This window comes from Stenotrophomonas sp. YJH_SMC_4 (genome assembly GCF_059371575.1).
In genome coordinates, this window is record NZ_JCAFUR010000005.1 from 1 (window position 1) to 57671 (window position 57671).

48 protein-coding genes and 2 pseudogenes (1 of these 50 running past the window's edge) are annotated in these 57671 nt (G+C 66.2%); 29 read left to right on the top strand and 21 right to left on the bottom strand.

Annotation, left to right across the window (positions count from 1 at the left end; genetic code table 11):
• Positions 1–272: 272 nt before the first annotated feature.
• Positions 273–1046, bottom strand: a complete 774-nt coding sequence (locus tag AC5P9F_RS09760; protein ID WP_005410517.1) for a C40 family peptidase — start codon at positions 1044–1046, stop codon at positions 273–275.
• A gap of 131 nt (positions 1047–1177) precedes the next feature.
• A complete protein-coding gene (locus tag AC5P9F_RS09765) occupies positions 1178–1756 on the bottom strand; it encodes a C40 family peptidase (protein ID WP_012480916.1) in 579 nt (192 codons plus the stop codon).
• Between the two features lie 73 nt (positions 1757–1829).
• On the opposite strand from AC5P9F_RS09765, the gene AC5P9F_RS09770 reads away from it, so the two are divergent.
• The 7 genes from AC5P9F_RS09770 to AC5P9F_RS09800 all read left to right on the top strand — a co-directional run bounded on the left by AC5P9F_RS09770 (position 1830) and on the right by AC5P9F_RS09800 (position 8407).
• A complete protein-coding gene (locus AC5P9F_RS09770; protein WP_012480915.1) occupies positions 1830–2312 on the top strand; it encodes an FKBP-type peptidyl-prolyl cis-trans isomerase in 483 nt (160 codons plus the stop codon).
• Positions 2313–2411: 99 nt separating this feature from the next.
• The gene (locus AC5P9F_RS09775; protein WP_005410514.1) at positions 2412–3656 is read left to right on the top strand and encodes a DUF418 domain-containing protein; all 1245 of its coding nucleotides are present in this window, start codon (positions 2412–2414) and stop codon (positions 3654–3656) included.
• A gap of 3 nt (positions 3657–3659) precedes the next feature.
• Entirely contained in the window at positions 3660–4910 is a 1251-nt protein-coding gene (locus tag AC5P9F_RS09780) for an NAD(P)/FAD-dependent oxidoreductase (RefSeq protein ID WP_076739741.1), read from the top strand.
• A complete protein-coding gene (gorA, locus tag AC5P9F_RS09785; RefSeq protein WP_076739740.1) occupies positions 4907–6265 on the top strand; it encodes a glutathione-disulfide reductase in 1359 nt (452 codons plus the stop codon). Before AC5P9F_RS09780 ends, gorA begins: the two co-directional genes overlap by 4 nt.
• Positions 6266–6383: 118 nt before the next feature.
• Entirely contained in the window at positions 6384–7304 is a 921-nt protein-coding gene (locus AC5P9F_RS09790) for a DMT family transporter (RefSeq protein ID WP_076739739.1), read from the top strand.
• Positions 7301–7639: an MGMT family protein gene (locus AC5P9F_RS09795; protein ID WP_223846496.1), complete on the top strand. Its 339-nt coding sequence runs from the start codon at positions 7301–7303 to the stop codon at positions 7637–7639. Before AC5P9F_RS09790 ends, AC5P9F_RS09795 begins: the two co-directional genes overlap by 4 nt.
• Before the next feature lie 93 nt (positions 7640–7732).
• The gene (locus AC5P9F_RS09800) at positions 7733–8407 is read left to right on the top strand and encodes a rhomboid family intramembrane serine protease (RefSeq protein WP_005410509.1); all 675 of its coding nucleotides are present in this window, start codon (positions 7733–7735) and stop codon (positions 8405–8407) included.
• Between the two features lie 49 nt (positions 8408–8456).
• Here AC5P9F_RS09800 and AC5P9F_RS09805 read toward each other — a convergent pair whose 3' ends face one another.
• The 7 genes from AC5P9F_RS09805 to AC5P9F_RS09835 all read right to left on the bottom strand — a co-directional run bounded on the left by AC5P9F_RS09805 (position 8457) and on the right by AC5P9F_RS09835 (position 24693).
• Complete coding sequence (locus tag AC5P9F_RS09805; protein WP_043034752.1) at positions 8457–10040, bottom strand: phytoene desaturase family protein; 1584 nt, start codon at positions 10038–10040, stop codon at positions 8457–8459.
• 76 nt (positions 10041–10116) lie between these two features.
• Complete coding sequence (locus AC5P9F_RS09810; RefSeq protein ID WP_043034753.1) at positions 10117–10611, bottom strand: VOC family protein; 495 nt, start codon at positions 10609–10611, stop codon at positions 10117–10119.
• A gap of 125 nt (positions 10612–10736) precedes the next feature.
• Positions 10737–12746, bottom strand: a complete 2010-nt coding sequence (locus AC5P9F_RS09815) for a M13 family metallopeptidase (protein ID WP_043034754.1) — start codon at positions 12744–12746, stop codon at positions 10737–10739.
• A gap of 187 nt (positions 12747–12933) precedes the next feature.
• Entirely contained in the window at positions 12934–16029 is a 3096-nt protein-coding gene (locus tag AC5P9F_RS09820; protein ID WP_012480906.1) for a TonB-dependent receptor, read from the bottom strand.
• A gap of 272 nt (positions 16030–16301) precedes the next feature.
• Positions 16302–18404, bottom strand: coding sequence for a M13 family metallopeptidase (locus tag AC5P9F_RS09825; protein WP_043034822.1), 2103 nt, complete (start codon positions 18402–18404; stop codon positions 16302–16304).
• 296 nt (positions 18405–18700) lie between these two features.
• Entirely contained in the window at positions 18701–21523 is a 2823-nt protein-coding gene (locus AC5P9F_RS09830) for a TonB-dependent receptor domain-containing protein (protein WP_043034756.1), read from the bottom strand.
• Positions 21524–21885: 362 nt separating this feature from the next.
• Positions 21886–24693 (bottom strand): TonB-dependent receptor plug domain-containing protein, encoded by a 2808-nt coding sequence (locus tag AC5P9F_RS09835; protein ID WP_005410501.1) that lies wholly within the window; start codon positions 24691–24693, stop codon positions 21886–21888.
• A gap of 213 nt (positions 24694–24906) precedes the next feature.
• Between AC5P9F_RS09835 and apbC the strand changes: the two genes are divergently transcribed.
• Both apbC and dcd read left to right on the top strand, forming a co-directional pair.
• The gene (gene apbC, locus AC5P9F_RS09840; protein WP_005414099.1) at positions 24907–25761 is read left to right on the top strand and encodes an iron-sulfur cluster carrier protein ApbC; all 855 of its coding nucleotides are present in this window, start codon (positions 24907–24909) and stop codon (positions 25759–25761) included.
• Positions 25762–25839: 78 nt separating this feature from the next.
• Positions 25840–26412 (top strand): dCTP deaminase, encoded by a 573-nt coding sequence (gene dcd, locus AC5P9F_RS09845; RefSeq protein ID WP_005410499.1) that lies wholly within the window; start codon positions 25840–25842, stop codon positions 26410–26412.
• A 106-nt stretch (positions 26413–26518) separates the two neighbouring features.
• On the opposite strand, the gene AC5P9F_RS09850 is transcribed toward dcd, so the two are convergent.
• From AC5P9F_RS09850 to AC5P9F_RS09860, 3 genes are read right to left on the bottom strand one after another with little or no spacing between them, the layout of a single operon-like run.
• Positions 26519–26686, bottom strand: coding sequence for a LiaI-LiaF-like domain-containing protein (locus AC5P9F_RS09850; protein ID WP_005410498.1), 168 nt, complete (start codon positions 26684–26686; stop codon positions 26519–26521).
• 15 nt (positions 26687–26701) lie between these two features.
• On the bottom strand, positions 26702–27124 hold the full coding sequence (locus tag AC5P9F_RS09855) for an HIT domain-containing protein (protein ID WP_005410497.1): 423 nt from the start codon (positions 27122–27124) through the stop codon (positions 26702–26704).
• The gene (locus AC5P9F_RS09860) at positions 27121–27792 is read right to left on the bottom strand and encodes a dienelactone hydrolase family protein (RefSeq protein WP_274850229.1); all 672 of its coding nucleotides are present in this window, start codon (positions 27790–27792) and stop codon (positions 27121–27123) included. The genes AC5P9F_RS09855 and AC5P9F_RS09860 overlap by 4 nt, the downstream gene beginning before the upstream one ends.
• Before the next feature lie 204 nt (positions 27793–27996).
• Here AC5P9F_RS09860 and rimO point away from each other — a divergent pair, with 204 nt between their 5' ends.
• Both rimO and AC5P9F_RS09870 read left to right on the top strand, forming a co-directional pair.
• Positions 27997–29358 carry a 30S ribosomal protein S12 methylthiotransferase RimO gene (gene rimO, locus AC5P9F_RS09865; RefSeq protein ID WP_076739738.1) on the top strand — a complete coding sequence of 454 codons (1362 nt, stop codon included), beginning with the start codon at positions 27997–27999 and terminating at the stop codon, positions 29356–29358.
• Positions 29355–30191 carry a DUF3025 domain-containing protein gene (locus tag AC5P9F_RS09870; RefSeq protein ID WP_099484893.1) on the top strand — a complete coding sequence of 279 codons (837 nt, stop codon included), beginning with the start codon at positions 29355–29357 and terminating at the stop codon, positions 30189–30191. The genes rimO and AC5P9F_RS09870 overlap by 4 nt, the downstream gene beginning before the upstream one ends.
• A 157-nt stretch (positions 30192–30348) precedes the next feature.
• Here AC5P9F_RS09870 and greB read toward each other — a convergent pair whose 3' ends face one another.
• Complete coding sequence (greB, locus tag AC5P9F_RS09875; RefSeq protein WP_043034817.1) at positions 30349–30855, bottom strand: transcription elongation factor GreB; 507 nt, start codon at positions 30853–30855, stop codon at positions 30349–30351.
• Positions 30856–30934: 79 nt separating this feature from the next.
• A complete protein-coding gene (locus AC5P9F_RS09880; protein ID WP_012480897.1) occupies positions 30935–32440 on the bottom strand; it encodes a helicase HerA-like domain-containing protein in 1506 nt (501 codons plus the stop codon).
• A 122-nt stretch (positions 32441–32562) separates the two neighbouring features.
• Between AC5P9F_RS09880 and AC5P9F_RS09885 the strand changes: the two genes are divergently transcribed.
• Positions 32563–34167: a transglycosylase SLT domain-containing protein gene (locus AC5P9F_RS09885; RefSeq protein WP_043034818.1), complete on the top strand. Its 1605-nt coding sequence runs from the start codon at positions 32563–32565 to the stop codon at positions 34165–34167.
• Between the two features lie 22 nt (positions 34168–34189).
• Positions 34190–34537 (top strand): ribonuclease E inhibitor RraB, encoded by a 348-nt coding sequence (locus AC5P9F_RS09890; protein ID WP_005410490.1) that lies wholly within the window; start codon positions 34190–34192, stop codon positions 34535–34537.
• A 91-nt stretch (positions 34538–34628) separates the two neighbouring features.
• Here the strand turns inward: AC5P9F_RS09890 and asd are convergent, their stop codons facing one another.
• Both asd and AC5P9F_RS09900 read right to left on the bottom strand, forming a co-directional pair.
• Positions 34629–35471 (bottom strand): archaetidylserine decarboxylase, encoded by an 843-nt coding sequence (gene asd / locus AC5P9F_RS09895; RefSeq protein ID WP_005410489.1) that lies wholly within the window; start codon positions 35469–35471, stop codon positions 34629–34631.
• Entirely contained in the window at positions 35468–36118 is a 651-nt protein-coding gene (locus AC5P9F_RS09900; protein ID WP_005410488.1) for an SCO family protein, read from the bottom strand. The genes asd and AC5P9F_RS09900 overlap by 4 nt, the downstream gene beginning before the upstream one ends.
• A gap of 123 nt (positions 36119–36241) precedes the next feature.
• Here AC5P9F_RS09900 and prmB point away from each other — a divergent pair, with 123 nt between their 5' ends.
• From prmB to AC5P9F_RS09950, 10 genes and pseudogenes are all read left to right on the top strand, one after another.
• The gene (gene prmB, locus AC5P9F_RS09905) at positions 36242–37171 is read left to right on the top strand and encodes a 50S ribosomal protein L3 N(5)-glutamine methyltransferase (RefSeq protein ID WP_005410487.1); all 930 of its coding nucleotides are present in this window, start codon (positions 36242–36244) and stop codon (positions 37169–37171) included.
• Positions 37168–38271 (top strand): chorismate synthase, encoded by a 1104-nt coding sequence (gene aroC / locus AC5P9F_RS09910; RefSeq protein WP_005410486.1) that lies wholly within the window; start codon positions 37168–37170, stop codon positions 38269–38271. The genes prmB and aroC overlap by 4 nt, the downstream gene beginning before the upstream one ends.
• Positions 38264–39301 (top strand): 2-hydroxyacid dehydrogenase, encoded by a 1038-nt coding sequence (locus AC5P9F_RS09915; protein WP_099484891.1) that lies wholly within the window; start codon positions 38264–38266, stop codon positions 39299–39301. The genes aroC and AC5P9F_RS09915 overlap by 8 nt, the downstream gene beginning before the upstream one ends.
• Before the next feature lie 91 nt (positions 39302–39392).
• Complete coding sequence (locus tag AC5P9F_RS09920) at positions 39393–40421, top strand: aspartate-semialdehyde dehydrogenase (protein WP_005410484.1); 1029 nt, start codon at positions 39393–39395, stop codon at positions 40419–40421.
• 150 nt (positions 40422–40571) lie between these two features.
• Positions 40572–42632 carry a FimV/HubP family polar landmark protein gene (locus tag AC5P9F_RS09925; RefSeq protein ID WP_099484890.1) on the top strand — a complete coding sequence of 687 codons (2061 nt, stop codon included), beginning with the start codon at positions 40572–40574 and terminating at the stop codon, positions 42630–42632.
• Between the two features lie 26 nt (positions 42633–42658).
• Positions 42659–43021 carry a VOC family protein gene (locus AC5P9F_RS09930; protein ID WP_099484889.1) on the top strand — a complete coding sequence of 121 codons (363 nt, stop codon included), beginning with the start codon at positions 42659–42661 and terminating at the stop codon, positions 43019–43021.
• A 32-nt stretch (positions 43022–43053) separates the two neighbouring features.
• The gene (gene truA / locus AC5P9F_RS09935) at positions 43054–43824 is read left to right on the top strand and encodes a tRNA pseudouridine(38-40) synthase TruA (RefSeq protein ID WP_005410481.1); all 771 of its coding nucleotides are present in this window, start codon (positions 43054–43056) and stop codon (positions 43822–43824) included.
• Positions 43821–44477: a phosphoribosylanthranilate isomerase gene (locus AC5P9F_RS09940; protein ID WP_005410480.1), complete on the top strand. Its 657-nt coding sequence runs from the start codon at positions 43821–43823 to the stop codon at positions 44475–44477. The genes truA and AC5P9F_RS09940 overlap by 4 nt, the downstream gene beginning before the upstream one ends.
• Positions 44478–44758: 281 nt before the next feature.
• Positions 44759–45449: pseudogene (locus tag AC5P9F_RS09945) on the top strand (hypothetical protein).
• 4 nt (positions 45450–45453) lie between these two features.
• A pseudogene (locus tag AC5P9F_RS09950) lies at positions 45454–45663 on the top strand (peptidoglycan-binding protein); the annotation flags it as partial.
• Positions 45664–45710: 47 nt separating this feature from the next.
• Here the strand turns inward: AC5P9F_RS09950 and AC5P9F_RS09955 are convergent.
• Positions 45711–46598, bottom strand: a complete 888-nt coding sequence (locus AC5P9F_RS09955; RefSeq protein ID WP_043035579.1) for a LysR family transcriptional regulator — start codon at positions 46596–46598, stop codon at positions 45711–45713.
• 96 nt (positions 46599–46694) lie between these two features.
• Here AC5P9F_RS09955 and trpB point away from each other — a divergent pair, with 96 nt between their 5' ends.
• The 5 genes from trpB to glmM all read left to right on the top strand — a co-directional run bounded on the left by trpB (position 46695) and on the right by glmM (position 51897).
• Entirely contained in the window at positions 46695–47912 is a 1218-nt protein-coding gene (gene trpB / locus AC5P9F_RS09960) for a tryptophan synthase subunit beta (RefSeq protein WP_005414084.1), read from the top strand.
• Positions 47909–48589, top strand: coding sequence for a hypothetical protein (locus AC5P9F_RS09965; protein WP_024958315.1), 681 nt, complete (start codon positions 47909–47911; stop codon positions 48587–48589). The genes trpB and AC5P9F_RS09965 overlap by 4 nt, the downstream gene beginning before the upstream one ends.
• A 1-nt stretch (position 48590) precedes the next feature.
• The gene (gene trpA, locus AC5P9F_RS09970) at positions 48591–49400 is read left to right on the top strand and encodes a tryptophan synthase subunit alpha (protein WP_024958316.1); all 810 of its coding nucleotides are present in this window, start codon (positions 48591–48593) and stop codon (positions 49398–49400) included.
• A gap of 260 nt (positions 49401–49660) precedes the next feature.
• Entirely contained in the window at positions 49661–50536 is an 876-nt protein-coding gene (gene accD / locus AC5P9F_RS09975) for an acetyl-CoA carboxylase, carboxyltransferase subunit beta (RefSeq protein WP_005410473.1), read from the top strand.
• Positions 50536–51897 (top strand): phosphoglucosamine mutase, encoded by a 1362-nt coding sequence (gene glmM / locus AC5P9F_RS09980; protein WP_227843512.1) that lies wholly within the window; start codon positions 50536–50538, stop codon positions 51895–51897. The genes accD and glmM overlap by 1 nt, the downstream gene beginning before the upstream one ends.
• Before the next feature lie 168 nt (positions 51898–52065).
• Here the strand turns inward: glmM and galE are convergent, their stop codons facing one another.
• The 4 genes from galE to AC5P9F_RS10000 form a co-directional block, all read right to left on the bottom strand.
• Positions 52066–53106, bottom strand: a complete 1041-nt coding sequence (gene galE / locus AC5P9F_RS09985; RefSeq protein WP_099479367.1) for a UDP-glucose 4-epimerase GalE — start codon at positions 53104–53106, stop codon at positions 52066–52068.
• A gap of 68 nt (positions 53107–53174) precedes the next feature.
• Entirely contained in the window at positions 53175–54032 is an 858-nt protein-coding gene (locus tag AC5P9F_RS09990) for a polysaccharide deacetylase family protein (protein ID WP_005410470.1), read from the bottom strand.
• A complete protein-coding gene (locus tag AC5P9F_RS09995; RefSeq protein WP_005410469.1) occupies positions 54025–55170 on the bottom strand; it encodes a glycosyltransferase family 4 protein in 1146 nt (381 codons plus the stop codon). The genes AC5P9F_RS09990 and AC5P9F_RS09995 overlap by 8 nt, the downstream gene beginning before the upstream one ends.
• 18 nt (positions 55171–55188) lie before the next feature.
• A complete protein-coding gene (locus AC5P9F_RS10000; protein WP_111117731.1) occupies positions 55189–57069 on the bottom strand; it encodes a DUF3413 domain-containing protein in 1881 nt (626 codons plus the stop codon).
• 153 nt (positions 57070–57222) lie between these two features.
• Between AC5P9F_RS10000 and AC5P9F_RS10005 the strand changes: the two genes are divergently transcribed.
• Positions 57223–57671 carry the beginning of an isopenicillin N synthase family dioxygenase gene (locus AC5P9F_RS10005; protein ID WP_005410467.1) on the top strand. It continues 529 nt past the right edge of the window, so only the first 449 of its 978 coding nucleotides appear in the window; the start codon lies at positions 57223–57225; its stop codon lies off the right edge, out of view.

Sequence of the window (57671 nt, forward strand, 5' to 3'; positions counted from 1 at the left end):
AAGGTCAGTACCCACCAAAGGTCAGTACCCACCAAAGGTCAGTACCCACCAAAGGTCAGTACCCACCAAAGGTCAGTACCCACCAAAGGTCAGTACCCACCAAAGGTCAGTACCCACCAAAGGTCAGTACCCACCAGAGGTCGGTAGATCCACGCCATGCGTGGATGAAGGCGGTGCCGACCAAGATCGGCAGCTACCCACCATTGCGCGGGCCTAACAAAAAAGCCGCTGCAGGGCAGCGGCTTTCTCGTGTCAGGCGGCGTGGTGTCAGATCAGAGATCGACCCGGCGGGCCTGCATGAACTTGTTGCCCCAGTAGCCGCTGAGCAGGGTGTCCACGCGCACGTCCTTGCCCGAGCTCGGTGCGTGCAGGAAGCGGCCATCACCCACATAGATGCCGACGTGATCGACGCGGCCCTTGCGGCCGAAGAACACCAGGTCACCGGCGGCCAGCGCGGTGCGGTCGTTGATCAGTTCGGCGTTGTCGTCGTGTGCCATTTCGCGCGAGACGCGCGGCAGCTCAATGCCCAGGGCCGAGCGGAACACGTAGCCGACCAGACCACTGCAGTCGAAGCCGCTGTCCGGGTTGCTGCCGCCCCAACGGTATGGGGTGCCCAGCAGGGTCATCGCGCGACGCAGCAGCGACTGCACCTTGCCATTGTCGGCCGCGGTGCCGACAACGCTGCCATTGGCAGCGCTGCTGGTGTCGTAGTTGGCGAGGAGGCGGCTGAGGTCACCGGCCACCACGGCCGAGCGGTCCATCAGCGGAATGGTGTCGTTGGCGGCCAGGTGAGGCAGCAGGGCGGCCAGGGTAGCGCTGGCGGCGGCGTCGACGCGGCTGCGTTGCGGAGCGGCAGCCTCGGCCTTGGCGGCCGGTCGGGCGGTGCTCTCGGCCACCGGGGCCGGGCTCACATCGGAACGGTTCGGAGCAGTCTGCGACCAGGCCGGAAGGCTGGTCAGACACAGTGCCAGGCCAAGCAACAGCGGGCGGGCACTACGTGAAGATACGGAAGTCTGGCCTTCGCTTTTCAGGTCGTCAGTCGTCACGCGTCGGTCACAGGAAAAAAACGATGGGGCATCATGCCCTGTAAAAGCGCGGATAAGTTAAAAATTCCGTTAGTAATTCGTTAGTTGCATGGTGATGTTTGTCACAGTTTTGAACATATCGCCTGTTCATTTTAGCGAAGGACGCGTTTCGCCCCTGTGTAGTGGTCCTTCCAGTAGGGACCGCTGATCGAGTCGAGGCGCACGGTGCCGCCGGTGCTCGGCGCATGCACGAAACGCCCTTCACCGACATAGATACCGACATGGGTGACGCTGCCGCGGCTGCCGAAGAACACCAGGTCGCCGGTGGCCAGGCGCTGCGGATCGATCTTCGGACCCTGTACCGCCGCCAGGTCGCGCGAGGTGCGCGGCAGTTTCAGGTCCAGCATCTCGCGATAGACATAGGCCACCAGGCCGCTGCAGTCGAAGCCGGAATCCGGGGTGTTGCCGCCATAGCGGTAGGGGGTGCCGACCAGGCTGATGGCACGCATCAGCACCGAGTTGGCCGCCTCGGGGTTGTCCGGCACGGTCTTCGGCCAGTTCGCGGTCGGCGGGGGCGGAGCGGGGCGGGTGGCCTTGCCGCCGCCGCAGGCGGTCATTAGCACGGGCAGGGCCAGCAGCAGGGCCGGGGCGAGGAGCCGGCGCAGGCCGGACGAAACTGGCGTGATGTGCATGTTCTCCGGATAATGCGCCACCTTGGGATTGGCCGTCATGATGGCGGCGTCCCCGCCGGGCGACAACCCGCCCCAACCCGCCTGCCTCCGGCAGATCCAGACAGAGTTGCGCATGAAGATCGAAAAAGACCGCGTTGTCCGCTTCCACTACACCGTTTCCGAAGTCGGCCAGGAGCCGATCGAATCGTCCAAGGACCGAGGCGAGCCGCTGGCGATCCTGATCGGCCACGGCAACATCATCCCGGGCCTGGAAAACGCCATGATGGACAAGGAAGCCGGCGCGACCTTCAGCGTTGACGTCAACGCAGCCGATGCCTACGGCGAGCGCCGCGAGGGCCTGTCCCAGCGCGTGCCGAAGAAGCATTTCGGCAACACCAAGCTGGCTCCGGGCCAGCAGGTCGTGCTGCAGACCAACTTCGGCCCGCGTGCGGTGACCGTGCAGAAGGTCGGCATGAGCGTCGTCGACGTCGACCTGAACCATCCGATGGCCGGCAAGGACCTGCACTTCGACGTGGAAATCGTCGATGTGCGCGAAGCCGGCAAGGAAGAGATCGACCACGGCCACGTCCACGGCGACGGCGGTCACCACCACTGATCGCAGCGCGATCATGATGGCAGCAACGGCCCGCTTCGGCGGGCCATTGCGTTTCTGGAACACGGCGCGGCCATCCATGGCACGCGGGCCGGCGGCATAATGGCGGACCTGCCCGACGGACGCCCCGTGAACGCCGCTTCTCCTTCCCTGCAGCCGGTGGCTTCCGGCGAACGCATCGCCGTGCTGGACGTGCTGCGCGGTGCTGCGCTGCTGGGCATCCTGCTGATGAACATCGAGGCCTTCAGCGGACCGCTGGACCTGGCCTTCACCGGCATCGACGTGCATTGGCAGGGTATTGACTACTGGGCCGATGCCTTTGTCTACGTGTTCGTGCAGGGCAAGTTCTTCACCCTGTTCTCGTTGCTGTTCGGCGCCGGCTTCGCGGTGATGGCGCAGCGCGCCGAGGCGGCCGGGCGTGACTTCACCCCGTTCTACCTGCGCCGCAGCGCTGGCTTGCTGCTGATCGGTCTGTGCCACGCGCTGCTGGTCTGGTCCGGCGACATCCTGGTGATGTACGCGTTGGTCTCGTTGCCGTTGCTGGCCTGCCGCGAGGCGCCGCGCAGCTGGCTGCCGTGGATGGGTGTAACGGTCTATCTCGGCGGTGTGGCGATGATGCTGCTGGTCGGCGCGATGGTGTCGATGGCTTCGGCGGAGGACGTGCGGAAGATGCTCACCGACGCGCAGCAGAGCATCGATCTGCAGCGCCTGGTGTACGGGCAGGGCAGCTGGATGCAGGCCAATGCGCAGCGGCTGAGCGAGTTCGGCACGTCGATGGGGGCGATGCTGATCACCGGCCCGGAAGTGCTGGGCATGTTCCTGATCGGCAGCTGGTTTGCCGGCAGCGGCGCGCTGGCCACGCCGGATCGCTTCCCGCGGCTGTATGCGGTGTTGCGTTGGGGGGCGCTGCCCTTCGGCCTGCTGGTCACGCTGCTGGGTGTTGCCTGGAAGCCGTATCTGGCGCCGGGCGCTTACGATCTGCCGGTTACGGCGGCGATGGCGCTGGTGACGATCGGCGGTCTGCCGATGTGCCTGGGTTACCTGGCTTGGATCGTACACTGGCGCGCGCGGCTGGGCTGGCTGGCGCCGGTCGGGCGCATGGCGTTGACCCATTACCTCGGCCAGTCGCTGCTGTGCACCTGGCTGTTCTACCACTACGGCCTGGGCGCGTTCGAAACGATGCCACGCAGCGTGCAGTTGATGTTCGCGCTGCTGCTGTTCACCGTGCAGGTGGGCATCTCGCACGTATGGCTGCGCCGCTTCCGCTTTGGGCCGATGGAATGGCTGTGGCGCGCGATGACCTATCGGCAGTGGCCGCCGATGCGGCGCGAGGCCGGCCAGGGCTGATCGATGCAGGGCGCGCGCGAGGATGTGATCGTGGTCGGCGCCGGTGCCATTGGACTGGCTGCCGCACTCGCGCTGCGCGCACAGGGCCGGCAGGTACGCGTGATCGACCGTGGGCGTGTCGGCGGCGCGACCTCGCATGGCAACTGCGGCACCATCACCCCCAGCCACGCGCCACCGCTGGCAGCGCCCGGCGTGCCGTTGCGCGCGCTGCGCTGGATGCTCGATCCGCGTGCGCCGCTGTACGTGCGTACACGCCTGGACCCAGCATTGTGGCGCTGGCTGCTGCAGTTCGGGGCGCGCTGCAACGCACGCGACTGGCTGCACGCCACGCGGGCACGCGGCGCATTGTTGAATGATTCACGGCTGCGCCTGGCGCAGTGGGTGCAGACGCATGCGCTGGACTGCGAGTTCGAGGCGCGCGGTCTGGACTATGTGTTCGGTGACGCCCGCAATTTCGATCACCACGCTGCCGAGTGTGAGGCGCTGAACGCACAGGGCATTGCCTCGGCGCGCATTGATGGCACCGACTACGCGCGTGACAATCCGGCGTTCCATGATCGCCTTGCCGGTGCGATCCACTTCCCCGGCGATGCCCAGCTGCGTCCGGACCGCTACACCGCCGAACTGGCGCGCGTGCTGCGGGCACAGGGCGTGGTGATCGAAGAGCAGTCGGACGTGGAGGATTTCAGCGCCGATGCGCAGGGTGTGCGCGTGCGTGTCGGTGAACGCATGCTGCTGGCGCGCGAGCTGGTGCTGGCGACCGGGCCGTGGTCACCGTGCTGGGCGCGGCAACTGGATCTGCGCGTGCCGATCCAACCCGGCAAGGGCTACTCGCTGACCTGGTCACGACCGGCGCAGGTGCCGCAGCGTCCAGTCGTGCTGAAGGACCATTCCGTGTTCGTGATCGCCTGGCGCGAAGCGCTGCGGCTGGGCGGCACCATGGAATTCGCCGGTGCCGATCCGCAGCTGCGCACGACCCGCCTGCAGGCCTTGCAGCAGGCCGCCGACCACTACCTGCGCGCGCCCCGTGGTGTGCAGCTGCAGGAGCAGTGGTGCGGGTGGCGCCCCATGAGCGTGGACGACGTGCCGTTGATCGGCCGCGCGCCCGCGCATCCTCACGTCTGGCTTGCAGCGGGGCATGGCATGCTCGGCATCAGCATGAGCGCCGGCACCGGCCAGCTGATCGCCGATCTCGTCTGCGGCCGCACGCCGGCGATCGATCCTGCCCCTTACCGACCCGAGCGATTCCGATGAGCACTGCACCCTATGATTACGACCTGATCGTCCTTGGCGGTGGTTCCGCCGGCCTGGCTGGCGCGATCCGCGCCGCGCAGCACGGCAAGCGCGTGGCGCTGCTGGAGCCTGGTGAACTGGGCGGGACCTGCGTCAACGTCGGCTGCGTGCCGAAGAAGGCCATGTGGCTGGCGGCCGACCTGCACGAGCGCATCGGCCTGGCCAGTGCGATGGGTTTCGATGTCAAGGCACGCCCGGCATTGTCGTGGAAGGAGCTGGTGATCCATCGCCAGGCCTACATCAGCAACATCCACACCAGCTACCACAAGCGCCTGGACGAAACCGGCGTGGTGCGCATTCCGGCGCGCGGTCATCTGCTAGATGCGCATACCGTGGCCTGCAGCGATGGCGTGCGTTACAGCGCTGAACACATCCTGATCGCCACCGGCGCGCACCCGCTGCGGCCTGACATCCCCGGTGCCGAACTGGGCCTGGTTTCCGATGATTTCTTCGATCTGCGCGCGGCACCGGCCGAGGTGGCGATCATCGGTGGCGGTTACATCGCGGTGGAGCTGGCCGGCCTGCTGCAGGCACTGGGCAGCAAGGTGAGCCTGCTGGTGCGTGGCCAGCGGCTGCTGGATCGCTTCGATTACGAGCTGACCGATCAGCTGGCCGAGAACCTGAAGCAGCAGGGCGTGCGCATCCATTTCGGCTATCGCCTGCGCGAACTGCAGCGCGATGGCGAACGCGTACGTGCATTCGGCCATGATGGCCCGCTCGACAGCGTGTTCGACGCGGTGTTCTTTGCCACCGGCCGCCGTGGCAACAGCCGCGATCTGGGCCTGGAAGCGCTCGGCATCGGTATCGGCGAACACCAGCAGGTGCAGGTGGACGAATGGCAGACCACGTGTGTGCCGAGCGTGCACGCGGTGGGCGACATCGCTGGCAAGGTCGGCCTGACCCCGGTGGCGGTGGCCGCTTCGCGGCGGCTGATGGACCGCCTGTTCGGTGGCCGCCCGCAGTCGAAGATGGATTACGAGAACGTGGCCAGCGTGGTGTTCTCGCATCCACCGCTGGGCGCGGTGGGCATGAGCGAAGAAGAGGCGCGCGCGCGGTTCGATCAGGTGAGCGTCTACCACAGCCGTTTCCGTCCGATGCTGCAGGCGCTGGCCAACGGCACCCAGCGCAGCCTGTTCAAGATGGTCTGTGCCGGTCCGGAAGAACGGGTGGTGGGCATCCACCTGCTGGGCGAAGCGGCCGACGAGATCCTGCAGGGCTTTGCGGTGGCGGTGAAGATGGGCGCGACCAAGGCCCAGTTCGACGACACCGTGGCGATCCACCCGACCTCGGCCGAGGAAGTGGTGCTGATGCGCTGAGCTGGACGGTTTTAGAGCCGAGCGCAGGCTCGGCTCTCCAGGTCACCAGGCGCACCCATGCGACAATGGACGCCCTTACGCCTTCCCTGGCCGCCCCGTGCGGCCCGCCGTCGTCCTGATGTCCAGCCCCGCTTCCCGTATCGCCACCGCTTCCCCACGCATCGCGCTGGGAGGCATCGGCCTGGCCGCGATCGGCGCCATCGCCGCCTCCGGCAAGGCCATCATCGTCAAGCTCGGCCTGCGTCACGGCGTGGATGCCACCACGCTGCTCGCCCTGCGCATGCTGATGGCGCTACCGCTGTTCGTGCTGATGGCACTGTGGGCCGCGCGCCGGACCGAGCCGCTGTCCTGGGCCGACCGCGCCCGCGTGTTGTGGCTGGGCTTCACCGGCTACTACCTGTCCAGTCTGCTCGACTTCCAGGGCCTGCAGTACATCAGCGTGACCCTTGAGCGCCTGATTCTTTACTTGAACCCGACCCTGGTGCTGCTGATCAACGTGCTGCTGGCGCGCCAGCGGCCCGGTCGGTGGCAGATCGGCGCGCTGGTGCTGAGCTATCTGGGCGTGCTGCTCGCCTTCGGCCACGATCTGCAGCGCGAGGGCGGGCAGATCATCGTCGGCAGCCTGCTGGTACTGGGCAGTGCGCTCAGCTACGCGCTGTACCTGTTCGGCAGTGGGCAGGTGGTCGCACGCATCGGCGCGGTGCGGTTGACCGCCTATGCCAGCTGCGTGGCCAGCGTGCTGGTGCTGCTGCATTTCGCGGTGACCCATTCGCTGCCGTTGCTGTGGCAGGCACCGGCGCCAGTGCAATGGCTGTCGCTGGTCAATGCCACCGTGTGCACGGTGCTGCCGGTGCTGGCGATCATGCTGGCGGTGCAGCGCGTGGGTTCGTCGCTGGCCGCGCAGGTCGGTATGCTGGGCCCTGTTTCCACCATCGTGATGAGCCTATGGCTGCTCGACGAACCGATGGGGCCGGCGCAGATCGCCGGCACCGTGCTGGTACTGATCGGCGTACTGTTGGTGACCCGCCTGCGGCGCTGACACCGGAGCAGGCGCGTGCGCGCATCCTGGCGGTGATCCGCGCGATCCCCGCAGGGCAGGTGATGGGCTACGGCCAGGTGGCGATGCGCGCGGGCCTGCCCGGGCGTGCACGCCTGACCGCGCGCATCCTGGGCCAGAACGACGACCCGGACCTGCCCTGGCACCGCGTGCTGCGCTCGGATGGGCGAATTGCCATGGAAGAAGGGTCGGCCGGATGGCGCGAGCAGTCACAGCGGTTGCGCGCGGAGGGCGTAGTGGTGGAGAACGGCCGGGTGCGGATGCCGGCGGCTGATCCGGCAGCGGCACTGGATGCCGCTGTGTGGGGCCCGGGATGAGCACCGCTGGCGACTGAACAGGCCGGACCTGAGGGCCGCCAACAAGACACGGTGCTGCGGCTATGATGGAGGCCGTTCCATGCCGGTACTCCCATGTTCCCGCGACTGCCAACCGTCACCAAGGCCCTGCTGATCGCCAATGCGATCCTGTTCCTGCTGCAGCAGCCGTTCCTGCTCGGCATGCAGACCTTCGAGCCGTTCATGCTGCAACCGCTGCAGCAGGGCTTCGATGCGTTCTCGCCGGGCGGCAACTTCCAGCCGTGGCAGCTGCTGACCTATGGCTTCCTGCATGGCAGCTTCGGCCACCTGTTCTTCAACATGCTGGCGGTCTTCATGTTCGGCGCGCCGCTGGAGCAGACCTGGGGCGAGAAACGCTTCCTGCTGTATTACCTGGTGTGCGTGGCTGGTGCAGGCGTCTGCCAGCTGCTGGTGGGCACGCTGCTGGAAAACCCGGCGACGGTGCTGGGCGCCTCCGGTGGCGTGTTTGGCCTGCTGCTGGCCTACGGCATGCTGTTCCCCAACCAGCGGGTGATGCTGCTGTTCCCGCCGATCCCGATGAAGGCGCGGACCTTCGTGATCCTGTTCGGCGTGGGCGAACTGGTGCTGGGCATGACCGGCTGGCAGCCGGGCGTGGCCCATTTCGCGCACCTGGGCGGCATGCTGTTCGGCTGGTTGCTGATCCGCTACTGGCGCGGGCAGCCGCCGTTCAACAAGCGCCGCCCGCCCGGCCCCCCGAAGCGCCCGAACCATCTGCGCAGCGTCAAATGATCCGAAGGATCACTTGACGCCCAGGTGCCGACCGTTGGTCGGCACACCGCTACAGGTCCCGCAGCACCACCTGCGCCGCATTGTGCCCCGGTGCACCGGTAACACCACCGCCGGGATGGGTACCCGACCCGCACAGATACAGGCCGGGAAGGGCGCCGCGATAGCCGGCCTGGCCGACCATCGGCCGCGCCGAGAACAACTGGTTGGCGCTCAGTGCGCCGTGGAAGATGTCGCCGCCGACCAGGCCGAAGGTGCGTTCCAGATCGAGCGGGGACAGCACCTGACGACCGAGCACGCTGTCAGCGAAGCCGGGCGCATAGCGTTCAACGGTAGCGATCATCAGGTCGGCTACCGTGTCGCGGTGGTCATCCCAGTGACGCCCATCAGGAAGTACCGGCGCCACGTGCTGGCAGAACAGGCTGGCCACATGCTGCCCGGGCGGTGCGAGTGAATCGTCCAGCGTACTGGGTATCAGCATTTCCACGATCGGTTCGCGCGACCAACCGTCGCGGCGCGCATCCAGCCAGGCGCGATCCATGTAGTCCAGGCTGGGTGCCATGATGATGCCGGCGCTGAGGTGATCGCCCGGACCGGGCAGGGCGCGGAACTCCGGCAGCCGCGACAGCGCCACGTTCATCCGGAAGGTGCCGGAACCGCAGCGCCAGTTCGTCATGCGTTCGCGTGTGGCAGCCGGTACCTGCGCCGGCTCCAGCAGCTGTTCGTACAGCAGCTTCGGATTGACGTTGGCGACCACCGCGCGTGCACGCAGGGTTTCGCCGTTGGCCAGTTCCACCCCCACGGTGCGGCCCTGTTCGGTCAGTACCCGTCGCACGCCGGCATCCACGCGCAGCTCGGCCCCGGCCTCGCGCGCCGCGCTGGCGATGGCCTGGCTGATCGCGCCCATGCCACCCATCGCATGGCCCCATGCACCCTTCACGCCATTGCACTGGCCGAACACGTGATGCAGCAACACGTAGGCGCTGCCCGGTGTGTATGGACTGGCATAGTTGCCGACGATGCCATCGAAGCCGAACAGCGCCTTGATCGGCTCGCTCTCGAACCAGCGGTCCAGGTATTCCGCCGCCGACAGAGTGAACAGGTCCAGCAGCTCCTGCCGCAGCGGTGCATCCAGCGCCGCCAGTTCGCGGCCGAGCTTCCCCATCTGCCAAAGTGCGGGCAGGCCGCGCCAGCCGCCGGCGACGCCGATGTCCGGTGGCGCGCGGAGAGCCCACGCGCGCAGTACATCGGCGAAGATCTCCAGGCGTGCTTCGTACGCTGGCAGGCGCTGTGCATCCCGAGCGGAGAATCCAGCGACTTCGGCCTGGGTGCGGCCAGGTGCCGACAACAGGTAGCGGTCGTCGGGCAATGGCAGGAAGTTGTTGGCCGGGCGCGTGACAATGCGCAGCCCATGCGCATGCAGTTGCAGGTCTTCGATCACCTTCGGTTGCAACAGCGACACCGTGTACGACGCCACCGAGTTGCGGAAGCCGGGATGGAACTCCTCGGTGACCGCCGCTCCGCCGAGCACGCCGCGCCGTTCAAGGACCAGCACCTTCTTTCCGGCCTTCGCCAGATAGGCCGCACAGACCAGGCCGTTGTGGCCACCCCCGATGATGATTGCATCCCAGGACATCAGCACCTCAAAAAAAGGGGACGGAGGGGATCAAGTCGCAATTCGCACTGGGTCGGCAGCGGTGGGCAGAAACGACTTAATCCCCTCCGTCCCCTTTTTTTATCGCCGCTTCGATGGTGGCGATGTCGATCTTCTTCATCGGCATCATCGCGTTGAAGGCGCGCTTGGCCAGTGCCCTGTCCTTGCTGGTCACCGCTTCGATGAGCATGCGCGGGCTGATCTGCCAGGAGATGCCCCAGCGATCCTTGCACCAGCCGCATTGGCTCTCCTGGCCACCGTTGCCGACGATCGCATTCCACAGGCGGTCGGTCTCGGCCTGGTCCTCGGTCTGGATCTGGAAGGAGAACGCTTCGCTGTGCTTGAACGCGCTGCCGCCGTTGAGGCCGACGCAGGGAATGCCGCAGACGGTGAATTCGACGGTCAGCACGTTGCCTTCCTTGCCATCCGGGTAGTCGCCCGGCGCGTGATGCACGGCGGTGACCGCGCTGTCGGGCAGGAGGCTGGCATAGAAGGTGGCGGCCTCGAGCGCGCCGTTGTCGTACCAGACACAGATGGTGTTCTTGTGTGCCATGTCGGGGCTCCGCGATGGACGAGGCCGCAGCGATAGCACGCCGGGTGTTAAGCCGGGATCGTGCTGCACCTGCAAAAAAAGGGCGCCCGAAGGCGCCCTCTGCATTGCCAGTTGCAGCAGTTCACTCAGCGCCAGACCTTGATCTGCTCGGCTTCGCTGCGCTGCATCGGCTGGCCGGCCTTGCAGCTGAAGGTGGCACCGAACGCCGGCAGGTTGGCCAGCGTGCCGTTGCTGCGCCATAGGCCCGGTGCACGGATGTCGGCGGTCAGGCGACGCACGGCCTCGTTCGGCGACAGCTGCTGCGCCCACAACGCCGACCACGCGCGGAAGAAGCCCTGTTGCTGTGCCGGCTTGGCCTTCGGCTCCTGCGCGGTGTACGCGGCCCACGCCAGTTCCAGGCCGGCGATGTCGGCCAGGTTCTCTTCCTGGGTGAGCGTGCCGTTGACCTTGGCACCCTTCACGCCCGGGAAGTCGTACGCGCTGTACTGCGCGGCCACGCGATTGCCGAGCAGGGTCCAGGCGGTCTTGTCGGCCGGGGTCCACCAGCTGCGCAGTTCGCCCTTGGCATCGACCAGTGCGCCCTTGGCATCGATCGCACGGGTCAGCTCGTGGCCGACCAGGCCACCGAAGCTGCCGAACTTGTCGGCAGCGTCGGCCTTGGCGTTGAACACCGGCCCCTGCAGGATCGCAGCGGTGACGATCAGGCGGTTCTGCGCCAGATCGTAGGCCAGCGACGGCTGCTGCGGCAGCACGTCCCAGCGGCGGTCGGCGTTGCCCTTGCCGATGCGCTTCATTTCCTCGCGATGGCGCCAGGTCGACGCGATCAGCATGTTGCCGCCGAACGAGCCGCGGCCCATCGGCTGCACGCTGTAGTCGAGGTCGCGCAACGGGGTGCCGATCTCGATCTTCAGCGCGGCCAGCTTGGCCTGCGCTTCGGTCTTGGCTTCGGCACTCATCCAGCTGCTGTTCTTGACGGCTTCGATCTGTACTTCGCGCACCTTGTCGACGATCCACGCCGCCTGGCGACGATCTTCGGCGGACAGGTAACGGGCGGCGTATTCGCGACCGAGCATCGGGCCGGCGGCCACGTTGATCGCCTCCAGCACGTCTTCCCAGCGCTGCGGCGGCAGGGTTTCGCCACGCAGCACGCGGCCGCGGAACTCGAATTCGGCGTCGCGGTAGGCCTTGGACAGGTAGGGCGCCATCGAGTCGCCCACGCGCCAGCGCAGGTAGGCCTTCCACTGGTCCGGCTTGAGCTTGGTGACCATGCCATCGAGCTGCTTGAACAGGCCCGGGTCGGCCAGCGAGACCAGGTCGTCGTCCACGCCCTGGGCCTTCAGGAACGCATCCAGCTGCAGGTTGCGGTAGCGGCTGTTGAGCTCCTTGGTGGAGATCGGCGCGTAGTTGTTGAATGGGTTGTTGATGCCGGCCAGCGACTGCGCGTTGCGCGCCAGTTCGGTTTCCAGTGCGATCACCGATTGCGCCTCGGCATCCAGCTTGGCGGCCGGAGTGCCGGTCAGTGCCAGGATCTGCTTGACGTAATTGCGGTAGCGGCCCATCAGCGCCACGGTGTCGGCGTCGGTGCGGGTATAGAACGCCGGGTCCGGCAGGCCCATGCCGCCCTGCATGAAGTAACCGATGTGGCGGTCCAGCGCCTTCAGGTCCACGTCCGGGCCGAAGTTGAAGGCCACCGGGATGCCGACCTGGTGCAGCGCGGCGATCGAGGCCGGCACATCCTTGGCCTTCTTGATCGCGTTGATGCGGGTCAGCAGCGGGGCGATCGGATTGGATCCGTCGGCTTCCACGGCGGCTTCGTCCAGGCCGCTGGCCCAGAAGTCGCCCAGCAGTTTCTGCACGTTGCCCTGCGGCGCCTTCATGGCTGCGTCGAGCAGTTCACGCTGCTGCTGACGGCTGCGGTCGACCAGCTGGCCCAGCGCGGTGGTGGCACCGGTCTGTGGCACCGGGTTGGCCTTCAGCCAGCCTGCGTTGGTGGCGTCATAGAAGTCGCTGCACTGGGCGCTGACGGCCGGGGCGCGCGCGGCCTTCTTCTTGGCGGCGGCGAACGCATCATGGGTCGGGACCAGGGTCGCCAGGCTGATGCCCAGGGCGATGGCAAGCGGACGGAAATTGGGCATGTGGAACGAATCCGTGATGGATTGAGGGCGCGCGCACTATAGCAAGCCGGGAAGCTGCCCGGGATGAGGGACCGGGAATGCAACCTTCCGGATAAAAAAATCCCCCTGCCGAAGCAGGGGGAGGAGAGATGGCTGGGGGCCGTGCAGACGACCCCACACCCAAGAGTGGAACATTCGCTCGACTTGCTTAGAAGTCGTAACGAGCCGACAGGCGAACCTGACGCGGTGCGGTGTAGCCCAGAGGCTGGTTGTAGCGCTGATCCGGCGTCACGCGATCGGTTGCGTAATTGCTGTAGTAGAACGTCGGCTCCTGGCGATTCAGCACGTTGAGTACGTCGGCCTGGAGGGTCAGCTTCTTGTCAGCCCACAGCGGGGTGTAAGCCAGCGACAGGTTCAGGGTGTAGTTCCACGGCGTGTCACCCTTGCTGCCACGTGCCGAGAAAGCGTAGTCGCTGGACGGCGGGATGTAGCCTGCCGAGCCCGGAGCGGTACCGCTGCCTGCCAGGCCGCAGAAGTGATAGTAGGCGCCGTTGTACAGGCCCTGGTCTGCAGTCGGGTAGAAGCTGGTGCAGGAACGCGGACGACCCGAATCGATCAGCAACGAACCACCCACGCGCCATTCTTCGCTGATCTGGTACGCGCCGAATGCCTTGATCTGGTGTGCACGGTGGTTCGGCAGTCGGCCGTTTGCACCGACCATCAGCTGCGGCAGGTCCCAGTCCTGCGTGGCCGACACGTCGGTCTGGCCACCGGTACCGGTGTCGAGGTCGGAAGCCAGCTGACCTTCAGTGTTGCCGTAGTTGCGCGAGAAGGTGTAGTTGATCTTGCCGTTGAACTTCTCGCCGATCGAGCCTTCCAGGAACAGGTCCAGTGCGTAGTAGCGACGCTTCAGCTTGGGCAGGTTCAGCTCTGCTGCTGAATAGGTCACCTGCTCGAAGCTGCCGTCTGCCTGCTCCTGCCAGAAGGTGTTGGATTCACCCGGATTGAAGATGAAGCAGCCACCGCCCAGCGCCGGTGTGCAGGTATCGTCGATTGCGCTCTTCAGGTCACGGTAGGTGAACTTCGCACCCCAGGTCAGGTTGCTGTTGAGCACCTGCTCCATGCCGATGATGTACTCGTCCTGATAGTGGGACTTCAGGTTCACGGCTGCCACGGTGCGCGGATCCGGAGCGTCACCGCATTCGAGGTTGGACGAGATTGCATTCGGCTTGCCGGGGCAGGTGTAGCCCTTGCTCTGGTCCACGGGCACGTTCACCAGGCCGGTCGGCGTACCATCGGCGGCGACGCCGGTGTAGGTGAAGTACTCCATGGTGTACAGAGAGCCGGAAGCGGCGCGCACGGCGACGTTGTTCGGCAGTGCCAGGTGGTAACGGCCGGCATTGGCAAACAGCTTCAGGGTCGAATCACCATGGACGTCCCAGACAGCGCCCAGGCGCGGAGCCCACTGGTTGTCCTGCTTGACGTACACCTCACCGGCGCTGGTGTAGTTCTTGAAGGTCTCGTTGCGCAGGCCCAGCTGCAGCAACAGGTTGTCGGTAACCTGCCAGCGATCTTCGATGTACTGCGCGCTCTGCTTGGTCTTCACCTGAGCAATCTGGGTGTAGTACTGCTGGCGCACGTAGTAGCCCTGGTTGCCCAGGCCGCCGGCTGCGGCCGGGGAGCCTACGCCATGGGAGGCGTCAATGGCGGCGTTCGGGTTGTTGGTGCGCGAGTAGACCCAGACGAAACCGCCACCGTATTCGCTACCGGTGAACGACTCCGCTTCCATGTTGTCCAGACCCGCTCGAAGGTCGTGGTTGCCCAGACGATAGTTGACGTCGAAGCGGAAGCCCTTGGTTTCGTCATAGGCGCCCGGGACGTTGACGGTAGCCGCAGTCCAGCAACCTGCGTAGTTGGCAGCCGGAATGCCTGGTGCGCGCGTGGTGGCCGAAGACGAGGTGCGCGGGCACGCCGGGTTGTAGCCCCAGGGCGACTGGCTGTGATCGACCTTCTGCGTACCGTACAGGGCCGAGATGGTCAGGTCGTCAGTCAGGTAGCCGGTGTACTTGCCGACGTACAGACGTGCCTTGTCTTCGTTGTAGGTGCCTGCGTTCTGGACGTTGCCCGGGGTTCCGGTGGCGTAGTCGTAGGTGTAGCCATCGCTGTAGTACTTGGTGACGTCGGATACACCGGTCAGCTCAAGGAGATGGTTGTCGGTGATGTTCCAGTCGATCTTCGCAGCCCAGCGGGGGTACTCGTACTCGTACTCCTGCCATGCATTGGTGGTGGTCGCCGCTGCCTGCGATGTGGAGGCCACGCCTTCACCCTGTCGCTTGGTCAGTTCGACGTTTGCGTAGAAGAACAGCTTGTCCTGCACGATCGGGCCGCTGGCATAGATGCCGCTGCTCTGGGTCCAGCTCTGGGACTTCTTGCGAGTCTGGTACAGCTTGCCGTCGGTGCGCTTGGTCGGGTCGGCGTTGTCATCGCCGTAGAAGCCCGTATTCGGGAAGTACAGGTCCTTGGGGTCCGAACGAAGCGATTCCGGGCTCCAGTAGGTGTACGCACCGGCATGGAACTCGTTGGAGCCGCGCTTGGTGACCACGTTCACCACACCACCGGTGGCGCGACCAAACTCGGCACCATAGCCGCCCGTGAGCGTCTGCTGCTGGGCCAGGGCATCGAAGGGCAGCGTGGTGAAGCCGATGGAGGTCAGCGGATTGGTGACCGGATAGCCGTTGATGTAATAGGCATTCTCGGAGGAGGCTGCACCACCGAAGCTCGGTACCGTATTGCCATTGGCGGTATAGGCGGAGTTGGACACCACGCTCGGTGCCAACAGGGCGATGCTGGCAATGTCACGGCCGACGGCGATCTTGTTGATCTGCTCGGCGGTGAACACGGTGCGGGTGTCGATCTGGGTAACGTCCACGCGCGGAACAGCTGCAGCGGTTACTTCCACGCGGTCCAGATTCTGCACATTGCCGCCCGCGCCGAAGGAGACGTCGGTACCGCTGGCAATGATCACCTGCACGGAGTCGCGGGTCGCCACGACCTCGCCGTTCTTCTGCAGGGTGACCTTGTAGTTGCCGTTGGGCAGGTCAGCTGCACGGTAGCGGCCGTTCTTGTCCACGGTCACGGTGCGGCTCAAGCCGGTGCCCAGATTCTGGACGGTCACGGTGCTGCCAGGCTCGCCAGAACCATAGATGTTGCCGGTCACGGATTGGGCGTGTGCGGCGCCCGCCAGGCACAGGCCCAGCGCCACAGTCAGACCCGCGCGACGCAGCTGCTTGGAATGCTTGCTCATCGAGTTCCCCGAAAGTGAATATTGAAAATTAACAGGGGTTGAACAGACCCCTGAATCAATGAATAACAGATGAACTCACATGGGCGCAACCGATTCGTAATGTTTTTTTCACAGATCTGCGCTAAGCCCTTGTGGCACAAGGGCTTGACGTCGATCACAAAAAAGGCCCGGAACCAGGTCCGGGCCTTCAAGAGCCTTCCGACATCGCCGGATGGCGCCAAAAACTCACATTTTATTCAGGTTGAGTGGACGTTCTGATCGCTCTTCACGGCTTACCAGATCACCACCTGCTGGTCGCCGCTGCGGGCCATCGGCGAACCGGCCTTGCACTGGAACGCGGCGGCGAAGGTCGGCAGGTTCGACGGCGCACCCATGGCGCGGAACTGCGCCGGGGCGTGCGGGTCGGTCGCCAGGCGGACCTTGGCGTTCTCCGGGGTGTACTTGGTGCGCCACACGGTGGCCCAGTTGAAGAAGAAGCGCTGGTCGCGGGTGAAGCCGTCCACCTTCGGGTCTTCCTTGCCGGCGCTGGCCTTCTGCAGGGCATCGTAGGCGGTAGCCAGGCCGCCCAGGTCGGCGATGTTCTCACCCAGGGTCAGGTGGCCGTTCACCGCCTGGCCGTCGACCTTGTACTGGTCGAACTGCTTGACCAGCTTGCCGGTCAGGCCTTCGAAGTTCTTCTTGTCAGCGGCGGTCCACCAGTCTTCCATGTTGCCGGTCGGCCCGAAACGTGCGCCCTGGTCGTCGTAACCGTGGGTCATTTCGTGGCCGATCACCGCGCCGATGCCGCCGTAGTTCAGTGCGTCGTCGGCCTTCGGATCGAAGAACGGCGGCTGCAGGATGGCGGCCGGGAACACGATCTCGTTCTGCAGCGGGTTGTAGTAGGCGTTGACCGTCTGCGGGGTCATGCCCCACTCGGTCTTGTCCACCGGCTTGCCGATCTTGGACAGGTTGAACTTGTAGTTGAACTCGTTGGCCGCGCGCACGTTGCCCAGGAAGCTGTCGCGCTGGGTCTGCAGGCCCGACCAGTCACGCCACTTGTCCGGGTAGCCGATCTTCGGGGTGAAGGTTTCCCACTTGGCGATGGCCTTGGCCTTGGTTTCATCGCTCATCCAGCTCAGGCCCTGGATGCGGTCCTTCAGCGAGGCGGCCAGGTTCTTCACCAGTTCTTCCATCTTCGCCTTGGCTTCCGGCGAGAAGGCCACCTTCACGTACAGCTGGCCAAAGGCTTCACCGGCGTCATTCTCGATGGTGCCCAGCACACGCTTCCAGCGCGGCTTCTGCTCCTTCTGGCCGTTGAGGGTTTTGCCGTAGAACTCGTAGTTCTCCTGCACGAAGGCATCGGCCAGGTACGGCGAGGCGCTGTCCACGGTGTGGAAGCGCAGGTAGGCACGCCACACCGACGGATCGGTGTCGCCCAGCGCCTTGCTCACTTCCTCATGGAAGGCCGGCATGGCCAGCGAGAACTTCTCCGGTGCGGCCACGCCCTGCGACTTGAAGAACTCGGTCCAGCTGAAGTTCGGGGTCAGCTTGTCCGCGTCGGCCACGGTGACCGGGTTGTAGTACAGCTCGACGTTGCGCGAAAGTTCGACACGCGACTTGGACGCCTTGGCCAGGCGGGTCTCGAACTTGACCACGTCCTCGGCCTGCTTGGCAGCGTCGGCAGCAGCGACGCCGGACAGCTCCAGCACCTTGGCGACGTGCGCCTGGTAGGCCTTCAGCTTGTCGGCGTTCTTGGCATCGGTGTAGTAGGTGCTGTCCGGCAGGCCCAGGCCGCCCTGGCTGGCGTAGGCCATGTTCACGGCCGAGTTCTTGAAGTCGGCTTCGGCGCCGAAGCCGAACAGGACGTTGTCACCCTTGGCGGCGCTGGTGCGCAGGTAGTTGGCGATGGCCGCCTTGTCCTGCAGGCCATCGATCGCGGTCAGGTCGGCCTTCAGCGGCTCGATGCCCTGGGCGTTGATCTTGGCCTCGTCCATGCCGGTGGCCCACAGGTCACCGACGATCTTCTCGATGTGGTTCGGGGTCTTCACCTGCGCGACCTGTTCGGCCAGCTGGTGCTGCACGGCCACCGAACGCTCGTCGAGGATGGTGAAGGCGCCCCAGCTGGTGCGGTCGCCCGGGATTTCATTGGCGGCCAGCCACTTGCTGTTGACGTAGTCGCCGAAGGCGCCACAGGCGTCCTTGCTGGTATCGAGGTCGCTGGGCTGGAAGGCGTTGTAGGCCGGCAGCTTGCTCTCGTCCAGCGTGTAGTTTGTGGCTTCGGCGGCAGCCGGCGTGGAGGCGGTGGCATCCTTGGCCGGGGTTTCGTTCTTGCCGCAGCCAACCAGCGCGGCCGAAACGGCCAGGGTCAGCAGCACGATCTTGGGAGTACGGGTCACTTTGATGGCCTCCAGGCCGAGTGAGTCAGGGAAGGGCCGCAGGGACGGCCGTGGGCCGAACGATACGCCGCCGGCCTGGCCTGCAAGGGTGTCGAAGGTCATGGGCGGGCGCAAGGGCCAGAAACGGAAAAGACCCGATGCGGGACATCGGGTCTCAGGGCGGCCTCAGTCATGGGAGGCGCTGTTCAGGGTAACGCTCCGGGTGCGATGAGCAGCACCGATGCCCTTGCGGGCAAGCATCCGGTTTCCGCAGGGAGGCCCCTCGATGAGAGGCTCCCACCATCCTGCGGCTGTGCTTACTTCCTGCCGAAGTCGTACTGGGCCTGGACGTAGATCGCCCTTCCGTAGGCGTTGTACAGGGAGTTGTTGTACGGCACGTCGATGTTGCCCGCGTAGGAGTGCTGCTGGTTGTCCGGCACCTTGTTGAACAGGTTGTTGACCATCAGCGAGAACGTCAGGTTGTCCATCGCGCGGTAGTTCACGCTCAGGTTGTACGTCGTGTAAGAGCCCCACTTGCCAGCCTTGTAGCCGGACGTCGGATCGACATAGTCATAGCCACGGCCCAGGTAGGACAGGTAGTTCGGCGTGCGGCCGATGTAATTGAAGTACAGCGTGGTGGTGAACTTGTCGATCGCCCAGCCGATCGAGCCGTCAGCCCGGACCTTGGCGTAGGAGTCGTACACCCACATTGCGTACGGGTTGCCCAGCAGATCCAGGAACGGGTCGTTGAGCTGCGGCTGCAGTTCACGCTTGAGCATGTTGGTGTAGTTGCTGGAGAACTGCAGCGAACCGAAGCGACCGATGTCCTGTACGTACTTGAAGCTGGCAGTGACCGCCTCGAGGTTCTGCCGTGCCACGTTCAGCTTCGGCGTGTAGATCTCCTCCAGCGCGCCGGTGGCATCACGGGTGACCCAGTTGGCCACTTCCTCGCAGGTGGCGCCGGCGGTGTTGGTCAGGCCGTTGCGGCAGTAGTACTCGGCCAGCAGCAACTGGTCGGAGCTGAGGGTGTTGACCTCGTTCTTGATCTTCCAGTTGTAGTAGTCCAGGGACACCGACAGGTTGTTGATCGGCGCCCACACCAGGCCCGCGTTCCACACATCGGCGGTAATCGGCTTCAGCTCCGGATTGCCCGACTGGGTGCCGAACACCGACACGCTGCCGTAGCGGCAGTCGACCGTGTTGGACGGATCGAACCCGAGCTGGCCACAGCGGTAGTAATCCTTGGACCCATTGGCGTAGTAGCCGCTCTTGCCCTGGAAGGCATCGGGCAGGGACGGGGCGCGGAACGCGGTGCCGTACTTGCCGCGGACCAGCAGGCTTTCGAAGGGGCGGAACTCGAGGCCGATGCTGTAGGTGGGCTTGTCTACGGTATGGCCGGCGATCTTGAAGTTGTCGTAGCGGCCGGAAGCGGTGACCGTCAGCATGTCATGCAACGGCAGACGCAGTTCGCTGGTGACAGCGTAGTTGCTGCGATGGCCGTTGCCCGCCACCGAGGTGGTACCGAACACCGTACCGTCGGTCAGGCGCACGTCCGGCGTGTAGTTCCACCCTTCGCTGCCGCCTTCAACCACGGCGGCAAAGCCGGCGTCGCCACCGGGCAGCCTGAACAGCGAGCTGTTGGTGATCTGCGCGCGGGTCTGGGTCTGCCAGGTGCGGCTGCGGCTGGTGGTGAAGCCGGTGAAGCTCTGGAAGGCCCCTTGCGGCAGCTGGGAATAGAAAGCGCCCCAGTTCGGGTTGTAGATGTTGTAGCCGTCGTCGGTCTGGCCCAGCACCGGTCCCAGCACGTTGTCGGCAAACCAGTTGTTGATCGGGTCGTTCCAGCGTGCATAGCCACGCTCGTTGAGCTTGTACTCGCCGCGGGTGACGCTGGCCTCGTAGTCCCAGTTGCTGCCGATCGCGCCGCGTGCACCGAGCGTGACCTGATAGGACTTGCTGCGGTCGGTATTCATGATGTCGCGGTAGCCAATGCCGCCGATGTCTTCGGGTGCGAACACGCGTTGCAGCCCCAGATAGCGACCACTGGACTGATCGAAGAACGGACCCATGCTGATGTCCGTGCCCCAGTAGTTGTAGCCGGCACCGGTGTTGTACTTGACGGTTTCGTAGCTGTAGAGGACATCGCCGAACAGCTGCAGGTTGTCATTCACATCGTAGGTCAGCGACGAATAGAACTGGCTGCTTTCCTTGCTGTTCTTGATCGTCTTGTAACCCGCACCGAACGCGGAGCCGCAGGATTGTCCAGCGCGGCGCGTACCGAGGATGGTGGTGCCGCCGAACTGGCCGGAAACGCCGGCGCAGTTGTTCGGATCCATCATCAGGAAATCATTGGTATCCGCGTCGAAGACCAGGAAGTCGTTCGAGGGCAGCTGGCGCGTGTAGCCATGCGGATTGTTCTGCTTGGTGATGTCGCGCTGGTAACCCCAGATCGGGTTGGTCTTTTCATACTGCACATTGACCAGGGCGCGGAAGCGATCGTCCTTGCTGTTGAAGCCATTGGCGCCGCTCACGCGGAAGCTGGCGCCACCGCCATCGGAATAGGCGCCGCCGCGCACGTTCAGCGTGCCGCCGTCCATGCGTTCCTTGAGGATGATGTTGACCACGCCGGCGATCGCGTCCGAACCGTACAGGGATGACTGGCCACCCGGCAGCACCTCGATGCGGTCGACGATGTCGATGGGGATGCCGCTGATGTTGTTGAACGCGTCGCTGCCGTTGTACAGCGCCGGATACGAGAGCATCGGGCGGCCGTTGATCAGGTACTTGGTGTAGCCCGGGTTCAAGCCGAACATGCCAGCCGCTTCAGCACCCTGGGTGAAGGATGCCGAGGTCTGGCCGCCTTGCAGGCCGCCGGTGGTCAACGAGGACTGCTGCAACACTTCGGCAACGCTGGAGAAACCGCGCGCCTGAATCGCCTCGGCGCTGATGGTCAGCACCGGCGTCTGGTTTTCGATCTGCGTCTGCGGGATCAGCGAGCCGGTGACCGTGACCCGGTCCAGGTTGGTCGCGGCCTTGCTGCTGTCCTGGGCGAGTACGGTGGCGCTGCTGCCGGTCAGCAACAAGCCGCAGGCGACGGCGTGGGTGAGCGGGTGGTGCGAGAATGCGAAGCGACGACGAGACATGCGATTACTCCGTGTGATCGTGATGACGCGTGTATCCCTTTCCTGGGATTTCGATTCTGTTCAGCTGCCTTGCCTATGCGGTTTGGCGGCGTGGCGTCAACGTAACACACGCTTAACGTGCCTTGCGTAGTTCTGTAACGGTCGGTGACGGACGGTTGCGCGCTTGGTGAAAAGCCCCTTCTCCACAGGCATTTCTGCCCTTTTCCGGATTATCGGAAAGCAGGAAAAATGAATATTTGATAAATTCAACTGACATTAACAATCGATACGTCGCGGGCTTTCCCCATGCCGCATAGAAGTAAAAAAAAAGGCCCCGCCGAAGCGGGGCCTGGTCCAGACACGAAGTCCGGAAAACGACGGGATCAGAAGTTGTACTTGACCTGGGCCGAGATCTGGCGGCCGTAGACGCTGTAGAAGCCGTCATTGAACGGGGTCGATTCGTTGCCCGGGTAGTTGTAGCGCTGGCCTTCCGGCAGCTTGTTGAACACGTTGTTGACCATCAGCGACAGGACCAGATCGTCCTGTGCCTGGTAGTTCATGCTCAGGTTGTACGTGGTGTACGAACCCCACTTACCGGCCTTGGCACCGGAAGAGTGGACATAGCCGTAGCTGCGGCCGGTGTAGGCCAGGTAGTTCGGGGTGCTGCCGACGTAGTTGGCGTACACGGTGGTGGTGAACTTGGCGATGTTCCAGGCCACCGACAGATCGCCACGGACCTTGGCGAAGTTGTCGTAGTACCACATGTTGTACGGATCGCTCAGCAGGTCGAGCTTGGCGGCGCCCGGCATCGGCTGCACTTCACGCTTCAGCATGTTCGTGTAGTTGCCGGAGAACATCAGCGAGCCGAAGCGGCCGATATCCTGCTGGTACTTGGCCGCCACCGTCACCGCTTCCAGGTTCTGGCTGGCGACGTTGAGCTTCGGCGTGTACACCCGGGTCAGGTTGCCGCCGGCATCGCGCGACACCCAGTCGGTGACGTTCTGGCAGCTGGCCGAGGTGTTGTTCGGCAGGCCGTTGTGGCACTGGTACTCGGCCAGCAGCAGCTGGTCGGTGCTGAGGGTCTTGACCTCGTTCTTGATCTTCCAGTTGTAGTAGTCGGCCGACAGCGAGAAGTTGCTCACCGGGGCCCACACCACGCCTGCGCTCCACACGTCGGCGGTGATCGGCTTCAGGTCCGGATTGCCGGACTTTTCGCTGTACACCGAGGTGTTCTTGTAGAACGAGCAGGCCTCGTCACGCAGGCCGTAGCCCAGCTGGCTGCAGCGGTAGTAGTCATTCTGGCCGGACGAGTACGAGCCGCTCATGCCCTGGAAGGCATCGGACAGGGTCGGTGCACGGAAGGCGGTGCCGTACTTGCCGCGCAGCAGCAGGCTCTCGATCGGACGGAATTCCAGGCCGATGCTGTAAGTGGCCTTGTCGACGGTCTTGTCGGCGATCTTGAAAGCGTCATAACGGCCCGAGGCGCTGACGGTCAGCTTCTCCAGCAGCGGCATGCGCAGTTCGCTGGTGACCGCGTAGTTGCTGCGGTGGCCGGCGCCCGCGACGGCGGTGGTGCCCCACACGTTGCCGTCGACGAAGGCCTGGTCCGGCGAGTAGTCCCAACCTTCGCTGCCACCTTCCAGCACGACGGCCAGGCCGGCGTCACCGCCCGGCAGGCTGAACAGCGAGCCGTTGGTCACCTGCACGCGACCCAGGTTCTGCCAGGTCTTGCTGCGGTGGGTGCCGTAGCCGGTGAAGCTGGCGAACTGGTCCGGGGTGATCGGCGAGTAAAAGGCAGCGTAGTTCGGGTTGTAGATGCCGAACGTGGCGGTCGGGTCCTTCGGGTCGGTGTAGGTGCCCAGGCGCGGGCCCAGCACGGTCTGGCCGAAGAAGTCCTCGATCTTGTCCTTCCAGCGCACGAAGCGGTTCTGGTCCAGGCGGTACTCGCCACGGGTGAAGCTGGCGCTGTAATCCCAGTCGCCGACCATGCCCTTGCCGCCCAGGGTGACCTGGTAGGCGCGGCTCTCATCGGAATTCAGGATGTTGTTGTAGTCGCCTGCGCCGATCTCCTCCGGCGCGAAGGCGCGCTGCAGGTTCACGACCTTGCCTGCGCCCTGGTCGTAGAAGCCACCCATGACCGACTTCGTGCCCCACCAAAGGGCGCTGGAGCCGGAGGTGAACTCGGTCTTTTCCTTGCTGTACAGCACGTCGGCGAACAGCTGGAAGTTGTCGTTCACGTCGAAGGTCATCGACGAGTAGAACTGGCCGCTGTTCTTGCCGTTCTTCAGGGTCTTGTAGCCGGCGCTGTACACCGAACCGCAGGACTCGCCCGACGCGCGCTTGCCGACGACGGTGGTGCCGTCGTACAGGCCTGCCACGTTGGCGCAGCGGCTCGGGTCCATCATCAGCAGCTTGTTGTCTGCATTGGTGATGACGGCGAAGTCGTTCGACGGCACCTGCGCGGTGTAGCCGACCGGGTTGTTCTGCTTGGTGATGTCACGCTGGTAGCCCCAGATCGGGCTGCCGTTCTCGATCTGCACGTTGACCAGCGCGTGGAAGCGGTCGTCGAACGCGTTGAAGCCCTTGGCTGCGCTGAAGCGGATATTGCTGCCGCCGCCTTCGGTGTAGGTGCCGCCACGGACGGTCATCGTACCGCCGTCCATGCGCTCCTTCAGGATGATGTTGACCACACCGGCGATCGCGTCCGAGCCGTACAGCGAGGACTGGCCACCGGGCAGCACTTCGATGCGCTCGACGATGTCGATCGGAATGCCGCTGATGTTGTTGAAGGTGTCGCTACCGTTGTACAGCGCCGGATACGAGAGCATCGGGCGGCCGTTGATCAGGTACTTGGTGTAACCCGGGTTCAGGCCGAACATGCCGGCTGCTTCAGCGCCCTGGGTGAACGAACCCGAGGTCTGGCCACCCTGCAGGCCGCCGGTGGTCAGCGAGGACTGCTGCAGCACTTCAGCAACGCTGCTGAAGCCGCGGGTCTGGATGTCTTCGGCGGTGATGGACATCACCGGGGTCTGGGTTTCAACCTGGGTCTGCGGGATCAGCGAACCGGTGACGGTGATCTTGTCCAGGTTGGTCGCCTTGTCCTGGGCCATTGCCGGGGCGGCGGCCATCAGGGCGGAAATCAGGGCGACGGCGAGCGTGTTGCGACGTGCGGTGTTGCTTGCGTATTTCATGTAGTTCCAATAGAGAGCAAAAACAAAAATCGGCACTGCGCATGCGCCATCGTGCGCGCTGGAAACCAGCTCCGCAGCCCAAAACAGTGCTTCAGGAACGTAACATGAACTTAACAATCTGTGCACGAATCTGTAGCAATCCTGAATTTCAGTCAGGCTACGTCCAGCTTGTATGATGTTGGGTTATTCCCCCTGATACAGCTGGTGCCCGTTGTGAACAGTTCCCCCCGCCGCCCCCATGCCAGCCAGGTCCAGAAGGGACTGACGCCACATGCCCGCATCCGCAATGTCATCGCGGTCGGCTCCGGCAAGGGCGGCGTGGGCAAGTCGACCACCGCGGTCAATCTGGCCGTGGCGCTGCAGCAGCTGGGCGCACGTGTCGGCGTGCTGGACGCGGACATCTACGGCCCCAGCGTGCCCGCCATGCTGGGCTTGTCCGGGCGGCCGGAAAGTCCCGACAACAAGAGCATCGAGCCCCTGCGCGCGTTCGGCGTGGACACGATGTCGATCGGTTACCTGATCGAAGAGGACACGCCGATGATCTGGCGCGGTCCGATGGCCACCTCGGCAATGACCCAGCTGTTCAACGACACGCTGTGGGATGACCTGGATTTCCTGCTGATCGACCTGCCGCCGGGCACCGGCGACATCCAGCTGACCCTGACCCAGAAGATTCCGCTGGCCGGTGCGGTGATCGTCACCACGCCGCAGGACATCGCCACGCTGGATGCGAAGAAGGCGCTGAAGATGTTCGAGAAGGTCGAGGTGCCGGTGCTGGGCATTGTCGAGAACATGGCCGTGCACACCTGCAGCAACTGCGGGCATGTCGAGCATCTGTTCGGCGAGGGCGGTGGCGAGCGCATGGCCGCGCAGTACGGCGTGCCGCTGCTGGGATCGCTGCCGCTGCAGATCGGCATCCGCGAGCAGGGCGATAGCGGTACCCCGATCACCGTGGCGCAGCCCGATTCGGTGCCGGCGCAGGCCTACCGCCATGCCGCGCAGCGCCTGATCGAGGAAGTGGGCAAGCGCCCGCGGGCGTCGATTCCGATCCTGTCGTCGCTGCTGTAAGCACCTCGGCCGGGGCCGTCGGCGATGCCCGGCCCCCTGCTAGAATCCTCGCGCCCCTCGTATCCCCCAGGACAAAGCATGAGCATCAAGAGTGACCGTTGGATCCGCCGCATGTCCGAGCAGCACGGCATGATCGAGCCGTTCGAGGCAGGGCAGGTCAAGCAGGCCAACGGCGAGCGCATCGTCAGCTACGGCACGTCCAGCTATGGCTACGACGTGCGCTGCTCGCGCGAGTTCAAGGTGTTCACCAACATCAACTCGACCATCGTCGATCCCAAGCATTTCGACTCGGGCAGCTTCGTCGACATCACCGCCGACGAGTGCATCATTCCGCCGAACAGCTTCGCCCTGGCGCGTACCGTCGAGTACTTCCGCATCCCCCGCGACACCCTGGTGGTGTGCCTGGGCAAGAGCACCTATGCGCGCTGCGGCATCATCGTCAACGTGACGCCGCTGGAGCCGGAATGGGAAGGCCACGTCACCCTGGAATTCAGCAACACCACGCCGCTGCCGGCGCGCATCTACGCCAACGAAGGCGTTGCACAGATGCTGTTCTTCCAGGCCGCGGCCGATGATATCTGCGAGACGTCGTACCGCGATCGTGGCGGCAAGTACCAGGGCCAGACCGGTGTGACCCTGCCGCGGACCTGAAGATTGCAGGCGGTTTGTGGAGCCGAGCCATGCTCGGCTTCAAGGCGGGGCAGCCGAGCATGGCTCGGCTCTGCATGAACGAGGGCGGCGCAATGCGCCGCCTTCGTTACTTTCCGCGCCCGAACAGCATCGCGATCCCGACACCCACCAGCGCCACCGGCCACCAGGTCAGCAGCAGCTTTGACAGGTTCAGGTGCGTCCAGCCGAGGTTGCTGGCGAGCATGAACAGGCCGATCAGGATCAGCAGGATGGCGGCAACGAGGTTGAATCGCATCGGGTCGGCGAAGGCTCAGGTGTGGGCCGGATATCCTAGCCGTTCCTTCCAGTAGGCGACATGCTGGTCCAGTGCGGCCGCTTCGTAGCGGTGCGCGGGACCGCTGCCCCAGACCGGGCCCGGCCAGGCCGGATCACCGTCATGGCGGCCGATCACGTGGAAGTGCAGCTGGCGCACGATGTTGCCCAACGCGCCGATGTTGATCTTCTCCACCCCGTCGGCGCCCTTCAGGGCCTTGCAGGCGCGGTTGAGCTCGGTGCGCAGCTTGTCCTGCTGCTCGCCGTCCAGCTCGATCCACTCGGTGACCCCGGCCAGGCGCGGTACCAGTACCAGCCACGGGAATCGTTCGTCGTTCATCAGCCGCACTTGCGACAACGGTCCTTCGGCCACCAGCACGCTATCGGTGGCCAGGCGTGAATCGAGTTCGAATTCGCTCATCCAAGATGCTCCGAGAAGAAGTCCAGGGTGCGTTGCAGCGCCAGGGCGGCGCTGTCTGGATCATACGCATGTCCGACCTCCCGGTTGAAGGCGTGGTCGGCCGGATAGACGAAGGTGGCCATCTGCGGCAGCTTCTCGCGATGGGCCTGGACCGCTTCCGGCGGGATGCTGCGGTCCTGGGCGCCGAAGTGGAAGATCACCGGCGCCTTCGGCGTCTCATCGAGGAACTGGACGTTGCGCGCGCCGTAGTAGCTGACAGAGGGCAGGCCCAGGCGCACTGCGGACAGCATCGCTACCGTACCGCCCCAGCAGTAGCCGACGGTGCCGACCTTGCCGTAGGGGGCCAGCCGGGTGGCCGCCGCGCGGACCACTTCCAGCGCCTTCTCCATGCCCAGCGCGCTGACCCGTTCCAAGCCCTGCTTCACGCCGTCGGCGTCGTAGGGCAGGGCATCCGAGTCGGCATCGGGGCCATCGACCAGGTCAAAGAACGACGGTGCCAGCACCGCATAGCCCTCGGCGGCGAAGCGTTCGGCCACGCCGCGGATGTGCGGGTTGGCGCCGAAGATTTCCTGCACCACCACCAGCCCGCCTCGCGCGGTGCCCTCGGGGAGTGCCTGCCAGGCCCGTACCGCGCCGTGGTGCGTATCCAGGGTGATCCACTCGGCCATCGTCATCTACTCTCGTTGCAGGGACAGGACTGCATTGTCGGTGCTGCGCGGGTTAGCGCGGTGTCAGCGGCTGTGCGCGATCGGGCGGCTGGCCATTCAGAGCCCGGCCGCCAACCCCGGTATACTTGCGCCCTTTCAGGCCCCGGCCCCCAGGACCCCCTGCCATGCCGGCAGGGGCCCAGGCCCCCAGAGTCCCGCGATTCCATGTCCCAGCTGAACCCCAAAGTCGGCTTCGTCAGCCTTGGCTGCCCGAAGGCCCTTGTCGATTCCGAGCGCATCCTCACCCAGCTCCGCTCGGAAGGTTACGACATCGTCCCGTCCTACGATTCGGCCGATGTGGTGGTGGTCAACACCTGCGGCTTCATCGATTCGGCGGTGACCGAGTCGCTGGACGCGATTGGCGAGGCGATGAACCAGAACGGCAAGGTCATCGTCACCGGCTGCCTGGGCAAGCGCCCGGAGCAGATCCGCGAGGCGTATCCGAACGTGCTGGCGGTGTCCGGCCCGCAGGACTACCACAGCGTGATGGAAGCGGTGCATGAAGCACTGCCGCCCAAGCACGATCCGTTCGTGGACCTGGTGCCTGACTACGGCATCAAGCTGACCCCGCGCCACTATGCCTACCTGAAGATTTCCGAAGGCTGCAACCACAAGTGCAGCTTCTGCATCATCCCGTCGATGCGCGGCAAGCTGGTCTCGCGCCCGGTCGACGAGGTGCTGCGTGAGGCCGAGCGCCTGGTGCGTGGTGGCGTGCGCGAGCTGCTGGTGGTGTCGCAGGACACCTCGGCCTATGGCGTGGACGTGAAGTACGCCGAGAAGATGTGGCGCAACAAGGCCTACCAGACCCGCCTGAAGGCACTGTGCGAAGGTCTGTCCGAGCTGGATGCGTGGGTTCGCATGCACTACGTCTACCCGTACCCGCACGTGGACGAGGTGGTGCCGCTGATGGCCGAGAACCGCATCCTGCCGTACCTGGACATTCCGTTCCAGCATGCCAGCCCGCGCATCCTGCGCCTGATGAAGCGTCCGGGTGCGGTCGAGAAGACCCTGGAGCGTGTGCAGAACTGGCGCCGCATCGCGCCGGACATCACCGTGCGTTCGACTTTCATCGTCGGCTTCCCGGGCGAGACCGAGGCCGAGTTCGAAGAACTGCTGTCGTTCCTGGACGAGGCACAGCTGGATCGCGTCGGTGCGTTTGCCTACTCACCGGTCGAAGGTGCCACCGCCAACGACCTGCCCGATGCGGTGCCGGAAGAAGTGAAGCAGGAACGCCTGGCCCGTTTCATGGAGAAGCAGGCGCAGATTTCCGCCGCGCGCCTGGAAGCCAAGATCGGTACCGTGCAGCAGTGCCTGGTCGATGCCATCGAAGGTGATATCGCCGTGGCCCGTTCCAAGGCCGATGCGCCGGAGATCGACGGCCTGGTGCATATCCAGAACGCCGACCAGGTGCCGCTGCGCGTGGGTGAGTTCGTCGACGTGGAAATCACCGAGAGCGATGAGCACGACCTGTACGGTGATGCGCTGCCGGCCGCTACCCGCCCGGTATTCGATCTCAAGATGCTGTGACCGCGGCGACGACCGCCGCCGGTGACGGCAGCGGTGTCCGCCGCTTCGTGCCGCCGCCGCGTGCGGCGGTCGATCCGCAGGTGTTCGCGCACCCGGTGTTTGCCGGGTTGCGCGACGTCCATGACCTGCTGGTCAGCCCTGAGTGGCCGTCCATTGCAGCGCTCGAGGCACGCCTCACGCTGCCCGGCAAGCACCTGGTCGAGCAGGATGCCGCGCTGCTGGCCGACGGCCTGCACTACGAAGCCCGCATCGCACAGGGGCGCATCGCCACCCGCGCCGACAACTGGCATGACCTGTTCAATGCACTGGTGTGGGCCCGTTACCCGCAGCTCAAGCAGGTGCTCAATGTGCAGCAGTGCAGGCATATCGCATCCATGCCGCCGGGCCAGCGCAATCGCGCGCAGGCCGCGCTGACCCAGTTCGACGAAACCGGTGTGATCGTGCGTGTGCGCGATGAGGACGTGTTGGCCGCATGGGACGTGCATGATTGGCCGGCGTTGTTCGAGCCTGCGCGCTGGCAGAGTGGTGACATCGCTATCGCTGCGATATTCGGGCACGCGTTGATGGAGCAGGCGCTGCTACCGGGGCGCCTGCTGGTCGGCAAGTGCGTGGTGGTGCACGGTGAAGTCGATGATGCCTGCGTTGACGCAGTGACCGCGGCCATCGCCGAGGGCAGGGCAGTGACCGATCCCCTGCAGTTGCGTCCGCTGCCGCTGGCGGGAATCCCGGGCTGGCACCAGGGACAGGATGCCGCCTTCTATGCAGATGCCGCGTACTTCCGCCCGCTGCGTGCCGGCCGCCAGTACCCGCCGCCGTTGCACAGGGCTATGTAGAGTCGACTGTCAGTCGACTGCTCTTCGTTCCGAGGCCGTGAACGCCCGACAGATGGCTTCGACGAGTCATCAACCGCGATGAGGAGCGCGGTGCGTTCACCGTCCGGCTGCGGAGGTTTGTGCCGCGCTTGGCGCGGTAGTCGACTGACAGTCGACGCTACAGCGGTTCGTATTCCACGCTGATCACCGCGAAGTTGAACTGGCCGCCGGGCAGTTCCACCGAAAATTCATCATCCAGCCGCTTCTTCAGCAGCGCACGCGCCAGGGGGGAATCGATGCTGATCCAACCCAGCCCAGCATCGGTCTCATCCGGCCCGACAATGCGATAGCGGCTGGTCTCACCGCTGTCCACGTTCTCCAGTTCCACCCATGCGCCGAAGAACACCGCCAGCGGATCGGTCGGCGTGGTATCAACCACGCGTAGCGATTCCAACCGCTTGGTCAGGTAGCGCACACGACGGTCGATCTCGCCCAGCTGCTTCTTGCGATAGGTGTACTCGGCGTTTTCCGAACGGTCGCCTTCCGCAGCGGCCGCGGCCAGTGCCTTCACCACCTCGGGGCGGCGCACACGCCATAGGTCATCCAGCTCGGCCTTCAGCCGGGCATGGCCGGAGGCGGTGATCAGGGCGGTACTCTTTTCTGCAGGGGGACGCCAACGCGACATGTGGTGCGATTTCTTTTCAGGGGGACGATGGGGTCGGATCCTTTCCGCAGGAAAGGGATCCGACCCCAGTAGTGGCGGATCAGCGCTTGCCGCCGAAAATGCCACCCAGGATGCCACGCACGATCTGGTTGCCCAGCTTGGTGCCGACGGTGCGCGTGGTCTGCTTGGCCATGGTTTCGATCATGCCCTGGCGGCGCTTGGTGCCGAAGATCGCGTCCTTGATCGCTTGGCCGAAACCGCCTTCCTGCGCTTCGTCCTGCTCGCGGCTGCGCGCGGCCGGTGCCTGCGCCTGTTCGACGGTCTTCTGCGCACGCTGGGCCAGCAGTTCGGCGGCCGATTCGCGGTTGATCGCGGTGTCGTAGCGGCTGCCGACCGGGCTGCCGGCACGCACCTGGGCACGCTCGGCGTCGGTGATCGGCCCCATCCGGCAGCGCGGCGGCGCGATCATCGTCTGCTGCACCGGCATCGGCACACCCTTGTCCTGCAGCGTGGACACCAGCGCTTCGCCGGTACCGAGCTGGCTGAGCACCTTGGCCACGTCCAGCTTCGGGTTCGGCACGAAGGTCTCGGCAGCAGTCTTCACTGCCTTCTGGTCGCGCGGGGTGAATGCACGCAGCGCATGCTGCACGCGGTTGCCGAGCTGGCCGAGGATGTTGCCCGGCACGTCATCAGGGAACTGCGAGCAGAAGTACACGCCCACGCCCTTGGAGCGGATCAGGCGCACCACCTGCTCGATGCGCTGCACCAGCGACGGCGGTGCATCGTCGAACAGCAGGTGCGCTTCGTCGAAGATGAAGACCAGCTTCGGCTTGTCCAGGTCGCCCACCTCCGGCAGCTGCTCGAACAGCTCCGACAGCAGCCACAACAGGAAGGTGGAATACAGCTTCGGCTTGAGCACCAGCTGGTCGGCGGCAAGGATGCCGATCATGCCGCGGCCGTCGTGATTGACCCGCATGATGTCGGCCAGTTCCAGGGCCGGCTCACCGAAGAAGTTCTCGCCGCCATCCTGCGCCAGGCGCAGCACCGACCGCTGGATCGCAGCGATGGACTGCGCGCTGACCAGGCCGTACTCGGTGGAGATGTCCTTGCGCTCCTCGGCCACCAGGCCGAGCAGCGCGCGCAGGTCATCCATGTCCAGCAGCAGCAGGCCACGGTCGTCGGCCAGCTTGAACACGATGTCGAGCACGCCGGACTGGGTGTCGTTCAACTCGAGGATGCGCGCCAGCAGGGTCGGGCCCATCTCGCTGACCGTGGTGCGCACCGGGTGACCCAGCTTGCCGTACAGGTCCCAGAAAATGGTCGGGCTGGCGGCCGGTGCGTAGTCGGCCACGCCGATCTCGGCGGCGCGCTTGAGCAGGTTCTCGGCGCCGGTGCCGGGCACCGCCAGGCCGGACACATCGCCCTTCACATCGGCCAGGAACACCGGCACGCCCAGCCGCGAGAAGCCCTCGGCCAGGGTCATCAGGGTCACGGTCTTGCCGGTACCGGTGGCGCCGGCCACCAGGCCGTGGCGGTTGCCGAGTTTCGGCAGCAGGGTGACGGCCACATCGTCGGTGATGCCTTTGCCGAGCAGAATCGGATCCATGGTCCAGCCCTTGTGGTGAATAGCCCAATGTTAACCGCCGGCGGTGACGGTCCGAAGGTCGGCTTGCCCGGACCTTGGCGGCGCCGCTACTCTGCCTGCCTGTTTCGCACACAGTGCCATCAATGCCCGTTCCTGTCCTGATTTCCCGCGGTTGGCCGCTGCTGGCCCTGGCCGGCCTGGTTTCCCTGGCGCCCGACGCCCATGCGCAGCGGGTTTCGGCCCGGGACAAGGTGAAGGTGGATGCGCTGCAGCAGCGCATGACCGTCGCCGAGAAGCGTTACAGCGATGCGCTGCTGCTGGTCGCCAATGCCGACCCCAAGGGCAGCAACGAAGCCGACGCCGCGCTGGAGGACATGGAAGATGTCCTCAACGACTGCGTGAAGCAGAAGGGCTGCCAGATGGGCACCCTGCTGGCCAGCTACAAGCGCCTGCTCAAGCACGACGCCGACGCGGCCGCCAGCGATGACGTGGCCGACGAGGGCGGTGATCGCCTGGAAGCCGACCCCGACCACATCGGCCCGCTTACCGCCGACGTACCGGAGGCCGCGCGCGCTGCCGCGCTGCTGAACGACAAGCGGCACGCCTTCGACAGCATGGTCGAATACAACCCGGCGGTGCAGGCCGGCATCCGCCGCTGGCTGACCGACATGCGCCCGGCGTTGCTGACCAGCTACGAGAACTACCAGAACCTGCGTGCGGTGATGTGGCCGGAGTGGGAGAAGCGTGGCCTGCCCGAAGCGCTGCTGTTCGGCATCATGGCCAAGGAATCCAACGGCCGCGTGCATGCCTCCTCGCGCGCCGGCGCGGCGGGCCTGATGCAGTTCATGCCGGCCACCGGCCGCCGCTTCGGCCTCGGCCCGGACGGCACCGGCTTCGACACCCGCTTTGACGCGCGCAGCGCCGCCGAAGCCAGCGCCAGCTACCTCAACGAACGCCTGCGCGAACTGAACAACAACGTGGAAATGTCGGTGGCCGCCTACAATGGTGGCGAAGGCCGCGCCGCGCGCGTGTTCAAGCAGAGCGCCGGGCAGAGCTTCTGGACCGACAGCGTCTACAACCAGTTCCCCGGCGAGACCAAGGACTACGTGCCGATGGTGATCGCCGCGGCCTGGATCTTCCTGCACCCGCAGCAGTACGGCGTGGAGTTCCCGAAGATCAGCGCGCAGCCGGCCACGCTGCGCCTGGCCAAGTCGACCACCATCTACGAACTGACCATCTGCCTGGGCAGCCACGGCACCCGCGATGGCTACATGCGCGCGCTGCGCAACCTCAACCCGCGCTATGAGGCCGATGGCTGGATCCCGGCCGGCACGCTGATCAATGCCACCACCCGCATCGCCGGCCTGTACCAGCGCAACTGCGTCAGTGGCCCGCGTGCCGACCTGGCCCGCACGCTGATCACCGCCGATCTGAACGCAGCAATCAAGCGCCCGGCCGCGACCAGCTACACCGGAAGCGTGGCCGTGGGCGGCGTGGTGCCGGTGGCCGATGCGGCCGCGTCCACCAGCGTGCCGACCACGCCGGTTGCTCCGGTGGTCACGCCGCGCCCGGCGGCGCGCCCGAAGCCGGTGCGCAGCCACAAGGTGGGCCGGGGTGAAACCCTGGGCGCCATCGCGGCCAAGTTCCAGTGCGACGTGCCCACCCTGGCCCGCGCCAATGGCCTGAAGGCCCCGGCCTACAGCCTGCGCCACGGCCAGACGCTGAAGCTGCAGGGCTGCGACAAGTAATCCCCCCGACCCTGGAATCCGCATGGACCTCGAAGACACCCGCAACCTGTTCGCCAACCTCCGCGAAAACACCGACTGGGACATCACCGGCCCGTTGCTGTGGGGGTACTTCTTCGTGCACTCCACTGCCGAGCCGTTGCAGGCACTGGCGCAGCACCTGCAGGCGCAGGGTTACACCTTCGTGGAATTGTTCGAACAGGATCCGGAAGAGGGCGACGCGCCGTTCCACGTGCTGCATGTGGAGCGCGTGGAGATCCACGACGAAGCCTCGCTTGACCGCCGCAACCAGGAATTCGCAGCGCTGGCCGCGGAGAAGGGCGTGGAAGACTACGACGGCATGGACGTCGGTCCGGCCCCGTCCCTGCAGTAACGCGCGTACCGGTAGTGCCGGCCGCTGGCCGGCAATGCTCGACGCGTTGGATCAGCGGAGATGCCGGCCAGCGGCCGGCACTACCGAAGCCTCAGCGCAGCTTCGCCAGCGCCTGGCCCAGCTGCACCGGGCTTTCAGCGCCCAGCTGCGGGGCGAAGTCAGCCACGCCCGGCGGCAGCAGTACGATCACGGTGGAGCCGTAGTTGAAGCGCGCCATCTCGGCAAAGCGCTCCAGCCTGATGCCCTGGCCGCGGTAGTCCTTGCGGGTGATGCGGTCGCCATAGTGCGGAATCTCTTCGCCGCTCCACACGGTTTCCACCCCGGACACCAGCAGCGCACCGACCATCACGCTGACCATCGGCCCGAAGCTGGTGTCGAAGTGGCAGACCAGGCGCTCGTTGCGGGCGAACAGGCGCGGTACGCCGTTCACTGCCGCCGGACCAACGCTGAACAGGCGCCCCGGCACGTGCACGGTCTCACGCAGGGTTCCGGTCCACGGCATGTGCACGCGGTGGTAATCGCGCGGCGACAGGTACACCGTGGCGTAGAGGCCATCGTTATATGGCTTGGCGTCCTCGTCACTGCCCAGCAGTTCGGCAGCGGTGAATGACTGGCCCTTGGCCTGGAAGATGCGGCCGGCCTCGATCTTCCCCAGCTGGCTGATGCGGCCGTCGGCCGGCATCACCAGGCTGCGCGGATCGGCGTCAGCCACGCGCGCACCCGGCTTCAGCGCACGGGTGAAGAACTGGTTGAAGGTCGCATAGCTGCGCGGGTCCGGGTTGGCCGCTTCGTCCAGGTTGACGTTGAACTTGCGGGTGACCGTGTCGATCAGCCAGCGCGATACGCGCGGATCGTCCGAGTACGCCAGCGAACGCGCCATCGAGGACAGCAGGCGGTGTGGCAGGGCGTACGTCAGGGCGGTGGTGAGGCTCATGGGGCGGTTTTCTCGGTCAGCTTCTGCAGGTCGCGGGCAATGGCCGGCGCGTTGAACGGGGGGCGTACCAGGCCGGCAAGTCGGCCCTGCGGGTCGAGCACGGCCAGGCTGGCCGAATGCTCGACGGTGTAATCCTCGGGGTTCTCGTCGAAATGCTTGCCCGGCACCTTCTGGAACACGAAGCCCAACGAGGTGGCGAAGCGCTCCAGCGAGGGAACGTCAGCGGTGGCGGCCAGGGTGTCCTTGTGGAAACCGTGCACGTACTCGCCGAGGCGGGTGGCGCTGTCGCGGTCGGGGTCGACCGAGATGAACAGCACGCGTGGGCGCAGGCTGTCGGGCAGGGCTTCCCACTGGTTCTGCGCGCCGGCCAGCTCGGCCAGGGTGGTCGGGCAGACGTCCGGGCAGAAGGTGAAGCCCAGGAATACCAGGGTCCAGTGGCCCTTCAGTTCGCCCGGGATCAGGCGGGTGCCGTCGGACTGGGCCAGGTTGAAGTCGGGCAGTTCGCGCGGCTGCGGGTACAGCGTGATCGCTTCGGTGGCCGGGGCATTGGCCGGCGGCTTCGGCGCGAACAGCTGCTGGGCGGCCAGCAGGCCGAGACCCGCCGCCAGGGCGATCAGCAGGATGATGCCGGCGTTGCGATTGAACATGGGGGCTCCCGCGCGAAGTGGGCCCCATCATACCGGCTGTGGCCCGAATCGTTTCCGCCGCAACGGATGCCGCCACGGGCGCCAGCCCCTATAATCGGGGGCCACTTTGCCCGCAGTACCGCCATGACCGCTGAAACGGCCGCCGAACTCCACACGATCATCGATCTGATCCGCTACGGCACCAGCCGTTTCAACGAAGCCGGACTGACCTTCGGGCACAGCTACGACAACGCGCTGGACGAGGCCACCCAGCTGGTGCTGCACAGCCTGCACCTGCCGCATGACCTCGGCCCGGCCTATGGCCAGGCGCGCCTGCTGCAGGCCGAGAAGCTGCGCGTGCTGGAGCTGTTCCAGCGTCGCATCGACGAACGCATCCCGGCCGCCTACCTGACCGGTGAGGCCTGGTTCGCTGGCCTGAGCTTCAAGAGCGACAAGCGCGCCCTGGTGCCGCGCTCGCCGATCGCCGAACTGATCGAATGCGGCTTCGAGCCGTGGCTGGCCGGCCGCGATGTCAGCCGTGCGTTGGACCTGTGCACCGGTTCGGGCTGCATCGCCATTGCCATGGGCCACTACTACCCGAACTGGGAAGTGGACGGCGTCGACCTGAGCGACGATGCACTGTCGCTGGCCGAAGAAAACAAGGAGCGCCTGCAGGCGCACAACGTCACCCTGCTCAAGTCGGACCTGTTCAACGGCCTGACCGGCCGCCACTACGACCTGATCGTCACCAATCCGCCGTACGTCACCAACGACGAAACCGATGCCCTGCCGCAGGAATACTCCTACGAGCCGGAAATGGGCCTGCGTGCCGGCGACGACGGCCTGGACCTGGTGCTGAAGATCCTGCGCGACGCCCCGCTGCACCTGAGCGAGGACGGCCTGCTGATCTGCGAAGTGGGCGAATCCGAGCAGCACCTGATCAAGCTGCTGCCGGAAGTCGACTTCGCCTGGATCGAGTTCAAGGTCGGCCAGATGGGCATCTTCGCGGTCGAGTGCCGCGAGCTGATCGCCCACAGCGCGCGCATCACCGAACTGGCGGCGCAGCGCCCGTGAGCTCCAATTCGTTCGGCAAGCTGTTCACCGTCACCACGTTCGGTGAGTCGCACGGGCCGGCCATCGGCTGCGTGATCGATGGCTGCCCGCCGGGGCTGGCGCTGGACGCGGCCGAATTCGCCCATGACCTGCAGCGTCGCGCGACCGGCAAGAGCCGGCACACCTCGGCCCGCCGCGAGGCCGATGAGGTCGAGATCCTGTCCGGCGTGTACGAGGGCCTGACCACCGGCACCCCGATCGCGCTGCTGATCCGCAACACCGACCAGCGCAGCAAGGATTACGCGAACATCGGCCAGCAGTTCCGGCCAGGTCATGCCGACTACAGCTACTGGCACAAGTACGGCATCCGTGACCCGCGCGGTGGCGGTCGTTCCTCGGCGCGCGAGACCACCATGCGCGTGGCCGCCGGCGTGGTCGCCAAGAAGTGGCTGGCCGAACGCTTCGGCGTCACCGTGCGCGGTTACCTGTCGCAGCTGGGCGACATCACTCCGGCTGGTTTCGACTGGTCGGCGGTGGAAGACAATCCGTTCTTCTGGCCGCATGCCGCGCAGGTGCCCGAGCTGGAGGCGTACATGGATGCGCTGCGCAAGTCCGGTGATTCGGTCGGCGCGCGCGTGGACGTGGTCGCCGACAACGTGCCGCCGGGCTGGGGCGAGCCGATCTACGGCAAGCTCGATGGCGAACTGGCCGCCGCGCTGATGAGCATCAACGCGGTGAAGGGCGTTGAGATCGGTGACGGTTTCGCCAGCGCCGCACAGAAGGGCACCGAACACCGTGACCTGCTGACCCCGCAGGGCTTCGCCAGCAATCACGCCGGCGGCATCCTCGGTGGCATCTCCACCGGCCAGCCGGTGGTCGCCTCGATCGCCCTGAAGCCGACCTCCAGCCTGCGCCTGCCGGGCCCGTCGCTGGACACCGCCGGCAACGTGGTCGAGGTGGTCACCACCGGTCGCCACGATCCCTGCGTCGGCATCCGCGCCACCCCGATCGCCGAGGCGATGGTGGCGATGGTGCTGATGGACCAGGCGCTGCGCCATCGCGCGCAGTGCGGCGATGTCGGCACGATCACCCCGCGCATTCCCGGGCAGATCGATGGCTGACACGCGGCCGACCGTGTGGGTGAGCCAGCCGCTGATCGACGCGGCCATCGCGCCGCTGCGCGATCGCGTGCAGCTGCGCAGCACCGATGCGGTCACCGCCTGGTCGCCCGACCAGATCGCCGAACAGCTGGCCGGCGTCGACGGCGCGATCATCACCCTCAACGAGCGCATCGGTGCGGCCCAGGTGGCCGACGCCGCGCAGCTGCAGGTGATCGCCAATGTCGGCGTCGGCTACAACAACCTGGATGTCGATGCGCTCAGCGCAGCCGGCATCCTCGCCAGCAACACGCCGGACGTCCTGACCGAAACCACCGCCGATCTCGGTTTCGCCCTGTTGATGGCGACCGCGCGCCGGATCACCGAATCCGAGCGCTGGCTGCGCGAAGGCCAGTGGCAGCAATGGTCGTTCCAGACCATGCTTGGCGCAGACATCCATGGCAGCACGCTGGGCATCCTCGGCATGGGCCGCATCGGCCAGGGCATCGCCCGCCGCGGCGCGCATGGTTTCGGCATGAAGGTGCTGTACCACAACCGTTCGCGCCTTCCGGCCGAGACCGAGGCTGCGCTCGGCGCGACCTACGTGGACCTGGACACGCTGCTGGCGCAGTCCGACCACCTGGTCACCGTGCTGCCCTACACGCCGGCCTCGCATCACATCATCGATGCGGCTGCGCTGGCGAAGATGAGGCCCTCAGCCACCCTGGTGAACATCGCCCGCGGCGGCATCGTCGACGAACTGGCGTTGGCCGACGCGGTTGCCCGAGGCCGTCTGGCCGCTGCCGGCCTGGATGTCTACGAGGGTGAGCCGGCGGTGCGCCCCGAACTGCTGGCGCTGCGCAATGTCGTGCTCACGCCGCACATCGGCAGCGCCTCGCTGGCCACGCGCACGGCGATGGTACAGCTGGCCGTGGATAATCTGGTTGCCGGGCTCGGCCTGGACGGCGGCCCGTCGCGCATGCCGAGCGCGATCAACGCTGATGCGGCGATGGCCGCGCGCGTGACGCTGGGCAAAAAAACCGGGAAACGATAGGGAACCTCCGCGCGCCCCGCTTGAGGAGGTTCCCCGAACCCAGCTGTCGTGCGTGTTTCTTCCCCATTCCCGTTTTCGTGAGAGTTCCCCCATGAGCAATGCACAGCGCAGTTTCCACGTTGCCGTCGTCGGTGCCACCGGTGCGGTCGGCGAGACCATGTTGTCGATCCTGGCCGAGCGTGGTTTCCCGGTCGGTACCCTGAGCGTCCTGGCTTCCGAGCGTTCGGCCGGCGGCGAGATCGAATTCAACGGCCAGAAGGTCAAGGTGCAGGACCTGGCCACCTTTGATCCGAGCGGTGTCGAGATCGCGCTGTTCTCGGCCGGTGGCAGCGTGTCCAAGGAATACGCACCGAAGTTCGCCGCTGCCGGTGCGGTGGTGATCGACAACTCTTCGGCCTTCCGTTACGACGATGACGTGCCGCTGGTGGTGTCCGAGGTCAATCCGGAACAGGTGGCCAACCGTCCGCGCGGCATCATCGCCAACCCGAACTGCTCGACCATGCAGATGCTGGTGGCGCTGGCGCCACTGCACCGCAAGTACGGCATCGAGCGTATCAACGTCTCCACCTACCAGTCGGTGTCCGGCGGCGGCCGTTCGGCTACCGAGGAACTGGGCAAGCAGACCGGCCAGCTGCTGAGCTTCCAGGAAATCGATCCGCAGCGCTTCCCGGTGCAGATCGCCTTCAACCTGATCCCGCACATCGACGACTTCCAGGACAATGGCTTCACCAAGGAAGAAATGAAGCTGATCTGGGAAACCCGCAAGATCCTCGGCGACGACAGCATCCTGGTGAACCCGACTGCGGTGCGCGTGCCGGTGTTCTACGGCCACTCCGAGTCGGTGGCGATCGAGACCCGCGACAAGGTCACCGTCGCCGAAGCGCGCGCGCTGCTGGAGCAGTCGCCGGGCATCGAAGTGGTGGATCGTCACGAAGCCGGTGGTTACCCAACCCCGGTCACCCACGCCTCGGGCACGGACGCGGTGTACGTCGGCCGCATCCGCGAGGACCTCTCGCACCCGCGCGGCCTGAACCTGTGGATCGTGTCGGACAACGTGCGCAAGGGCGCGGCGTTGAATGCCGTGCAGCTGGCCGAGCTGGTCGCCGCCGAGCAGCGCTGATCACAGCGGTTGCCTCACCGGTAGTGCCGGCCGCTGGCCGGCATTGCCGTGATCCTTGTGCCGGAGTGCATGCCGGCCAGCGGCCGGCACTACCTCAAGGGTCTTTCCGGTGGGTGCGGACCCCGGTCCGCACGCTTTATAGTGTCGCCCATGAATAAACGGGCCAGGGGCGCAAAGCGCCCGCTCCTCTATCTTTCCACCGCGCTGCTGGCCCTGGCCAGCAGTTCGGCACTCGCATTGGGCCTGGGAGACATCCGTGTCCTGTCCAAGCCGGGGCAGCCATTGCTGGCCGAAATCCCGGTGGTGTCGGCGGACCCGTCCGAACTGGAAAACCTGCGCGTGGCGCTGGCCTCGCCGGTCACCTTCGAACGCGTCGGCCTGCAACGGCCGACCGGGCTGGTCAGCGAGCTGCAGTTCGAGCTGACCCGCAATGCGCAGGGCAGGGCGGTGGTGCGCGTCACCTCGCAGGCCCCGGTGGAGACGCCATCGCTGAGCTTCCTGATCGAAGCTGACTGGGGCCAGGGCCGCCTGGTGCGCGAGTACTCCGCGCTGGTCGACGCGCCGTCCAGCGCGCTGGCCGTGGCCGAGCCGGAGATCGTCGCGCCGGCAGGCACGCTCTCCAATACCATCGTGCGCGAACCTGCACCGGCTTCGGCAACGGTGCCAGCGGCAGAGGCGCCCACTACGCCGCCACCTGTGGTGGCGCCTGCACCGGCACGCCCGCGTGCGGCCTCCGCGCCGGTCGCTGCACCGGCGGCCGATGGCAGCGTCACCGTGCAGCGCGGTCAGACCCTGTCGCAGATCGCCAGCGCGGTGGCGCGTGGCAACCAGGTCAGCCGCGACCGCGCGATGATCGCCCTGCTGCGCGCCAATCCCGAAGCCTTCATCCGTGGCAACGTCAATCTGCTCAAGCAGGGCGCGGTGCTGCGCATGCCGGGCAGCGATGCGCTTGCCGCTGTCGATGCCGCCGAGGCCGCCGCGCTGGTGCGCGAGCACGCCGCGCAATGGCGGCAGGCGCGCACCGTGCCGCAACCGGCGGGTGCGGTCGCGCCGGCCGCCAGGGCGGCAACCGCGAACGCTTCTTCCCCGGCTGCCGCCAACGGGGCACGACTTGAGATCGCTCCGGCGCTGGCGTCCGACGCCGCGCACGCGGGCACAACCACCGGCACCGCTGCCGGCAGCGAGGGTGACATGCTGGGCAACGAACAACTGCGACAGGCGCGTGAGGACATCGCCACCCGCGATGCCGAGATCGGTGAACTGAAGCAGCGCGTGGCTGATCTGGAGAAGCTGAAGGAGCAGCAGCAGTCGTTGATCGCGATGAAGGACAACGACCTGGCTGCCGCGCAGCAGCGCCTGGCACAGGCGCCGGGTTCCCGTGATGCGGCAACGCCGTGGTACTGGCTGGGGCTGCCGGTGCTGCTGTTGGCGGCGGGCGCGGCCTGGCTGCTGCGTCGTCGCAAGCCGTCGCCGCTGCCGCCGCTGCGTGAGGAAGACGATGCCGCCGGCCTGGCCGCAGCGGTGCCGGCAGGTGCGGCGCTGGATACGCTGGCCGAGCAGTCCTCGTGGTCGTCGGCTGTTGCCGACAATGGCCGCCAGGAACCGGCGATGCCTGCCTGGGCGACCGAAACCGAAGTGCACGACGTGGTGGTCGCCGAACCCGTTGCCGAGCACGCGGTGCGGGCCGAATGGCAGGCCGAGACACTGCGCGACGAGGACGCGGTGGCATTGCCCGAAGCGGTGACCGATCTGCCGCGCTGGGACGATTCCGCAACCACCGGCGACGAGGTTGTCGTCGCCGAGCCGCTGCAGGACGAACGCGTTGTACCGCAGGCGCCGGCCGAAGTGGCGGTGCCGGACTACGCACTGCATGCCGAACAGCAGCCGCAGTTCCGCGGAGTGTTCGATCTGCCGGCTGACGCGCATGAGAACGAGGCTCCGGCGGATACCGTACGTCCGGAAGCCATCGACAGCATCGACCATGGCAGCGTCGAGGCCCCTCATTCCGACGATATCGCGCCGAGCGCGGCCGCGCCCGCCGGCGACGCGGGCTGGTCGCCGCGTGCCGGCCAGGAGCGCCTGGAACTGGCCATTGCCTACCTCGATCTGGGCGACGCGCAGACTGCGCGCACCCTGTTGCTGGAAGTCGCCGAAGGCGGTGACCTGCACAGCCAGGCCCAGGCCCGCGAACTGCTGGCCCGCCTGCCGTGACCGAACCTGCCGACAAGGACCCTGCCATGAGCCGCGAGCGTCGCATCGACTACGTTGAATTCGCTTCCAGCGACCTGGCCGCAAGCCGCGCCTTCTTCGAGAAGGTGTTCGGCTGGTCGTTCGTCGATTACGGCAGCGACTACACGGCGTTCGACGATGGCCGCCTGCAGGGCGGCTTCTTCCGCGGCCAGCCGCAGCGGGCCAGCGACAGCGGCGCACCGCTGCTGGTGCTGTATGCCGACGCACTGGCACCGGTCGAGGCCGCCGTGCGCGACGCCGGCGGTGAGATCGTGCGCCCGGTGTTTTCCTTCCCCGGTGGCAGCCGCTTCCAGTTCGTCGAGCCCGGTGGCAACGAACTGGCGGTCTGGTCCGAACGCGATCCGGCCTGAGCGCCGCCCCATACGCAATATCGAGGTAGCACATGCGTTACGCGCTTGGCGTCGAATACGACGGCAGCGATTTCAGGGGCTGGCAGAACCTGGGCGAGGGCGGTCCCAGCGTGCAGGCCAGCCTTGAGCAGGCCCTGTCGTCGGTTGCCGATTCGCCGCTGCAGGTGGTCTGCGCCGGCCGCACCGATGCCGGCGTGCATGGCCAGTGCCAGGTCGTCCATTTCGATACCGACGTGGTGCGCGATCCGCGCGCCTGGATGCTGGGCACCACCACCCGCCTGCCGCGCTCGATCGCGGTGCGCTGGTGCGTGCCGGTGGCCGACGATTTCCACGCCCGCTTCTCGGCACGCGCGCGCCGCTACCGCTACCGCCTGCTCAACCGCGAGGTGCGGCCGGCGCTGGACCGGCAGACCCTCAGCTGGGAGCGCCGGGCGCTGGACGAGACGCTGATGCACGCCGCCGGCCAGGCCCTGATCGGCGAAAATGACTTCAGCGCGTTCCGCTCCGTGCAGTGCCAGGCGCTGCATGCGCGGCGTGAGCTGCAATCACTGCAGGTCAGCCGCCAGGGCGAAGTGATTGAAGTGGCCGTGCAGGGCAATGCATTCCTTCATCACATGGTCCGCAATATCGTCGGATCGTTGATCCTGGTGGGCAGCGGTGAAAAACCGGTGGAATGGATCGCCGAACTGCTGGCCGGGCGCGATCGCACCGTAGCCGGTCCCACCGCACCGCCGCAGGGCCTGGTGTTCCTTGGGCCCCTGTACCCCGACAACTGGCATCTGCCCGCCGAGGTCACGCTATGAGCCGCTCCTACTACCGCACGCGCATCAAGTTCTGTGGCATGACCCGTGCCGGCGATGTCCGCCTGGCCGGTGAGCTGGGCGTGGACGCAGTGGGTTTCATCTTTGCCCGCGAGAGCAGCCGCCGGGTTGCTCCTGCCGAAGCACGCGCGATGCGCCAGGCGATCGCGCCGATGGTCGATGTGGTGGCCCTGTTCCGCAACAACAGCAAGGAAGAGGTGCGCGAGGTGCTGCGCACGGTGCGGCCAACCCTGCTGCAGTTCCACGGCGAGGAAGACGAGAGCTTCTGCCGCAGCTTCAACATGCCCTACCTGAAGGCGATCGCCATGGGGGGGCGGGAAGAGGTCAATGCGCGCACGTTGCAGCTGCGTTACCCGAGCGCGGCGGGGTTCCTGTTCGACAGCCACGCTCCCGGCGGCGGCGGCGGTACCGGCGTGGCCTTCGACTGGGGCCGTATCCCGACCGGCCTGCACCGGCCGTTCCTGCTGGCCGGTGGGCTGAACCCGGAAAACGTCTACGACGCTGTGCTGGCCACGCTTCCCTGGGGCGTGGACGTGTCCAGCGGCATCGAACTGGAGCCGGGCATCAAGGACGGTTACAGGATGCGCACCTTCGTCGAGGAAGTGCGCCGCGCGGACTGCACGGTCCTGGAGTGATCCGCGCCCCCTGAGGGCGCACCCGGAACGTCATCGCCGACGGTGCATTCCGCCGGGTCTGTGTTCTTGCCTGTCGCGTGCCGTGCCATGAAGGCGGACGTCTACTGAATGCGGTGAGCATCCCACTTTCGGGTAATTCAGGATCCAGCGCCAGGAAGTCGACACCCCCCGAGCATCTGATCGGACACCATGGGCCCAGCCTGACCTGGCTGGGTGCGATGTGGTGTGCGTGTCGCTGGCCGCACCCCTGAGATACGCCTTGGCTTTCGAACGAGGACGCAATGGATATGCCCCATCTCTCGTCCCATCGTATCCGCCTGGCCCGCCTGACGATCATGCCCGGCCTGCTGCTTGCATTGGGCGCGTGTGCGGCCGGTGACTCGTCCGCCCCGACTGCATCGGCACCGGCCGCTGCCACACCGGCAGGCGCACCCGCCACAGCACCGGCCACGGTTCCGGCGGCAGCACCGGCTGCCGACGGCCTGGCGGCGCTGATCCAGGCCAGTGGCGTGAAATGCAGCAACGCCAGTACGGGCAGCGGCTGCACGGCCGGCGATGTGGACAGCGGTGATTTCTACGATGTCGAACTGTCGCCGGACTGTGGTGACCAGGGCTTCTTCGCGGGCGTAGCCGACGCCAAGGGTGTGGAGACGTTGAATGCGATGCCATCTGCCGGCAGCAAGGCCAGCGTGACCACAAAGCTGTCGAAGGGGCAGCTGGTCTGCGTGCAGGGCATCGGGCGTACCGGACAGAATCCGCTGTTCTATTACGTCGTGGCGGTTCCCGCAGCAACGGTCGGCAAGTGCAAGGGCAACACGTTGTGTGACACCTATGGCGACAGGCCGATCACTGGCCTGGCGAACACGGGGGGGCGAGGCCTGCCATGTGGCGGCGCCGGGACGTTACGCCGGGAACTGCGCGCAGGGCTGGGTCAGTGCGGACGTGCTCGACGTGTTTTCCAACGGAATGTAATTACGGTATCGATGCGGCCGACAAGCTGCAGAGCATCACGGTGCAGGATGGCAAGGCGTTCGTGATGGGCACGACGCCGGGCTTCCGCACCGCCATCGATCTGGCTCAGGCGCCACCGCCGCTGGAGCAGACCAGTGCCAAGCTGCTGGCAGATCCGCCGCATCAGCAGCAGGTGCATGAGGAGCAGCAGCGGGTCGCGATGGGCGGTCGCTGAGGCTTGTGTTGCCGGCTTCGGGAGCGAACGCCACCCGGAGCCTTGTCTCATCGCAGCTGTGCTGCTGCCCAGTCGGCCAGGGCGTCCACCCGTGCATCGGCCGGGCCATCCGGCCGCGCCAGCACCCAGAAGCCGCCGGTGGCGGTAAATCCCCACGGTGCGACCAGCCGGCCTGCGGCCAGGTCTTCGGCCACCAGCGGTTCCGGTGCGATTGCCGGGCCCAGCCCGGCCACCGCGGCTTCCAGCAGGTAGTACAGGTGCTCGAAGGCGGTGCCCAGCTGCAGCTTCGACACCTCCAGATCGTGCGCCTGTGCCCATGCCGGCCATGCCTGCGGCCGTGAGCTGGTGTGCAGCAGCGTCTCCTGCAGCAGCGCCGACGGCGGTGCATGCCGCAGGCGCTGCGCGGCCGGATGCGATGGCGCCACCACCACGCCGACCCGTTCCGGCGCCAGCTCGCGTACCTGCCAGCCTCGTGGCCACGGGCCCTGCGCCAGCAGCAGCACCGCGTCCAGCGCCGCCTGCGCTTCGGTGAAACTGCCATCCAGTGCCGACCACTGCAGGCGCACGCCGGGCAGGGCAGCCTGCAATGCTGGCAGTCGTGGAATCATCCAGCGCGCCAGCACGCTGCCACTGCAGCCCAGTACCAGCGCCGGGGCTGCCGTCGGCCGCCGCAGTTCGCGCACGCAGTCTTCGATACCGCTGAAGGCCTCGCTGCATGCTGCCTGCAGCCGCGTGCCCGCAGCGGTCAGGCGCAGGCCACGGCCGGCCCGCTGGAACAACGCCAGGCCAAGGTGATCCTCCAGCAGCTTCAACTGCCGGCTGACCGCGCCGTGGGTGACGTGCAGGTCCTGCGCGGCGCGCCCAACGCCGCCAAGGCGGGCCGTCGCTTCGAACGCGCGCAGCGCATTGAGGGGAGGCAGCAGGGAACGGCTCATGTGAGATTTCCTGACGATATGCGCCAGATAATATCCATTTTCCGGTCATGACCTGTGCGCTAGAGTATCCACCTGTCTGAACCACCGGTCGTATCCATGTCTGCCTCCCCCATTGCCGACTATCACGCCTTCCCGGATGCCCAGGGCCACTTCGGCCGCTATGGCGGCAGTTTCGTTGCCGAAACCCTGGTCGGCCCGCTGCAGGAACTGGCCCAGGCCTATGACCAGGCGCGCCAGGATCCCGCATTCCAGCTGGCCTATGACCGCGACCTGGCGCACTACGTGGGCCGGCCGAGCCCGATCTATCACGCCCAGCGCCTGAGCGATCACGTCGGTGGCGCGCAGATCCTGCTCAAGCGCGAGGACCTGAACCACACCGGCGCGCACAAGATCAACAACACCATCGGCCAGGCCTTGCTGGCCGCGCGGATGGGCAAGACGCGCATCATTGCCGAGACCGGTGCCGGCCAGCATGGCGTGGCCAGTGCCACGGTTGCCGCGCGGCTGGGCCTGGAATGCGTGGTGTACATGGGCGCCACCGACATCGAGCGGCAGAAGATCAATGTTTACCGCATGAAGCTGCTGGGCGCGACGGTGGTGCCGGTCACTTCCGGCTCGGCCACCCTGAAGGACGCACTTAACGAAGCCATGCGCGACTGGGTGACCAACGTGCAGGACACCTTCTACATCATCGGCACCGTGGCCGGCCCGGATCCGTATCCGCGCATGGTTCGTGACTTCAATGCCATCGTCGGCCGTGAGGCGCGCGAGCAGATGCTGGCCGAGTACGGCCGCCTGCCCGATGCGATCACCGCCTGCGTGGGCGGCGGCAGCAATGCCATCGGCCTGTTCCATGCCTTCCTCAACGACCGCCAGGTCGAGATCGTCGGCGCCGAAGCCGCCGGTGATGGCATCAACACCGGCCGTCACGCCGCGTCGATCGCTGCCGGTCGCCCGGGTGTGCTGCACGGCAACCGCACCTATGTGCTGTGCGACGACGACGGCCAGATCATCGAGACCCACTCGGTATCAGCCGGCCTGGATTATCCGGGCGTCGGCCCGGAGCACGCGTTCCTGGCCGATACCGGTCGCGCACGCTATCTGGGCATCACCGACGAGGAAGCGCTGCAGGCCTTCCACCTGCTGGCGCATACCGAGGGCATCCTGCCGGCACTGGAGTCCAGCCATGCGCTGGCACAGGCGATCAAGCTGGCGCGTGAGCGACCGCGTGACCAGATCGTGCTGTGCAATCTATCCGGCCGTGGCGACAAGGACGTGCACACCATCGCTGCGCGCGAAGGGCTGGTGCTGTGAGCGCGCGGCTGCGGAACAGCGGCGTGCTGCTGCTGGCGCTTGGGCTGGCCGCGTGCCAGCCGCCGGAGCCACCGGTACTGGCGCCGGCCGCCAAGGCCACCACGCAGCCGGCCCAGCAGCCGGCCGCCAACGATGACCTCGACCCGATGGCGCGTACGCCGATCGTCGATCCACCGTCTGCGCAAGGCGCGGACAGCGACGACGTGCCTGCAGTGGCCTCGGTGGCGCTGGATCATGCCGGCGAGGTGCTGGTCGGCCAGCACATGAGTGACCTGAAGGCCCTGGGTCCCTGGAAAGCGCAGGGCGCGAAGGAGTTCTTCGAAGGCGACTGCGAGTACTACGATGGCAAGGCGCTGCCGGCCGGCGTGTCGATGATGACCGATGACGAGCGCGTGGTGCGTTTCGATCTGAAGCCGGGTGACGACCCGGAGCTGCCGGTTGAGCAGCCCGGTCCGTTTGGCCTGCGCGTCGGCATGACCCGCGCACAGGCCATGGCGCAGTTTCCGAATCCGCCGGTGTCCAGTCCGCATGCCTATGACGGCGACCAGGGCGAGTACCTCACCTGGCAGGACCCGGGCTCGGACCTGGGCATCCGCCTGGAACTCTATGAAGGGAAGGTCACCCGGATGTACTGGGGGACCAGCGATGCGATTGAACTGATTGAAGGATGTGCCTGAGATGCCCGTATCCCGACTCGATGCCTGTTTCCAGCGCCTGCGCGAGCAGCAGCGCAAGGCACTTATCCCCTTCGTCACCGCCGGTGATCCCTCGCTGGAGGCCACGGTGCCGGTCATGCACGCGCTGGTCGATGCCGGTGCCGATGTGATCGAGCTGGGCGTGCCGTTCTCCGACCCGATGGCCGATGGCCCGACCATCCAGCGCAGCTCCGAGCGCGCGCTGGCACGGGGGGCTGGCAGCCGCTACGTCCTGCAGGCCGTGGCGCAGTTCCGCGAGCGCGACGCGCAGACCCCGGTGGTGCTGATGGGCTACCTCAACCCGGTGGAGATCCATGGCTACGCGGCCTTCGCCAAGGCCGCCGTCGACGCAGGCGTGGACGGCGTACTGCTGGTCGACCTGCCGCCGGAAGAAGCGGGTGAAGCGCAGCAGGCCTTCGATGCAGCCGGCCTGGCACTGGTCCTGCTGGCATCACCCACCACCAGCGAAGCGCGGGCCGACAAATTGCTGGCGCTGGCCCGTGGCTATCTCTATTACGTCAGCTTTGCCGGTGTCACCGGTGCGTCCGAGCGCCTGGACAGCGATGCCGCCAGTGCCCGTCTGCAGGCCCTGCGCGCGCGCGCTTCAGTGCCGGTGGTTGCTGGCTTCGGCATCAAGGATGCCGCCAGTGCTGCGGCGATGGCGCGCCAGGCCGATGGCGTGGTGGTTGGCAGTGCACTGGTGGCGGTGCTGGCCGAAGCGGGCTCGGCTGAAGAGGCCGCGCAGCGCGCTGGAGCTTTCCTGGCCCCGCTGCGGCAGGCGCTGGACGCGTAACGGTCGTGCCGGCCGCCGGCCGGCATCTTCCTGACGGCCACATGCAAATGCTGCCGGCCAGCGGCCGGCACTACCCATGGGTCTGCACGTAAGGGGCTGCCGGCCAGCGGCCGGCATGACCCAGCACCTAAACGTACGTCCCAGCATGGTTTTTTCCGGCGGCCCCGCGGCCGGCAAGGGGGTGCACGGGCGGGGAAAGCGGAGCTAGACTGTCCGCCTTTGCGGCCCTCGGGCCGCCCTGAACGGAAGTGTCCTCCCGCATGAGTTGGCTCAGCAAGTTGATGCCGTCCGGCATCCGCACCGACAACACCCCCAGCAAGAAGCGCAGTGTCCCCGAGGGCCTGTGGGAAAAGTGCAGCAACTGCGGCAGCGCGTTGTACCGTCCGGAACTGGAAGAGAACCTGGAGGTCTGCCCGAAGTGCGGCCACCACATGGCGATCCGCGCGCGTGCGCGCCTGGCCGCCCTGTTCGACGCCGACAGCACCACCGAGATCGGTGCGCGCCTGGGGCCGACCGACCTGCTCAAGTTCAAGGACCAGAAGAAGTACAGCGAGCGCATCAAGATCGCGCAGAAGAACACGGGTGAGTACGACGCGCTGATCGCCATGCGCGGTCTGCTCAAGGGCCGTGCACTGGTGGCCTCGTCGTTCGACTTCGCCTTCATGGGCGGCTCGATGGGCTCGGTGGTGGGTGAGCGTTTCGCGCTGGCCGCCGAAACCGCAGTCGAAATCGGTGCCCCCTACGTGTGCTTCTCGCAGAGTGGCGGCGCGCGCATGCAGGAAGGCCTGTTCTCGCTGATGCAGATGGCCAAGACCTCGGCCGCACTGGGCAAGCTGCGTGAAGCGGGCCTGCCGTACATCTCGGTGCTGACCCACCCGACCACCGGTGGCGTGTCGGCCTCGTTCGCGATGCTGGGCGACATCAATATCGCCGAGCCGCAGGCACTGATCGGCTTTGCGGGTCCGCGCGTGATCGAGCAGACCGTGCGCGAGAAGCTGCCGGAAGGCTTCCAGCGTTCGGAGTTCCTGCTGGAGCACGGTGCCATCGACCAGATCTGTGACCGTCGCGAGATGCGCGACCGTCTGTCCGATCTGCTGGCAATGCTGGGTCGCCAGCCGGCGCCGGAGGTGGCTTGATGGGTGCCCGCAAGTACTTCGGAACTGACGGCATCCGTGGGCGGGTCGGCCAAGGCGTGATCTCGGCCGACTTCGTGCTGCGCCTGGGCAACGCCCTGGGCCGTGTCCTGGTCGCCCAGCGCGGCCAGGACGGGCGCCGGCCGATCGTGGTGATCGGCAAGGACACCCGCATTTCCGGCTACATGTTCGAAGCGGCGCTGGAAGCCGGCCTGGTCGCTGCCGGCGCCGACGTGCAGCTGCTGGGGCCGATGCCGACCCCGGCGGTGGCGTTCCTGACCCGCACGCTGGGCGTGGACGCCGGCATCGTCATCAGCGCTTCGCACAACCCGCATTACGACAACGGCATCAAGTTCTTCTCCGCCCAGGGCGAGAAGCTCGACGACGCCACCGAGCTGGCCCTGGAAGCGGCGCTGGACGTTCCGTTCACCACCGCCGAATCGGAGAAGCTGGGCAAGGCGTCGCGCGCGCGCGAAGCGGTCGGCCGCTACATCGAGTTCTGCAAGGCCAGCGTGCCGCGCGCGTTCGACCTGCGTGGCGTGCGCCTGGTGCTGGATTGCGCGCACGGTGCCACCTACCAGATCGCACCGCTGCTGTTCCGCGAACTGGGTGCCGAAGTGATCGGCATCGGCGCCGAGCCCAATGGCGTCAACATCAACGCAGGCGTGGGCTCCACCCATATCGACAACCTGGCGGCCAAGGTCCGCGAGACCCGTGCCGATCTCGGCATCGCCTTCGATGGTGATGGCGACCGTGTGCTGATGGCCGACGACCAGGGCAACCCGGTCGACGGTGACGACCTGCTGTACATCCTGGCCCGCGCCTGGAAGGACGAAGGCCGCCTGCGCGGCCCGGTGGTCGGCACGCTGATGAGCAACTACGGCGTGGAAAGAGCTTTCGCCGATCTGCAGATCCCGTTCGTGCGCAGCAACGTTGGTGATCGATACGTGCACCAGGCGCTGGTCGAAGGCGGGGGCGTGCTTGGCGGTGAGGCCTCGGGCCACCTGCTGTGCCTGGACCGGGCGACCACCGGCGACGGTATTGTCAGTGCCCTGCAGGTACTGGTGGCACTGCGCAACGGCGGCCAGACCCTGCGCCAGGCGCTGAAGGGTTTGGAGCGGGTGCCGCAGAAAACGGTCAACGTGCGGTTGGGCAATGCCTCGGCCAAGGCCACGGTGCAGGCCGCCAGTGTGCAGGCCGCGCTGGCGGCCGCGCAGCAGTCGGTGGCCGGCCGCGGTCGCGCGTTCCTGCGCCCGTCGGGTACCGAGCCGGTGGTGCGGGTTACCGTCGAAGCCGATGACGCCACGCTGATGCAGGAGACACTCGATCGCTTGTCCGCTGCGGTGCGCGAAGCCGCTGCCTGAACAGCGTGGCAATCCCGCGTGTTGCACCCGACATGGCCGCGTTTGCGGCCATGTTTTTTTCTGGGAGGGGGACTCAACCGTGCGCGACCCGCGATCGCGTTCAGCTGCGGCTGTGCACCTTGTGACGCGTCGTGTACGGGCGTTTCCGACCGCTGGGTCCTGCCCGCATCAGCGCGCGGGCAGGTGCTCTGGCATTGCACCGTGTGCGGTGCGTGACATCGCCCGCTGCCACTTCCAGGTGTCCCGGCACATGTCGGTGAGATCGTGACGCGCCTTCCAGCCCAGCTCGCGCAGCGCCAGCGAGGCATCGGCGAAGCTGACCGCGATGTCGCCATCACGCCGCGGTACGATGCGGAACGGAACCCGCACGCCGGTGGTGAGTTCGAAGGCCTGGATCAGTTCCAGCACGCTGTGGCCCTGGCCGGTGCCAAGGTTGAGGGTGATGCTGCGCCGCTGGTCGCGAAGGAACTGCAGGGCCAGTACGTGGGCGCTGGCGACGTCCTGCACATGGATGTAGTCGCGCACGCCGGTACCATCATGGGTCGGATAGTCGTCCCCGAAGACCTGGACCTCCGGCAGCAGCCCGGCGGCGACCTGCGCGATGTAGGGCATCAGGTTGCTCGGCGTGCCATGCGGCAGCTCGCCGATCAGCGCGCTGGCGTGGGCGCCGACCGGGTTGAAGTAGCGCAGCGTCGCGATATGCAGGTCCTGGCCCGTTGCCGCCAGGTCGGCAAGCAGCTGCTCGACCACCAGCTTGGTGCGCCCATAGGGCGTCATCGCACAGGTTGAAGCGGTCTCGGCCACCGGGCAGTGGTCCTGGTTGCCGTACACCGTTGCCGAAGAGCTGAAGACCAGCAACTGCACGCCTGCATCCTGCATGGCACCGAGCAGGGCAATCGAACCACTGATGTTGCTGTCGAAGTACTGCAGTGGAATCTTCTGGGATTCGCCCACGGACTTGAGCGCTGCGAAGTGCAGTACGGCATCGATCGCGTGCTCCTGCATCAAGGCGGCCATGCGCGGCCGGTCCCGGATGTCAGCCTGCACGAACACCGGTGCCGTGCCGGTGATCCGTCCGATGCGCTCGACCACGCTGGCGTCGCTGTTGCACAGCGAGTCCACGATGACCACGCCGTGCCCCTGCTGCTGCAGCTCCACGCATGCATGCGAGCCGATGTAGCCAGCACCGCCGGTCACCAGTACGTTCATTGCCTTCACTGTTCCTTTGAGTCCATTCGAAAAACGGGTGCTGCCGCGATCAAGATGAACGTGGCCTCCTACGGGCCAGGCACCATCTTCTTCTGCCGCGCCTTGAAGCCGTTGAAGATCGGCGCGATCAACGGGTTGTAGCTCCATGCGATGCGCTTGCGCAGCCAGCTGGCCGGCCGGTTGCGGATCGCGAAGCGATAGATCCGCTCCGGATCGCCGCCAATCACGTTGCGGCCGAAGGGATGGGTGGTGTGCAGGTAGCGGAAGCCCTGTTCGCGTGCCACTTCGATGTAGTCATCGTCGAAGTCACCATAGGGCCAGCACAGCGTATCGGAGACTTCGCCGAGCTTCTCCAGCAGCGTCTGCTTCGCCATGGCCAGGTCGCCGCTGATGCCTTCGCGGCGCTGCGCACGGTCCAGGTCATCGCGCTTGAGCCAACGGGTGTGGCTGTGGGTATGGCAGTGGACCTCGAACGTGCCGGCTTCGATTGCCGCACGCGCTTCGCTCCAGCGCATCATCACTTCGTCGCTGCGGCCCTGCTTGTAGATCAGGTCCTCGCAGGCGCGATGTTCCGGCGTGGCCGGCAGCTCGGCGCCTTCGATGCCTGCATGCGGGCGGATCGGACCTTCGTGCATCCAGCCGGTGACCACGAACACCACCGCATGCATGCCGTATTTCTGCAGGATCGGATGGGCGTAGACCCAGTTGTCCAGGTAGCCGTCGTCGAACGTGATCACGATCGATTTGCGCGGCACCGGCTTCCCGGCGAGAAAGCCGGCGTACTGGTCCAGCGTCAGCGAGGTCCAGCCGGTCCGTGCGAGCCAGGCGATCTGGCTCTCGAAGTTCTCCGGGGATACGGTGATCATTCCCGGCGAGTTGCTGACATGGTGGTGCATCAGCACCGGTACGGTTCTGGCGTTAGCCATGACCCAGCTCCTTCAACCATTGGAGGTAGTAGTTTTCAGTGGCCTCTCCGTGGCCGGCCGCGCTGAACTGCTTGGCGCTGCGGATCCAGTCCCAACCGGCGCGGCCCATCTGCCGGCGACGTTCCTGATCATCCACCAGCAGCCGCAACGCACCAGTGAGGGCGGCGTCATCACCCAGCCGGGTGAGGATGGCATTGCTGCCTTCCACCAGCATTTCAGGCACGCCGCCAACGCGATGCGAGACGATCGGCAGTGCCGCCTGCGCCGCCTCGAGGAACACGGTCCCCGAGGCTTCCTTGTGGGTGGCCAGGGCGAAGATGTCGAAACCGGCCATCAGCCGGTGTGCGTCGCTGCGGAAGCCGAGCAGGTGCACCTGGCGCTCCAGCCCGAGTTCGCTGCGCAGGGCCTGCAGGCGGCCCATGACCGGCTCGCCGTCGCCGACCACGGCCAGGTGCAGGTCGGGATTGGTCTTGCATAGTGGCGCCATGGCGCGCAGCAGCTCGGCATGGCCCTTGGGCTCGCGCAGCACGGCCACGCAGCCGACCACGATGTCGCGCTCGGCGAAACCGAGTTCGGCGCGGACCTGTGCGCGGGTGGCCTGCAGGTTCTCCCAGGGATCGCCCTGCTCGGTCATGCCCCAGCGCGGCGGCGTCGCCATGGGGGGCACGATGCCGATGTGCTCGGCGGCAATGCCGCGGTCGACCAGCAGCCGCTTGACGAAATCGCTGACGGTGATGATCCGGTGCGGAAGACCGGTATAGGTCAGCAACGAATTGACCGGACTCATCAGGTGGCGCGAGCGCACCACCAGTGGCGTGCCGCCCAGGCGTGCGCCGGCCGCGGCGATCAGTGCGTCGCGGCGGCTGGTGGTGTTGACCACGTCGTAGCGTTCGCGGCGTACCAGGCGTGACACCGACCAGATGCCGCGCAGCAGCCGTGCCAGGCCGCCCATGCGCAGAGTATGCACAGTGAAGCCATCGTCGCGCGCGAGCTGGGCCAGGCGGGCATCGGGCTGGCACAGCAGCGACACCTGGTGCCCACGCGCACGCATCACCTGCATGTGGCGGAAGATGTAGATCTCCTGGCCGCCCATTCCCCGGGCAGCTTCGGTATGCAGGATCCGCAGCGAGCGTTTCATGGAATCCATCCTCTGTGGTCAGCGGTTGCGGAAGCGGGTCAGCGCTTCCCATGCGGTACGGACGGCGCCGGCATCCGGGGCCTGGCGCGGCAGCGGGCGGTAATGCAGGTCAAGCGCCGTCGCATTGCCGAACTTGTCGAACACGTAGATGCCATTGCCATGGCGGACGGCGCGTTGTGACCAGCTTTCCACCACCAGTGCGCGCTCGCCTGCGGGTTCGGCCAGCAGATCCTGGCCGGTGCTGAAGTCGCTCAGTGCGTTCTCGCAGCCCAGGGCGTGGCGCATCAACGTCGGCACCCAGTCCTCATGTGAACTGGTGCGTGTCTCATGGCCGCTGGCCTGGCCGGGCCAGTGCAGCACGAACGGTACCTGCAGCTGGTAGTCGGAGAAGTTGCCGTTGTGGCCCCAGTAGTTCAGCTTCAGGTCGTTGAACTCCTCGGCGTGGTCGCCGGTGACCAGGACGATGGTGTTCTGATCCAGGCCCTGCGCGCGCAGATCGTCCAGCAGGGTGCCGACGAGGCTGTCGGCGTAATGCACGGCGGTCCGGTAACGGTTCAGTTCCGGGGCCGGGTCGTGGTCCGGACCGAACCTGAGGAAGTCGATTTCCTGCGCCATCGGGGTCGCCAGCGGCGGGTAGCCTGCGGGCATGTGGTAGGGCGCATGGGTGGAATCGAGGAAGACGAAGCCGAACCACGGCGTGTGGGCTGCCTGGCTTGCACGGATGTCCTTCTGAAGCGAGGCTACGATGCTGCTGTCACGGCCTTCCGAACCCAGGCCGGGCGGGCCCTGGTGCAGCTGGTCGCGGACGTCCGCAAATGCAGTGCGGTCGAATTCCGGGCTGTACATCGGCGCGCTGCCGTATAGATGCAGGTCGTACCCCTGCTGGCCCAGCACCTTGAACAGCTGTGAGCCGCGCTGTTCGTCAAGCATGCTTTGCCAGTAGCCGCCCGGCAGGCCGTAGAGCAGGCCGAACAGGCCATAGCGGGTGGCGTTGCCCGTGCTGAAATGGCGGTCGTAGACACGAGCGGAGGCCGCCAGTGCCGAGGTGTTCGGCATGATCTGCGGAGTAAGCGCATCGTGGCGCAGCGATTCCAGCACGACCATCAGTACATTGGGCCGCTGTGGGCTCTGGCAGCGCAGTGGCTGCAGCGGATACAGCAGCTGCGCATGGCGAGGATCGGGCAGGCCGACCTGCTGTTCACTGACCACGCCCAGCCTGCGCATGAAGCTCTTGGCGGTGATCGGCTGGGCCCAGGGCAGGTAGTTCCACTGGGCAATCACGTCACGGTCGCCGCGTGCGTCGTAGTAGGCGGTGGCCACCTGGCCGCTCGCCATCAGCAGGGCGACCACCGCCCAGGCCTGCAGCACCCTGCGCCGGCGGGGCGCGGCCGGCAGCAGCTTCCAGCACGCCCAGGCCAGGATGCCCTCGGCGGTAAAAATGGCCGCCACCAGCAGGCCGACCTGCACCCAGGTCTTCCACGACAACGCAACCTGGTCCTGCAGGGCGCCGCCGAACACCATGTTCAGGACCATGGCATTGAGGTGGAAGCGGTACAGGGTGAACACCTTGGCGTCGACCAGCAGCAGGCACAACCACAAGCCCTGCAGCAGTACCGCACTGATGCTCAGCGTGCGCGCGCTGCGCGGCCACAGGCCCAGCAGCAGTGGCAGCGCGCCGGCCAGCGCGCCGAAGGCGAGCAGGTGCCCGGGCAGGGCAATCGCGAGATAGGCCAGGCCCTGGTGGCCGCCCGGGTTGTCGTACAGCGGCACGTTGCCGAGGGTGATCATCGTCGCCAGCAGTGCATTGCCCAGGACGAACAGGGACCACCACGCAAGCCGGCGCCAGCGAAGGGCAGGGCCCGCAGAGGGAAGAGCGATGGCGGCTGGGGCGTCGGGCATGGTGCGTCGGGTCGGGGAGGCGCGGTCGGGGCTTGCGCTGCCAACGTGATGGATTCGTTAAATTGTGCGCAGGTCGCGCATTGTATCGATTTGTTTCCGAGGATCGAGTAGCGTCCGCCGGGTGATCTGTCACAATGTTCAGGCGGGCCATGAATGCGCAGGCCCCCCAGACCCAATGACAAGCCAGGAATTGCTGTGAGCCAGATCCCCACCCTCGACATCACCCGTTTCGACAGCGACCGCGAGGCCTTCGTGGCCGAGCTGGGCGCGGCCTACCGCCAATGGGGATTCGCGGGCATCCGCAACCACGGCATTCCGCAGGCCGACATCGACGCGGCCTACGATGCCTTCAAGGCCTTCTTCGCCCTGCCGGAAGAGGTCAAGCGCAAGTACCACGTGGCCGGCAGCGGCGGCGCCCGCGGCTATACCCCCTTCGGCGTGGAAACCGCCAAGGGCTCCAAGCACTTCGACCTGAAGGAGTTCTGGCACATCGGTCGTGAAATCGCCGACGACTCCAAGTACCGCGATGTGATGGCACCGAACCTGTGGCCGACCGAGGTCGAGGGCTTCCGTGAGCGCGGCTACGGCCTGTACCAGGCGCT

Bases quoted from the DNA above. Each gene is read 5' to 3' on its own strand.
- AC5P9F_RS09765 (WP_012480916.1), bottom strand. From the start codon at position 1,756: ATGACGGCCAATCCCAAGGTGGCGCATTATCCGGAGAACATGCACATC.
- AC5P9F_RS09770 (WP_012480915.1), top strand. From the start codon at position 1,830: ATGAAGATCGAAAAAGACCGCGTTGTCCGCTTCCACTACACCGTTTCC.
- AC5P9F_RS09775 (WP_005410514.1), top strand. From the start codon at position 2,412: ATGGCGGACCTGCCCGACGGACGCCCCGTGAACGCCGCTTCTCCTTCC.
- AC5P9F_RS09780 (WP_076739741.1), top strand. From the start codon at position 3,660: ATGCAGGGCGCGCGCGAGGATGTGATCGTGGTCGGCGCCGGTGCCATT.
- gorA (WP_076739740.1), top strand. From the start codon at position 4,907: ATGAGCACTGCACCCTATGATTACGACCTGATCGTCCTTGGCGGTGGT.
- AC5P9F_RS09790 (WP_076739739.1), top strand. From the start codon at position 6,384: ATGTCCAGCCCCGCTTCCCGTATCGCCACCGCTTCCCCACGCATCGCG.
- AC5P9F_RS09800 (WP_005410509.1), top strand. From the start codon at position 7,733: ATGTTCCCGCGACTGCCAACCGTCACCAAGGCCCTGCTGATCGCCAAT.
- AC5P9F_RS09805 (WP_043034752.1), bottom strand. From the start codon at position 10,040: ATGTCCTGGGATGCAATCATCATCGGGGGTGGCCACAACGGCCTGGTC.
- AC5P9F_RS09810 (WP_043034753.1), bottom strand. From the start codon at position 10,611: ATGGCACACAAGAACACCATCTGTGTCTGGTACGACAACGGCGCGCTC.
- AC5P9F_RS09815 (WP_043034754.1), bottom strand. From the start codon at position 12,746: ATGCCCAATTTCCGTCCGCTTGCCATCGCCCTGGGCATCAGCCTGGCG.
- AC5P9F_RS09820 (WP_012480906.1), bottom strand. From the start codon at position 16,029: ATGAGCAAGCATTCCAAGCAGCTGCGTCGCGCGGGTCTGACTGTGGCG.
- AC5P9F_RS09830 (WP_043034756.1), bottom strand. From the start codon at position 21,523: ATGTCTCGTCGTCGCTTCGCATTCTCGCACCACCCGCTCACCCACGCC.
- AC5P9F_RS09835 (WP_005410501.1), bottom strand. From the start codon at position 24,693: ATGAAATACGCAAGCAACACCGCACGTCGCAACACGCTCGCCGTCGCC.
- dcd (WP_005410499.1), top strand. From the start codon at position 25,840: ATGAGCATCAAGAGTGACCGTTGGATCCGCCGCATGTCCGAGCAGCAC.
- AC5P9F_RS09850 (WP_005410498.1), bottom strand. From the start codon at position 26,686: ATGCGATTCAACCTCGTTGCCGCCATCCTGCTGATCCTGATCGGCCTG.
- AC5P9F_RS09855 (WP_005410497.1), bottom strand. From the start codon at position 27,124: ATGAGCGAATTCGAACTCGATTCACGCCTGGCCACCGATAGCGTGCTG.
- AC5P9F_RS09860 (WP_274850229.1), bottom strand. From the start codon at position 27,792: ATGGCCGAGTGGATCACCCTGGATACGCACCACGGCGCGGTACGGGCC.
- rimO (WP_076739738.1), top strand. From the start codon at position 27,997: ATGTCCCAGCTGAACCCCAAAGTCGGCTTCGTCAGCCTTGGCTGCCCG.
- greB (WP_043034817.1), bottom strand. From the start codon at position 30,855: ATGTCGCGTTGGCGTCCCCCTGCAGAAAAGAGTACCGCCCTGATCACC.
- AC5P9F_RS09880 (WP_012480897.1), bottom strand. From the start codon at position 32,440: ATGGATCCGATTCTGCTCGGCAAAGGCATCACCGACGATGTGGCCGTC.
- AC5P9F_RS09885 (WP_043034818.1), top strand. From the start codon at position 32,563: ATGCCCGTTCCTGTCCTGATTTCCCGCGGTTGGCCGCTGCTGGCCCTG.
- AC5P9F_RS09890 (WP_005410490.1), top strand. From the start codon at position 34,190: ATGGACCTCGAAGACACCCGCAACCTGTTCGCCAACCTCCGCGAAAAC.
- asd (WP_005410489.1), bottom strand. From the start codon at position 35,471: ATGAGCCTCACCACCGCCCTGACGTACGCCCTGCCACACCGCCTGCTG.
- AC5P9F_RS09900 (WP_005410488.1), bottom strand. From the start codon at position 36,118: ATGTTCAATCGCAACGCCGGCATCATCCTGCTGATCGCCCTGGCGGCG.
- prmB (WP_005410487.1), top strand. From the start codon at position 36,242: ATGACCGCTGAAACGGCCGCCGAACTCCACACGATCATCGATCTGATC.
- AC5P9F_RS09915 (WP_099484891.1), top strand. From the start codon at position 38,264: ATGGCTGACACGCGGCCGACCGTGTGGGTGAGCCAGCCGCTGATCGAC.
- AC5P9F_RS09920 (WP_005410484.1), top strand. From the start codon at position 39,393: ATGAGCAATGCACAGCGCAGTTTCCACGTTGCCGTCGTCGGTGCCACC.
- AC5P9F_RS09925 (WP_099484890.1), top strand. From the start codon at position 40,572: ATGAATAAACGGGCCAGGGGCGCAAAGCGCCCGCTCCTCTATCTTTCC.
- AC5P9F_RS09930 (WP_099484889.1), top strand. From the start codon at position 42,659: ATGAGCCGCGAGCGTCGCATCGACTACGTTGAATTCGCTTCCAGCGAC.
- truA (WP_005410481.1), top strand. From the start codon at position 43,054: ATGCGTTACGCGCTTGGCGTCGAATACGACGGCAGCGATTTCAGGGGC.
- AC5P9F_RS09940 (WP_005410480.1), top strand. From the start codon at position 43,821: ATGAGCCGCTCCTACTACCGCACGCGCATCAAGTTCTGTGGCATGACC.
- AC5P9F_RS09955 (WP_043035579.1), bottom strand. From the start codon at position 46,598: ATGAGCCGTTCCCTGCTGCCTCCCCTCAATGCGCTGCGCGCGTTCGAA.
- trpB (WP_005414084.1), top strand. From the start codon at position 46,695: ATGTCTGCCTCCCCCATTGCCGACTATCACGCCTTCCCGGATGCCCAG.
- trpA (WP_024958316.1), top strand. From the start codon at position 48,591: ATGCCCGTATCCCGACTCGATGCCTGTTTCCAGCGCCTGCGCGAGCAG.
- accD (WP_005410473.1), top strand. From the start codon at position 49,661: ATGAGTTGGCTCAGCAAGTTGATGCCGTCCGGCATCCGCACCGACAAC.
- glmM (WP_227843512.1), top strand. From the start codon at position 50,536: ATGGGTGCCCGCAAGTACTTCGGAACTGACGGCATCCGTGGGCGGGTC.
- galE (WP_099479367.1), bottom strand. From the start codon at position 53,106: ATGAACGTACTGGTGACCGGCGGTGCTGGCTACATCGGCTCGCATGCA.
- AC5P9F_RS09990 (WP_005410470.1), bottom strand. From the start codon at position 54,032: ATGGCTAACGCCAGAACCGTACCGGTGCTGATGCACCACCATGTCAGC.
- AC5P9F_RS09995 (WP_005410469.1), bottom strand. From the start codon at position 55,170: ATGAAACGCTCGCTGCGGATCCTGCATACCGAAGCTGCCCGGGGAATG.
- AC5P9F_RS10000 (WP_111117731.1), bottom strand. From the start codon at position 57,069: ATGCCCGACGCCCCAGCCGCCATCGCTCTTCCCTCTGCGGGCCCTGCC.